Source organism: Pseudomonas sp. TE12508, from assembly GCF_056279485.1.
Genome location: NZ_JBWCCN010000020.1, coordinates 56957 through 112235, shown reverse-complemented (window position 1 = coordinate 112235; position 55279 = coordinate 56957). Strand labels below are relative to the sequence as shown.

General features: G+C 58.4%; 57 protein-coding genes. 31 read left to right on the top strand and 26 right to left on the bottom strand.

Annotated features, from left to right (window positions below; genetic code table 11):
• The first annotated feature begins 115 nt into the window (after nt 1-115).
• The 3 genes from ACZ9IM_RS25330 (at nt 116) to ACZ9IM_RS25320 (ending at nt 2608) form a co-directional block, all read left to right on the top strand.
• Nucleotides 116-586 carry a hypothetical protein gene (locus tag ACZ9IM_RS25330; protein ID WP_123497547.1) on the top strand — a complete coding sequence of 157 codons (471 nt, stop codon included), beginning with the start codon at nt 116-118 and terminating at the stop codon, nt 584-586.
• A 472-nt stretch (nt 587-1058) separates the two neighbouring features.
• Nucleotides 1059-1952 (top strand): sensor histidine kinase, encoded by an 894-nt coding sequence (locus ACZ9IM_RS25325; protein WP_476225293.1) that lies wholly within the window; start codon nt 1059-1061, stop codon nt 1950-1952.
• Entirely contained in the window at nt 1949-2608 is a 660-nt protein-coding gene (locus ACZ9IM_RS25320) for a response regulator (RefSeq protein WP_032830712.1), read from the top strand. The genes ACZ9IM_RS25325 and ACZ9IM_RS25320 overlap by 4 nt, the downstream gene beginning before the upstream one ends.
• On the opposite strand, the gene yegS is transcribed toward ACZ9IM_RS25320, so the two are convergent.
• A complete protein-coding gene (gene yegS, locus ACZ9IM_RS25315; protein WP_476225272.1) occupies nt 2592-3509 on the bottom strand; it encodes a lipid kinase YegS in 918 nt (305 codons plus the stop codon). The two genes, ACZ9IM_RS25320 and yegS, sit on opposite strands and share 17 nt — an antisense overlap.
• A gap of 322 nt (nt 3510-3831) precedes the next feature.
• Between yegS and ACZ9IM_RS25310 the strand changes: the two genes are divergently transcribed.
• Complete coding sequence (locus tag ACZ9IM_RS25310; protein WP_008075626.1) at nt 3832-4140, top strand: hypothetical protein; 309 nt, start codon at nt 3832-3834, stop codon at nt 4138-4140.
• Between the two features lie 65 nt (nt 4141-4205).
• On the opposite strand, the gene ACZ9IM_RS25305 is transcribed toward ACZ9IM_RS25310, so the two are convergent.
• Entirely contained in the window at nt 4206-5432 is a 1227-nt protein-coding gene (locus ACZ9IM_RS25305; protein ID WP_427624325.1) for a molybdopterin molybdotransferase MoeA, read from the bottom strand.
• Complete coding sequence (gene moaB / locus ACZ9IM_RS25300) at nt 5416-5955, bottom strand: molybdenum cofactor biosynthesis protein B (protein WP_008075630.1); 540 nt, start codon at nt 5953-5955, stop codon at nt 5416-5418. The genes ACZ9IM_RS25305 and moaB overlap by 17 nt, the downstream gene beginning before the upstream one ends.
• An 81-nt stretch (nt 5956-6036) precedes the next feature.
• On the opposite strand from moaB, the gene mobA reads away from it, so the two are divergent.
• Both mobA and ACZ9IM_RS25290 read left to right on the top strand, forming a co-directional pair.
• Nucleotides 6037-6639, top strand: coding sequence for a molybdenum cofactor guanylyltransferase MobA (gene mobA, locus ACZ9IM_RS25295; RefSeq protein ID WP_427624323.1), 603 nt, complete (start codon nt 6037-6039; stop codon nt 6637-6639).
• 76 nt (nt 6640-6715) lie between these two features.
• On the top strand, nt 6716-6937 hold the full coding sequence (locus ACZ9IM_RS25290; RefSeq protein ID WP_007895056.1) for a YgdI/YgdR family lipoprotein: 222 nt from the start codon (nt 6716-6718) through the stop codon (nt 6935-6937).
• An 89-nt stretch (nt 6938-7026) separates the two neighbouring features.
• On the opposite strand, the gene ACZ9IM_RS25285 is transcribed toward ACZ9IM_RS25290, so the two are convergent.
• From ACZ9IM_RS25285 to ACZ9IM_RS25275, 3 genes are all read right to left on the bottom strand, one after another.
• On the bottom strand, nt 7027-7917 hold the full coding sequence (locus tag ACZ9IM_RS25285; RefSeq protein ID WP_429581343.1) for a pseudouridine synthase: 891 nt from the start codon (nt 7915-7917) through the stop codon (nt 7027-7029).
• 73 nt (nt 7918-7990) lie between these two features.
• Nucleotides 7991-8311: a hypothetical protein gene (locus tag ACZ9IM_RS25280; RefSeq protein ID WP_008075636.1), complete on the bottom strand. Its 321-nt coding sequence runs from the start codon at nt 8309-8311 to the stop codon at nt 7991-7993.
• 163 nt (nt 8312-8474) lie between these two features.
• Nucleotides 8475-8717, bottom strand: a complete 243-nt coding sequence (locus tag ACZ9IM_RS25275) for a glutaredoxin family protein (protein ID WP_032835369.1) — start codon at nt 8715-8717, stop codon at nt 8475-8477.
• A gap of 207 nt (nt 8718-8924) precedes the next feature.
• On the opposite strand from ACZ9IM_RS25275, the gene ACZ9IM_RS25270 reads away from it, so the two are divergent.
• Nucleotides 8925-10637: a cation:proton antiporter gene (locus ACZ9IM_RS25270; protein WP_476225271.1), complete on the top strand. Its 1713-nt coding sequence runs from the start codon at nt 8925-8927 to the stop codon at nt 10635-10637.
• 1 nt (nt 10638) lies between these two features.
• Here ACZ9IM_RS25270 and ACZ9IM_RS25265 read toward each other — a convergent pair whose 3' ends face one another.
• Nucleotides 10639-11847 (bottom strand): ammonium transporter, encoded by a 1209-nt coding sequence (locus tag ACZ9IM_RS25265; RefSeq protein ID WP_476225270.1) that lies wholly within the window; start codon nt 11845-11847, stop codon nt 10639-10641.
• Between the two features lie 306 nt (nt 11848-12153).
• On the opposite strand from ACZ9IM_RS25265, the gene ACZ9IM_RS25260 reads away from it, so the two are divergent.
• From ACZ9IM_RS25260 to ACZ9IM_RS25220, 9 genes are all read left to right on the top strand, one after another.
• Nucleotides 12154-12468, top strand: a complete 315-nt coding sequence (locus ACZ9IM_RS25260; protein ID WP_427624314.1) for an ElaB/YgaM/YqjD family protein — start codon at nt 12154-12156, stop codon at nt 12466-12468.
• 1 nt (nt 12469) lies between these two features.
• Nucleotides 12470-12859 (top strand): phage holin family protein, encoded by a 390-nt coding sequence (locus ACZ9IM_RS25255; protein WP_367372439.1) that lies wholly within the window; start codon nt 12470-12472, stop codon nt 12857-12859.
• Complete coding sequence (locus ACZ9IM_RS25250; protein WP_218397486.1) at nt 12856-13197, top strand: hypothetical protein; 342 nt, start codon at nt 12856-12858, stop codon at nt 13195-13197. Before ACZ9IM_RS25255 ends, ACZ9IM_RS25250 begins: the two co-directional genes overlap by 4 nt.
• A gap of 123 nt (nt 13198-13320) precedes the next feature.
• Nucleotides 13321-14484 carry an EAL domain-containing protein gene (locus ACZ9IM_RS25245; protein WP_476225268.1) on the top strand — a complete coding sequence of 388 codons (1164 nt, stop codon included), beginning with the start codon at nt 13321-13323 and terminating at the stop codon, nt 14482-14484.
• Between the two features lie 166 nt (nt 14485-14650).
• Complete coding sequence (locus tag ACZ9IM_RS25240; protein ID WP_008075647.1) at nt 14651-15982, top strand: deoxyguanosinetriphosphate triphosphohydrolase; 1332 nt, start codon at nt 14651-14653, stop codon at nt 15980-15982.
• 169 nt (nt 15983-16151) lie between these two features.
• Nucleotides 16152-16556, top strand: a complete 405-nt coding sequence (locus ACZ9IM_RS25235) for a response regulator (RefSeq protein WP_427624310.1) — start codon at nt 16152-16154, stop codon at nt 16554-16556.
• 256 nt (nt 16557-16812) lie between these two features.
• Entirely contained in the window at nt 16813-17439 is a 627-nt protein-coding gene (locus ACZ9IM_RS25230; RefSeq protein ID WP_095634681.1) for a response regulator transcription factor, read from the top strand.
• An 8-nt stretch (nt 17440-17447) separates the two neighbouring features.
• Nucleotides 17448-21092, top strand: a complete 3645-nt coding sequence (locus ACZ9IM_RS25225; RefSeq protein ID WP_476225265.1) for a transporter substrate-binding domain-containing protein — start codon at nt 17448-17450, stop codon at nt 21090-21092.
• Nucleotides 21093-21141: 49 nt separating this feature from the next.
• Nucleotides 21142-24087 carry an HD domain-containing phosphohydrolase gene (locus tag ACZ9IM_RS25220; RefSeq protein ID WP_476225263.1) on the top strand — a complete coding sequence of 982 codons (2946 nt, stop codon included), beginning with the start codon at nt 21142-21144 and terminating at the stop codon, nt 24085-24087.
• Here ACZ9IM_RS25220 and ACZ9IM_RS25215 read toward each other — a convergent pair whose 3' ends face one another.
• The gene (locus ACZ9IM_RS25215; protein ID WP_008075659.1) at nt 24088-24570 is read right to left on the bottom strand and encodes a GAF domain-containing protein; all 483 of its coding nucleotides are present in this window, start codon (nt 24568-24570) and stop codon (nt 24088-24090) included.
• Nucleotides 24567-25457 carry an ATP-binding protein gene (locus ACZ9IM_RS25210; protein WP_123497579.1) on the bottom strand — a complete coding sequence of 297 codons (891 nt, stop codon included), beginning with the start codon at nt 25455-25457 and terminating at the stop codon, nt 24567-24569. Before ACZ9IM_RS25210 ends, ACZ9IM_RS25215 begins: the two co-directional genes overlap by 4 nt.
• A gap of 153 nt (nt 25458-25610) precedes the next feature.
• On the opposite strand from ACZ9IM_RS25210, the gene ACZ9IM_RS25205 reads away from it, so the two are divergent.
• On the top strand, nt 25611-27932 hold the full coding sequence (locus tag ACZ9IM_RS25205) for a hybrid sensor histidine kinase/response regulator (protein ID WP_476225260.1): 2322 nt from the start codon (nt 25611-25613) through the stop codon (nt 27930-27932).
• Here ACZ9IM_RS25205 and ACZ9IM_RS25200 read toward each other — a convergent pair.
• From ACZ9IM_RS25200 to msrB, 3 genes are all read right to left on the bottom strand, one after another.
• Complete coding sequence (locus ACZ9IM_RS25200; protein WP_038982224.1) at nt 27916-28377, bottom strand: MarR family winged helix-turn-helix transcriptional regulator; 462 nt, start codon at nt 28375-28377, stop codon at nt 27916-27918. The two genes, ACZ9IM_RS25205 and ACZ9IM_RS25200, sit on opposite strands and share 17 nt — an antisense overlap.
• Complete coding sequence (locus ACZ9IM_RS25195) at nt 28374-28859, bottom strand: glutathione peroxidase (RefSeq protein ID WP_008075665.1); 486 nt, start codon at nt 28857-28859, stop codon at nt 28374-28376. Before ACZ9IM_RS25195 ends, ACZ9IM_RS25200 begins: the two co-directional genes overlap by 4 nt.
• A gap of 133 nt (nt 28860-28992) precedes the next feature.
• Nucleotides 28993-29388, bottom strand: coding sequence for a peptide-methionine (R)-S-oxide reductase MsrB (gene msrB, locus ACZ9IM_RS25190; RefSeq protein WP_476225257.1), 396 nt, complete (start codon nt 29386-29388; stop codon nt 28993-28995).
• 225 nt (nt 29389-29613) lie between these two features.
• On the opposite strand from msrB, the gene ACZ9IM_RS25185 reads away from it, so the two are divergent.
• Together ACZ9IM_RS25185 and htpX are read left to right on the top strand one after the other, a co-directional pair.
• On the top strand, nt 29614-30825 hold the full coding sequence (locus ACZ9IM_RS25185) for a pyridoxal phosphate-dependent aminotransferase (RefSeq protein ID WP_427624379.1): 1212 nt from the start codon (nt 29614-29616) through the stop codon (nt 30823-30825).
• Between the two features lie 317 nt (nt 30826-31142).
• Nucleotides 31143-32030 carry a protease HtpX gene (gene htpX / locus ACZ9IM_RS25180; RefSeq protein ID WP_008075669.1) on the top strand — a complete coding sequence of 296 codons (888 nt, stop codon included), beginning with the start codon at nt 31143-31145 and terminating at the stop codon, nt 32028-32030.
• A gap of 175 nt (nt 32031-32205) precedes the next feature.
• Here the strand turns inward: htpX and ACZ9IM_RS25175 are convergent, their stop codons facing one another.
• Nucleotides 32206-32862 (bottom strand): thiopurine S-methyltransferase, encoded by a 657-nt coding sequence (locus ACZ9IM_RS25175; protein ID WP_476225254.1) that lies wholly within the window; start codon nt 32860-32862, stop codon nt 32206-32208.
• Between the two features lie 103 nt (nt 32863-32965).
• Here ACZ9IM_RS25175 and ACZ9IM_RS25170 point away from each other — a divergent pair, with 103 nt between their 5' ends.
• Nucleotides 32966-33733 (top strand): DODA-type extradiol aromatic ring-opening family dioxygenase, encoded by a 768-nt coding sequence (locus tag ACZ9IM_RS25170; RefSeq protein WP_476225252.1) that lies wholly within the window; start codon nt 32966-32968, stop codon nt 33731-33733.
• 183 nt (nt 33734-33916) lie between these two features.
• Here ACZ9IM_RS25170 and ACZ9IM_RS25165 read toward each other — a convergent pair whose 3' ends face one another.
• Nucleotides 33917-35590: a DEAD/DEAH box helicase gene (locus tag ACZ9IM_RS25165; protein ID WP_007899905.1), complete on the bottom strand. Its 1674-nt coding sequence runs from the start codon at nt 35588-35590 to the stop codon at nt 33917-33919.
• 423 nt (nt 35591-36013) lie between these two features.
• On the opposite strand from ACZ9IM_RS25165, the gene ACZ9IM_RS25160 reads away from it, so the two are divergent.
• Complete coding sequence (locus ACZ9IM_RS25160; protein ID WP_476225250.1) at nt 36014-36805, top strand: crotonase/enoyl-CoA hydratase family protein; 792 nt, start codon at nt 36014-36016, stop codon at nt 36803-36805.
• 161 nt (nt 36806-36966) lie between these two features.
• Here ACZ9IM_RS25160 and ACZ9IM_RS25155 read toward each other — a convergent pair whose 3' ends face one another.
• The gene (locus tag ACZ9IM_RS25155; RefSeq protein ID WP_123501247.1) at nt 36967-37722 is read right to left on the bottom strand and encodes a spermidine synthase; all 756 of its coding nucleotides are present in this window, start codon (nt 37720-37722) and stop codon (nt 36967-36969) included.
• A gap of 151 nt (nt 37723-37873) precedes the next feature.
• On the opposite strand from ACZ9IM_RS25155, the gene ACZ9IM_RS25150 reads away from it, so the two are divergent.
• Nucleotides 37874-39220: a class II 3-deoxy-7-phosphoheptulonate synthase gene (locus tag ACZ9IM_RS25150; protein WP_007899909.1), complete on the top strand. Its 1347-nt coding sequence runs from the start codon at nt 37874-37876 to the stop codon at nt 39218-39220.
• Nucleotides 39221-39352: 132 nt separating this feature from the next.
• Here the strand turns inward: ACZ9IM_RS25150 and ACZ9IM_RS25145 are convergent, their stop codons facing one another.
• Together ACZ9IM_RS25145 and ACZ9IM_RS25140 are read right to left on the bottom strand one after the other, a co-directional pair.
• Entirely contained in the window at nt 39353-40582 is a 1230-nt protein-coding gene (locus ACZ9IM_RS25145) for a winged helix-turn-helix domain-containing protein (RefSeq protein WP_427624300.1), read from the bottom strand.
• Nucleotides 40583-40646: 64 nt separating this feature from the next.
• The gene (locus ACZ9IM_RS25140) at nt 40647-40862 is read right to left on the bottom strand and encodes a DUF1127 domain-containing protein (protein WP_008075682.1); all 216 of its coding nucleotides are present in this window, start codon (nt 40860-40862) and stop codon (nt 40647-40649) included.
• A 96-nt stretch (nt 40863-40958) separates the two neighbouring features.
• Here ACZ9IM_RS25140 and ACZ9IM_RS25135 point away from each other — a divergent pair, with 96 nt between their 5' ends.
• Nucleotides 40959-41813, top strand: a complete 855-nt coding sequence (locus ACZ9IM_RS25135) for a LysR substrate-binding domain-containing protein (RefSeq protein ID WP_007899911.1) — start codon at nt 40959-40961, stop codon at nt 41811-41813.
• On the opposite strand, the gene ACZ9IM_RS25130 is transcribed toward ACZ9IM_RS25135, so the two are convergent.
• Nucleotides 41803-42552 (bottom strand): sulfite exporter TauE/SafE family protein, encoded by a 750-nt coding sequence (locus ACZ9IM_RS25130; protein WP_427624298.1) that lies wholly within the window; start codon nt 42550-42552, stop codon nt 41803-41805. The two genes, ACZ9IM_RS25135 and ACZ9IM_RS25130, sit on opposite strands and share 11 nt — an antisense overlap.
• 108 nt (nt 42553-42660) lie before the next feature.
• On the opposite strand from ACZ9IM_RS25130, the gene ACZ9IM_RS25125 reads away from it, so the two are divergent.
• The 4 genes from ACZ9IM_RS25125 (at nt 42661) to ACZ9IM_RS25110 (ending at nt 45965) form a co-directional block, all read left to right on the top strand.
• Complete coding sequence (locus ACZ9IM_RS25125) at nt 42661-43617, top strand: LysR family transcriptional regulator (RefSeq protein ID WP_427624378.1); 957 nt, start codon at nt 42661-42663, stop codon at nt 43615-43617.
• A gap of 69 nt (nt 43618-43686) precedes the next feature.
• Entirely contained in the window at nt 43687-44148 is a 462-nt protein-coding gene (locus tag ACZ9IM_RS25120) for a MarR family winged helix-turn-helix transcriptional regulator (RefSeq protein ID WP_007899914.1), read from the top strand.
• 351 nt (nt 44149-44499) lie between these two features.
• Entirely contained in the window at nt 44500-44919 is a 420-nt protein-coding gene (locus tag ACZ9IM_RS25115) for an organic hydroperoxide resistance protein (RefSeq protein WP_008009416.1), read from the top strand.
• Nucleotides 44920-44951: 32 nt separating this feature from the next.
• Complete coding sequence (locus ACZ9IM_RS25110) at nt 44952-45965, top strand: alpha/beta hydrolase (protein ID WP_476225244.1); 1014 nt, start codon at nt 44952-44954, stop codon at nt 45963-45965.
• A 165-nt stretch (nt 45966-46130) separates the two neighbouring features.
• Here the strand turns inward: ACZ9IM_RS25110 and ACZ9IM_RS25105 are convergent, their stop codons facing one another.
• Both ACZ9IM_RS25105 and earP read right to left on the bottom strand, forming a co-directional pair.
• Nucleotides 46131-46700 (bottom strand): elongation factor P, encoded by a 570-nt coding sequence (locus ACZ9IM_RS25105; RefSeq protein ID WP_007943632.1) that lies wholly within the window; start codon nt 46698-46700, stop codon nt 46131-46133.
• 48 nt (nt 46701-46748) lie between these two features.
• Nucleotides 46749-47906, bottom strand: a complete 1158-nt coding sequence (earP, locus tag ACZ9IM_RS25100; protein WP_476225240.1) for an elongation factor P maturation arginine rhamnosyltransferase EarP — start codon at nt 47904-47906, stop codon at nt 46749-46751.
• A gap of 124 nt (nt 47907-48030) precedes the next feature.
• Between earP and ACZ9IM_RS25095 the strand changes: the two genes are divergently transcribed.
• Together ACZ9IM_RS25095 and ACZ9IM_RS25090 are read left to right on the top strand one after the other, a co-directional pair.
• Nucleotides 48031-48429: a hypothetical protein gene (locus ACZ9IM_RS25095; RefSeq protein ID WP_008075695.1), complete on the top strand. Its 399-nt coding sequence runs from the start codon at nt 48031-48033 to the stop codon at nt 48427-48429.
• Nucleotides 48430-48443: 14 nt separating this feature from the next.
• Nucleotides 48444-48926 (top strand): GreA/GreB family elongation factor, encoded by a 483-nt coding sequence (locus ACZ9IM_RS25090; protein ID WP_427624290.1) that lies wholly within the window; start codon nt 48444-48446, stop codon nt 48924-48926.
• 3 nt (nt 48927-48929) lie between these two features.
• Here the strand turns inward: ACZ9IM_RS25090 and cysB are convergent, their stop codons facing one another.
• From cysB to ACZ9IM_RS25065, 5 genes are all read right to left on the bottom strand, one after another.
• Complete coding sequence (gene cysB / locus ACZ9IM_RS25085) at nt 48930-49904, bottom strand: HTH-type transcriptional regulator CysB (protein ID WP_007899921.1); 975 nt, start codon at nt 49902-49904, stop codon at nt 48930-48932.
• Between the two features lie 113 nt (nt 49905-50017).
• Nucleotides 50018-50521: a universal stress protein gene (locus ACZ9IM_RS25080; protein WP_007899922.1), complete on the bottom strand. Its 504-nt coding sequence runs from the start codon at nt 50519-50521 to the stop codon at nt 50018-50020.
• 97 nt (nt 50522-50618) lie between these two features.
• Nucleotides 50619-51524 (bottom strand): 5'-nucleotidase, encoded by a 906-nt coding sequence (locus ACZ9IM_RS25075; RefSeq protein ID WP_008075703.1) that lies wholly within the window; start codon nt 51522-51524, stop codon nt 50619-50621.
• Between the two features lie 25 nt (nt 51525-51549).
• A complete protein-coding gene (locus ACZ9IM_RS25070) occupies nt 51550-52506 on the bottom strand; it encodes a putative 2-dehydropantoate 2-reductase (RefSeq protein WP_476225236.1) in 957 nt (318 codons plus the stop codon).
• Complete coding sequence (locus tag ACZ9IM_RS25065) at nt 52503-52889, bottom strand: thioredoxin family protein (RefSeq protein ID WP_008075707.1); 387 nt, start codon at nt 52887-52889, stop codon at nt 52503-52505. Before ACZ9IM_RS25065 ends, ACZ9IM_RS25070 begins: the two co-directional genes overlap by 4 nt.
• Between ACZ9IM_RS25065 and ACZ9IM_RS25060 the strand changes: the two genes are divergently transcribed.
• Both ACZ9IM_RS25060 and ACZ9IM_RS25055 read left to right on the top strand, forming a co-directional pair.
• Complete coding sequence (locus ACZ9IM_RS25060) at nt 52888-53316, top strand: PilZ domain-containing protein (protein ID WP_192344076.1); 429 nt, start codon at nt 52888-52890, stop codon at nt 53314-53316. The two genes, ACZ9IM_RS25065 and ACZ9IM_RS25060, sit on opposite strands and share 2 nt — an antisense overlap.
• Nucleotides 53317-53518: 202 nt before the next feature.
• Nucleotides 53519-54595, top strand: coding sequence for a 3-deoxy-7-phosphoheptulonate synthase (locus ACZ9IM_RS25055; protein ID WP_007899930.1), 1077 nt, complete (start codon nt 53519-53521; stop codon nt 54593-54595).
• A gap of 66 nt (nt 54596-54661) precedes the next feature.
• On the opposite strand, the gene ACZ9IM_RS25050 is transcribed toward ACZ9IM_RS25055, so the two are convergent.
• Nucleotides 54662-54943, bottom strand: coding sequence for a GNAT family N-acetyltransferase (locus ACZ9IM_RS25050; protein WP_007899932.1), 282 nt, complete (start codon nt 54941-54943; stop codon nt 54662-54664).
• Nucleotides 54944-55279 lie beyond the last annotated feature (336 nt).

Sequence of the window (55279 nt, the reverse complement as noted above, 5' to 3'; positions counted from 1 at the left end):
GCGCTCAAACCTGCCGGAGCGCGATATCACGAAGGCTTGGCAGCACGGGGACACATATGGTTCTCGTCGGCACACACGACATTCCCTCATCTGACACGACGTTGTGGAGATAAGCATGCCGAACGACACCAAAGAGTGGGCTCAGCGATTTCCGGAATTTCTCGTTGAGGCTGAAACACTCTTGGCCAAATCCGAGGAATGCCTGAGTCATTTGCAACTGATCAGCAATGACAAGGACGCCATCGATTGCATGCTCAGCACCCTTCTCAAGCTGTCCAGCAAGGCCGATGCCTTGGCACTGGCGGCGGTCTCGGAGTTCTCGCTGCATATCCATGGATTACTGAGCTGCGCGCAGAACCACATGGACCTGCACGATCAAGCCCTGGACGCGCTCAAGGACTGCTTCACATTATTGGCCTGGCAACTCGAACTCATCGATCAGACTACCGGCCAACTCGGTCTCGATGACACTGAACAGACCTCATTGATAGAAGCGTTTGCGTTTCAAGTGGGACAAAGTCAGTTTCAGCCGCCCAGCCATGCCAGACCCTTCAGGTTGGTTTCGTTCTCGGAACGGCAAGCTTAAAAACATCAGCCCTGGCCGTGTTGTGCTTTTCTATTGCCATGACGCCGCCCTATAACTTTATGCGCTCATGCCGCAATTGAATGGGTCATTGCGTCGAAGACAGTACGAGATAGTTATCCCTGTCTCGACTTCAGATAGTGGGCAATAAAAACAAAATGCCTGGCAATCGATATATTCCTACGATAAAACTCGACAGTTTTTCCATTATGGAACCATCGTCCAAAAACCATATTTCCTGACTGTATAGAGTTATATACCGAGCGCGACCAACGGTATCTTAAGTGTTATTATGCCGACCATTAATTGACGTCCATTAATGACAGAGTGACTCCAGACGAGCACATTGAAGTCTGTATTTCGAGCACTGCACCGCAGCCATTGAAGCCGACCTCACACAACGATTTCCACACACAGACCCGTCAGTCCTTACGGCCGGTCTGCCCGCAGCGAACATCCATTGGCTCCATCCGCTATGTACGCCAGCCTCAAGTCAAATACCCTGTGGCCACCCTCCCGAAAAAACGCGCGCCGGTTTACGCTTTTACTGTGCATCTGCTCGGCGCTTGGCAGCCTGCTGGTCTATAGCTTGTCCATGCCTCTGCCGGGGAGTCTACTGGTGCTCAATGGTGCGGCGCTGACCTGTGTCTGGGTGGGGCATTGTCTCTCGCGCAAATCGATAAAGTTTCAACCTCAAGAACTGGCTGACCGTCTGCTGCAAGTGCAAGAAAACGAACGCCACCGGCTCAGTCGGGAGCTGCATGATGACATCGGTCAATTGCTGACCGCCGCGAAACTTCAAAGTGAATGGCTCAAACGTCGAATGCCCGAAGAACTGCAGGGTCAGTGTTCGGTACTGTGCGAAACGCTGGACGAAACACTCACCAAGGTGCGAGATGTGTCGGCCATCCTGAATCCGCGGCAACTGGCCAGTCTCGGGCTGGAAGCCAGCCTGCGTGCACATTTGCTCAGGACCCTGGCCAATACCTCCGTGCACTGGAGCCTGGAATGCCATCAACGCCTGACGGGCATACCGGAGGAAATGGCGGTGGCAGCCTTTCGCATCACCCAAGAAGCGGTTACCAATATACTGCGTCACGCCGAGGCCAGTAATTTGTTGGTTCGCCTGCAACGCCTGCCCCAAGGCCTGACGTTGTTGATCAGCGACGACGGCCTGGGTTTCGCGCCAGCGGCAGATCCCGCTCGCGAGGGGCAACGCGGAATGGCCGGGATGTCGGAACGGATCGATCAGTTAGGTGGCACACTGACCGTGACCAGCGAGCCGGGCAAAGGCACTCAAATCGAAGCACTCTTCCCCTGGGCGCCGCGTGCGCTAGAACGGGCCAGTACGAATAAGGTTATGCGTTGACTTGTAACTTACTTCTGGTGGATGACCACTCGCTTATCAGGGCTGGCGTGCGCGCCCTGGTGCTGGATATTCCCGGCTATGCGGTAATCGGGGAGGCCAATGACGGCTCGCTGTTAGTTGAGATGGTCGAGCAGCTGTCCCCGGACATCATTCTGCTGGATATTTCCATGAAGGAAACCAGTGGTCTTGAAGCCTTGCAGCGACTCAAGCGCGTACGCCCGCAGTGCAAAGTGCTCATCCTGTCGATGCACACCGACCCGGCGCTTATCATGCAGGCCCTGGAATCAGGGGCTCATGGCTACCTGCTCAAGGACACCACGGCCACCGAACTCGAACATGCCCTGGATGCCTTGCGCAATAACGAACGCTACCTGAGCCCGGCCATTGCCCATACCGTCATCAACCAGGCGCTGACCCGAACCCAGAAAAATCAGACGCAAACCCAGGACTCGCACAATCTGACGGCACGTCAGCTGGAAATCCTGCGGCTGATTGTTCGCGGAAAATCAACCCGGGAAATCGCCAATGGCCTGGGCCTGAGCATCAAGACTGTCGAAACCCACCGCTCGCAGATCATGAAACGCTTGCAGATCTACGATGTGGCCGGCCTGGTGCTGTTCGCCGTGCGCGAGCAAATCATCAGTCTGGACGATTAGCTGGATTCGAGACACTCAATAGCGGCGAGCCCTCGGGCAAATGCACCCGCAATGCCGCCGGGCGCGCCGAGAAACGCAGACTATCGCCCTCCAGAGGTTCACCATCAAGGTTGATATAAAGGCCCTCCGAGACTTTGATCTCGACCCACGGCAAGCGAGCTCGCACAAACATGTTGTCGATGCCAAAGCCATCGGCCAGCAAATCTTTCAAGGTACCGACCACTTCCTGTGGCGCGGGCAAAATGCTGATATCCAGCAGACCATCGTCAGCCAGCGCCTGCGGGCACAACACATGACCACCGCCAGCCTGTCGACCATTACCAATGCCCAATGCCAGCAATTCGCCGCGCCAGTGAAAATCCGGCCCCTGCAACTCGCCATAGGCCGCATGCAACTCACTGAAGCGCGATAACCCCGTGAAGAGATAAGCGGCGCCGCCAAGAATTTTTTTCAGATCTTCGGAGGTATTGGCCGTGACCTGACTGCCAAAGCCGCCAGTGGCCATGTTCAGGAAAACCTGACCGCCGACTTCTCCCAGATCAATGGTTCGCGGGACAGCCTCCAGAAGATCCAACGCCTGAGCGGGCTCCAGAGGCACACCGGCAGCGCGAGCAAAATCATTGGCGGTGCCCAAGGGCAAAAGTACCAGGCTGGCCTGCGTCGAATGCGCCGCCATGGCTTCAGCGATGTCACGCAAGGTACCGTCGCCGCCGCCGGCAATCAGTTGCGTATAGCCTGCCGTCAGCGCTTCTTCCACCAACCGCTGCGCATCACCGGCCTCCCAGGTCAGTCGAACAGCCAGTTTCCAGCCCTGCTGGCGCTTGCCTTCGACGGCTGCACGGACCTCCTCATTGAGTGCCTGCTTGCCATGCAGAATCAACAGTGCCTTGCGCTCGCTCATTTTTGCCACTCCCATATCAGCAATTCCATGGGATATGTTGACCTCGCAGCCCCTGATAAAAGTCGACTGGATTTCAATTATTTCCAAGGGAAGGAAACGTGAGTCCTACAGAGCGGTATTTTTTCGTACAAAACATGAGGAATCGGCTCAATTGACCCATCCGAACAATTGGTACACCGTTGGATCTCGGTTATCAGTTATCACCCGTTAATTACACAGGGACGTGAAACAATGAATGAAACCCCCTTAAGGGCCTCAAAAAGCGCAAGCAACAACGGCATCGATCACCTGAATGGTTTTAACGCAAGGAGCCAGTTAGTCCATGCAAAGCCATGACCTCAGACTACCGGTAACTCCAGTCGCGCCGTTCGCAGAAAATCGCGCCAATCATCAGGCTGAACTCAAAAACAGCGCAAAGCACGCCGGAGAAGTGGACATGGAACCTCGCGTCATTGAACTGGAGACACACCTCAAGTACATCCGCAGAGACATGGATGAAGTCCGGGGTGACGTCAAATCCATCAAACACAGGCTTGCCTATTCAGCTGGCGCAACAGCCGTGATCCTGGGTCTTCTGGCCTGGATCGCCAACAGCCGCTTCGATCAGGTCGTGACACTTCTGGCACATTAAGAAATGGTCACGCACGCAAGCCCGATGCGATCAACCGGGCTTGCGGGGCAAAACCAGTGCCTGTATCAGCTCAAGACTTCACTCAGCGGGATGAAGCTCACCCAATCACCCTCAATCAGCGTACGGTCCTCCAGCACTTCAACCAGACCGTCAGCCCAGGCAGCACTGCGCAGTACGCCAGAGCTCTGATTCCTGTAGATGATTGCCCGGCCATTCTCCAGACGTCCGCGCAAGTACTCTCGTCGGTTACCAGCCTTTGGCCAGACAAACCCTGCTGGCACCTGAAACTTCAGGGGCTCAACTTCTTTTACGCCTTGGCGGCGCAAAAGGTAGGGCCTTGCCAACAGAGCAAAAGTCACCAGGGTAGACGCCGGATTGCCGGGTAAACCGATCACAGGCACGCCGCGAAAATGCCCGAACGTCAGCGGCTTGCCTGGTTTGATGGCAAGCTTCCACAGCGTCAATTCGCCCTCTTCCCGCAAGGCAATGCCCAGAAAGTCGGCCTCTCCCACCGATACGCCACCGGTCGAGAGAATCAGGTCGACATCCTTCAACTCACCGAGGCGGGCACGAGTGGTCGCTAAATCATCGGGAAGAATACCGGCGTCGATCACCTCACAACCTAACCGCTGCAACCAGCTGCAAAGCAACACTCGATTACTGTTGTAGATCTGTCCTGGCCCAAGGGCCTGACCAGGCTCAATCAACTCATCACCGGTAGACAAGACCGCAACACGAACCTTGCGAACCACGTCCAGCTCAGCGCATCCCAGCGATGCCGCCAGCCCCTGTTCAATAGGCCCTAGACGCGTTCCGGCGGGCAGGATCAGCTCACCGACGGTGGCTTCCTGACCTTGTGGACGGATGTTCTTTCCTGGGGTCATGGTTTCGGTGAAACGTACTCGCTCATCCGCCTGAACCTCGGCGTTCTCCTGCATCTCGACACAGTCGGCACCGGCGGGCACAGGCGCGCCAGTGAAGATCCGCGCACAAGTACCTGGCTTCAAGGGCTCCGGGGCCTGGCCTGCAAAAATCTTCTGACTGACCACCAACGGCTCTCCCGTCCAGTCGGCCAGGCGCAAGGCATAACCGTCCATGGCACTGTTGGGCCAAGGCGGCAAATCAAGTGTCGAGACCAGGTCAGCAGCCAGTACACGCCCCTGAACCTGCGCCAACGGCAAGCGTTCGTGCTCACGAATCTTCGAGGCGTCGGCCATTTCCAGTAAACGCGCCAGTGCCACCTCGACAGCCATCAGACTGCCTGTCTTGCCTGGCTTACCCGCGGGTTTCACAGGGTGCCGCCTGTTTCAGATGGGCCACGAAATTGCACGGACGGTGACGAGAATCCAGTTGCTCGGCGAGAATACCGTCCCAACCGGTGCGCACCGCGTTGGTCGAGCCCGGCAAGCAGCACACCAGCGTGCCATTGGCCAGACCGGCCAAAGCCCGGGACTGAACCGTCGAGGTGCCGATATCCGCTACCGATATCTGCCGGAACAATTCACCAAAACCATCGACCTGTTTATCCAGCAGGCAACTCACGGCTTCGGGCGTGCTGTCGCGACCGGTGAACCCGGTACCGCCGGTGATCAGCACCACTTGCACGACCTCATCAGCAATCCAGTTGGCGACTTGCGCGCGAATTTTGTAGAGGTCATCTTTAAGCAATACACGGGCCGCCAGGTTATGACCGGCAGCGCTCAAACGGTCGACGAAGACCTGGCCTGAGGTATCGGTTTCCAGGGTACGGGTATCGCTGACAGTCAGCACCGCGATGTTGAGCGGTGCGAAAGGTACATCAGCCTTGGCTTTCATAGGCTCGTCCAGTTGTAGGAGAAACAGCCCGGTGTTATATCACAGCGCCTCATTTTTTCGCCGCCCTCATGGAGAAGTGCGATGACCTCGAATACACCTCTGGCACCTTGCTCCATTCTGCTCCTGGCCGGCGGTCGCGGCCAACGCATGGGCGGTCAGGACAAGGGATTGCTGGATTGGCACGGCGAACCGCTGATCGCGCATCTGCACCGCAAGACGCGCCCGCTGAGTGATGACCTGATCATCTCCTGCAACAGAAACCCGGAAAAATATGCGCCTTATGCGGATCAGTTGGTCCATGACGACGAAGGCGACTTTCCGGGGCCGTTGGCGGGTATTCGCGCTGGCCTGAAGGCCGCCCGTCACGCCTGCTTACTTGTGCTGCCTTGCGATGTGCCACGCATCGATGCCGCGCTGCTCCAGAACATGCGTGAAACTGCCGGGCAGCATCCGGACAAACCGCTGATGCTGCGCCATGGTGAACATTGGGAACCCTTGCTGTGCATGATTCCCGTCGCCCTTTCAGCGGCTTTCGAGACTGCCTGGAACGAAGGCGAGCGCAGCCCGGGTCGCCTTATGCGCAAGCTGGGCGCCACAGCCCTGCAATGCCCGGATAACGACCCCCGCCTGGCCAATCTTAATACGCCTGAACTGTTAAGCACACACCACACTGTGTCAGACTGACACGCGAAGGAACTTGCGCGCGTTGTATACGTCTCAAGCTCAGCAACCAAAAGAATTCCCATTCGGAGACACACCCATGACTCAACGGACCCTCGCCACTTTCATGCTCGCACTGGGCCTTGCCACCCTCGCCGGTTGCGCATCGCCTACAGTGATCACCTTGAATGACGGTCGAGAAATCCAGGCCGTCGACGCGCCTAAGTACGATGAAGAATCGGGCTTTTACGAATTCGAACAACTGGATGGCAAGCACACCCGCGTCAACAAAGATCAGGTCCGTACCGTTAAAGATCTGTAATCTTTACGGCGACAACCAGATACAGAAAAGCCCGCTTTTAAAGCGGGCTTTTTCGTGGCTGAAGAAAAGCAGGGTCGTTAGCCCTGTGATCACCACTGTAAGGTGATGGTGCTTTCGAATTCTCTTTCCTGCCCCGTGACCGGATCGACAAATCGCAGCCCCTGGGCCAACAGCTTCAAGGGGTTGGCATAGTCATCTTCTACGTCCTTGAGCACCTGCGGATAGAACGGATCATTGCAGATGCTGGCCCCCAGGGCTGTCATGTGAACTCGCAACTGATGTTTCTTGCCCGTCACCGGGTACAACGCATAACGCCAGAGTTCACCGTTTTTTTCCCTGACCTCGACAGCCGTCTCGGTATTGCTGATGCCCGGACCTTCTTGCATGCGAAAAAACGGCTCGCCATCGATAAGTCGACTTTTATGAACCAGCGGGAAGGAGTGTTCCGGTAATGCCCGGGCGATTGCTTCATAGCGCTTTTCGATCTGGCGTGCAGGAAACAAGGATTGATACGCCGACCGACTCTGAGGGTTGGCTGAAAACAGCACCAGCCCCGCCGTATGCCGGTCAATGCGATGCAAAGGCACCAGATGCGGGTTATCCAGGCGACGGATCAGCCGCCGCAGCAATGTCTGCTCCACGTATTCGCCCGCCGGAGTCACGGGCAGAAAGTGCGGCTTGTCCGCCACCACCAGATGCTCGTCGGCATAGAGGATCGACTCCACCACCGGGATCGGTTTTTCGTCGGGCACCTCACGGAAATAATGAATCCGCAGACCTTCCTTGTAAGGCAGGTTCAGGGGGATCGGCAGGCCTTGCCCATCAAGGACACGACCGCGAGCAATTCTGTCCAGCCATTGTTCACGACCGATGGCGCTGAAGTGTTCGCACAGGCAATCGAGTACGGTCTGCCACGTCCCCGGCGGCAGATAGAGCGTGCTGGCCTGGTTGTGTGCGGCAGAAAAAGATGAAGTGGACATACGAAAAGCTCTAACCCCTCAATACAGAGCGGCATTATCCAACAGTGGCCGGAACGAACCTAGAAGAGAATCCTCAGGCCGGTATCGACTGTGCTCGAGCGGCCGCTTCGGTGAACTCCTTGAGCCAGCGCAGCACATCGACCGCTTCCCAGCGCCCCGGATCATAAAGCGCATACAACAACCCCTGATAGCCCACGACATCCAGCTGCCGGTGGTAGCCCGCACGCTGGAACAAGGCTTCGATTTCGGCGAAACAGGTATTGAAATGCAATTTGTTGAAGGGTGTTTTCCCCTCCGTGACCAGACCATCCAAACGCAGTTCGAGGACAGCCTCGCGCACCACGTCCGCCGACATCCGGTTCACGCTGTTCTTCAATTGCTCGACATTGACCAAGGTTCATCCCTCTGACGTCCGGGATCGCCTGCGTAAACCCGAAACCGGGGAAAGCATGGCAGGCAATCGGAGTAACTGTATGAACATACAGTAACCGAATAACCTGTCTTTGGCCAAGGGATGAAACGAGGATCGCGACAGGTGGGGCGCATCGCCAGCAGCGTCAGGGTTCGCGCAGGAACGCCACCACTTCATCGGCACCGAACGGCCAGCCCAACTCAGCGCCGGTATCGACCCGTCGCAACACCGGAATACGCAGACTGTAAGCTTCGAACCAGGTTTCATCGTCAGCGATATCCACCAGCTCCACCAACAGACCACGCTCGACAAACTCCATCAGCATGGCTTCGGCGACTTCACAAAGATGGCAACCAACGGTGCCGAACAACTGACATTCAGGAGGCATGACGACAAGACCCATCGAAGTAAGCGCTCATTCTAGGCCCGCGATCAAAAGCAGTCGAGCCGATGCCCTATCTGTCTGAGCAATGGCATTTCAAGAGATTTCGGCAAACTCCTGACGCACATCATTCGCCTTAACGGCCATTTGCGCGATGCTCGCATCTTTTTTACTTCTACGCTTGAGTAGCCAGATCCCTCACCGGAGATTTTTGTGTTCGCCAATCTGTTGATCATCTTCACCGCCTCTTTGGTAGTGATTGCACTGTTCCAGCGCCTGCGCTTGCCTCCGGTGCTGGGTTACCTGTGCGTAGGGCTGATGATCGGACCGACCGCGTTCAACTGGGTGAATGAAAGCGAAGAGTTGCCCGACCTTGCCGAGTTGGGCGTGGTGTTCCTGCTGTTTTCTCTCGGGCTTGAATTTTCCCTGTCGAAAATGCTCGCCCTGCGCCAAGTGGTGTTTGGCCTGGGCAGCCTGCAAGTGCTGGTTTCCGGGGTCGCGCTGGGGGTGTTGCTGATGCTGTTCGGCATGCCAACCACGCCTGCACTGTTACTCGGTGCCGGTTTGGCGCTGTCGTCCACTGCCATTGTCAGCAAGGAGTTAAGCAGCCTCGGTGAGCTTTTCAGCCGCCACGGCCAGAATGCCATCGCCGTGCTGTTGTTCCAGGACGTGGTCGCTGTTTTGCTACTGACTCTGGTCCCGGTGTTCGCCGGTAATAGCGACCAGGTTTGGTATTGGGCTCTGCCATTGACGCTGGGCAAGACGATCGTGCTGTTCGTCGGTCTGCTGCTGGTCAGTCGCTGGTTTTTGCCACGGCTGTTTCATGAAGTCGCCGCGTCCCGGTCCGCCGAGCTGTTCGTGCTGTTGGCGCTGGTGATCGTTCTGCTGACGGCCTGGCTGACTCACCTGCTCGGCCTCTCCCCAGCCCTGGGCGCCTTTCTCGCCGGCATGCTACTGGGGGAAAGCCACTACCGACATCAGATCGAGGCGGACATCCGTCCGTTTCGCGACATTCTGCTCGGGGTATTCTTCGTCAGCATCGGCATGTTGATCGACTTGCGCTTGTTTGCCAGCCACGGCTTGCTGATTCTCGGACTGACGCTGGGATTACTGCTGATCAAAGGCACCGTGGTCGCGCTGCTGGTCAAATGGCGCGGCAGCGATGTCGAAACCGCCTGGCGCAGCGGCCTGGCCTTGGCTCAAGGGGGTGAATTCTGTTTTGCCCTGATGACGCAAATGCAGCAGAACAAACTGATGCCCGCCGACTTCGGTGGCCTGCTGCTAGCCGCCACGTTCTGCTCGATGCTGGTGACGCCTTTACTGCTGCGCGCCGCTCCCCACATCGCCACACGCCTGCACCACAAGCCCAACGAAGAAGCCGAACTCGAAAAAATCAGCGCACTCAACGCTGGCTTGCACAATCACGTGGTGATCTGTGGGTATGGCCGCGTAGGTCAGTCCATCGGGCGCGTCCTGCGTAATGTAGATCAACCGTACATTGCGCTGGATACCGACCCGGTGCGGGTTCAGGAAGCAGCCGTCAATGAAAACTGCGTCCATTACGGCGATTCACGTCGCGGCGAACTGCTGGTGGCGATAGGGCTGGAACGCGCCAGACTATTGGTGATCGCCGTGGATCAGACGGACATCGCACTGTTGATACTCAAGGAGGCACGCCGGTTCAACCCGAGTGTGTCGATCCTGGTGCGCACACGGGACGACAGTCAGTTGGCAGAGTTGAAGGCGGCCGGTGCCAGCGAAGTCGTACCCGAGTTGCTGGAGTCGAGCCTGATGCTCGTCTCCCACGCGCTGATCATGCTGGGCATACCCGGCCAGCAGGTGCGAGACCGGGTCGACCAGGTACGGCGTGACCGCTATCGCCTGCTGCACGGCTTTTACCCCGGTGCCGACGATGAGGAACGCTGATTCAATCCTGGCTCACGGCACCGATCTTGTGCACCGACAAGTCCGCGCCGTAATACTCCTCTTCCTGGCTCAGGCGCAGACCATGGAACGCCTTGATTACGCCATACACCGCAAAACCGCCGGCAAGCGCCACGATCACACCCAGAGAAGTGCCGATCAACTGACTGATCAGGCTCACGCCCCCCAAACCACCCAAGGCGGTTTGACCAAAGATGCCGCAAGCGATCCCGCCCCAGACACCACACAGCCCATGCAGAGGCCAGACGCCCAGCACATCATCGATATGCCATTTGCCTTGGGCGGCGGTAAAGCACCAGACAAACAGTGCCCCGGCGATGGCACCGGTCACCAACGCGCCCACCGGGTGCATCAGATCCGATCCGGCGCAGATCGCCACCAGTCCGGCCAATGGGCCGTTATGCAGGAAGCCCGGGTCATTGCGCCCGACGATCAACGCCGCCACGGTGCCGCCGACCATCGCCATCAACGAATTCACCGCGACCAGCCCGCTGACCCCTTGCAGTGTTTGAGCGCTCATTACGTTGAAGCCGAACCAGCCAACGATCAGAATCCAGGAACCCAACGCCAGAAAGGGAATGCTCGACGGTGCGAATGCCACCAGTCGTCCATCGCGATAACGACCTTGCCTTGGGCCGAGCAACAACACCGCCGCGAGTGCCAGCCAGCCACCCATGGCGTGAACCACCACAGAGCCTGCGAAGTCATGGAAACTGGCACCGAAGCGTTCCAGCAACCAGGCTTGCAAACCAAAGTTGCCATTCCAGATCATGCCTTCGAAGAAGGGATAGATGAACGCCACGATCAGCGCCGTCGCACACAACTGCGGGACGAACCGGGCGCGCTCGGCGATGCCTCCCGAAATGATTGCCGGTATCGCCGCAGCAAAGGTCAACAGAAAGAAAAACTTCACCAGCCCATAGCCATGATCGGCGGTGATCACCGCCGCCGGCTGCATGAAAGTGACTCCGTAGGAAATCCAATAGCCTATAAAGAAGTAGGCCAGGGTCGAAATGGCGAAGTCGCTGAGGATCTTCGACAAAGCGTTGACCTGGTTTTTTTGTCGAACCGTACCCACCTCGAGAAAGGCGAAACCGGCGTGCATGGCCAGGACCATGACCGCACCGATAAGGATGAACAACGTGTTGGAGCTATGGACCAGACTGTCCACAGCACTTTGCAGATTTTCCATGGATTGGCAGACCTGAAGGCTGAAAAAAAGCACCAAAGCAGTTCGCGCAGAAGGCTGACGCACCAAGTTGCAGCCGATCCAGACTGAAGCGCTGATCCGGATGAACCGCTTTGGCGCACAAGAACGGAACCTTTGCGCGAGTTTTGATTATTTGAGTTAAGGTTTTCCTGAAATCATGCCCAGCAACAGCGCAACGACGCAGGCTGACGCACCACGACATAGCAAAAGTTGTACCAGTCATTTGTACTGAACCTTCACGCAAGGCTCATACTCGAACGCTTCAGTAGCCACTCACGGAGATCACCAATGGCACGCACCACAGCAAAGACTGCTCAAGAAGTTTTGATGGAAGATTTTCAGACACTGGTCACCGACACTGAAAGGTTGCTGGAACACACCAAATCCCTGGCTGGCGATCAAGCCGATGAGTTGCGCCAGCAGATCCATGACAGTCTGCTGCGCGCGCGGGAAACCCTGAAATTGACCGAAGACTCTGTGCGCGAGCGAGGCAAAGCCGCTGTCACCGCCACGGAAGATTACGTCCAGGCCAACCCATGGCAATCGATCGGGATCGCGGCTGGCGTGGGGTTCCTGATCGGCCTGCTGGCCACTCGGCGCTAATATGGCGATCGGCGAATCCGACCCGTCCGCGACGGGCACCGGCTCATCCCCGCGGCGCCTCGGTGCCGCGTTTCTTGGACTGCTGCACAGTCATGTCGAACTGTTTGGCATTGAATTGCAGGAACAAAAAGCACGCACGGTAAGCCTGTTGTTGTTTGCAGGCCTGACGCTGGTCTTTGCCTTGTTATTGCTGGTGGGCTTGTCGACGCTGGTGTTGATCCTGTTTTGGGACACCTATCGCCTGGCAGCAATCATCGGGCTCTGTGTGTTCTATACCCTCGCCGCGTTGTTCTGTGCGATGCGCTTGAGAGCAGCGATTTTCGATGAATCCTCGCCCTTCCACGGCACTCTGGAAGAGTTGGCCAATGATCGGGAGCGTCTGTTGCCATGAGCCTGTCTGAACTTCCCCGCAACAGCTCGCGCACGGAAATGCGCAAGGCGCTGATTCGCCTGCGCATGGAAATGCATCGCCAGGAAATTCGCCACGAATCCCAACAGCTGCTGCATCCCTTGCAACGGGTGCGTGGCATGACGCAAAACCTGCAAGACGGTCTCGGCATCAAACACGCCCCGCTCTGGGGCATCGCGGCCGTGATCGGGTTGGGCTTTCTGACCGGCAAGGGTGCCAAGGGTGGCGGTATCGGCAGCCTGACTCGGCTGGCTCGCCTGGGCGTCACGCTGGGGCCACTGATCAAGCTGATCATGCAGAACTCTTCGCGCAAACACTAATCAGTCCTGTTTGGCTGCATTCTTGCAACACCACCAGGATTAACCTCTTTATTGAGAGGTTAATCCTGCGTGCCTGCTTGGTGTCCAGGGTTACCCAGAACAAAACCTTACTAAGGAGGCCTCGTGATCGACGGGCAACCGCTCGCCTGCTTTCAGCCGTTCATCGATACCGCCACGGGCCGCATCGCTGGCGTCGAAGCGCTGGGTCGACTGCGTCAGGCCGACGGTCAACTGACCTCGGTAGGACCGCTGTTCGCCGACCCGCGAACCCCCGCCATCGCCCTGCGTCGTCTTGATCGCCAGATTCGCGATGATGCGCTGAGCCGTCTGCATGAAGCGCCCCCGGACTGGTTTCTCAGCCTCAACATATCGCCCCGCTGGATCAGTCGCTTGCACCGGGACCAGGCACTGCCAAGCCTCAAGCAGCTGAGCAGGCATGGCGTCGACGCGCAACGAATCGTCTTTGAGATCACCGAACTGGGCGGTGACAGCCAGCGTCTTGCCGAAGTCGTGGCCCGTTACCGACAAGCCGGGGCGCGGATCGCCATTGATGATTTCGGTGCCGGTTACTCTCAGCTCGATCGCGTGCTGGCCCTGCAACCGGACATTCTCAAGCTCGACATGCGATTGTTCCAGGCCGCCGCATTGGGAGGCCCCAGCAGCGAGGTGGTGAAGGCACTGGCGCAAATGGCGGAGAAAACCGGTTGCTGGATTATCGCTGAGGGCGTGGAAACCGAAGCTCAACTGCATTTTGCCCTGGAGTGTGGTTCACGCTACGTACAGGGCTTTCTGTTCGCCCGTGCACAAGCTGATTTCTTCGCCACAGATGCCTTTGTCGAGCGCTTCGCGCAACTGCGTCAGCGCTATGTTCAGCAAAAACTGGCTGAGCGCGCTCGCCTGATGATCATGCGCCAGCAACTCAGCGAACTGATGACCATCCTGCAAGCCTGGGCTCAAGCCAGCGCGCCCCTCAGCACCTTGCCGCAACTGGAAGCGTTTCCCTGGTTGTTGCGCTTTTATCAATGCGACCGCCACGGCACGCAGCTGACCCCCAACCTGGAATGGCGCAACAACGGCTGGGAAGCCGATAACCGCTACCTGGGCCATAACTGGTCATGGCGCCCCTACTTTTATCACTTGCTGGCCGAGGGTTGGGATGAGCGCCGGCTGACGCTTTCCAACACCTACCGCGATGCCACCAGCAATCAGTACTGCCTCACCGCCGGGCAATTCTTCGATAACGGCGAGCGACTGCTGCTCATCGATATCGATGCCGCGGGGCTTTAGGGTCTGTTGACGTATGGTGGCGAACCGCGTTGCTGTGCCAACTTGTGCGAGGCAAGTGGGCCGCCGTCGCGGTCGTCACCATACGTCAACAGACCCTGGTTCCTCTTGCAGGTATCGGCGCGAACCGGGAAGCTAGGGGATCAGTCACCTGACGGAGAAACCAGCCTTGGATTGGCAAACCCTGCTCACCCGCGAACGCCTCGGAAAGCCTGTGCACAGCCCGGAAGAACTCGGCCGCAGCCCTTTCCATAAAGACCACGACCGCATCATTTTCTCGGGCGCATTTCGCCGTCTCGGGCGCAAGACCCAGGTCCATCCGGTCTCCAGCAACGATCACATCCACACGCGCCTGACCCACTCGCTGGAGGTCAGCTGCGTCGGCCGTTCGCTGGGCATGCGTGTCGGTGAAACCATCCGTAGCGCCCTGCCCGACTGGTGCGAACCGAGCGATCTGGGCATGGTGGTGCAATCGGCTTGCCTGGCCCATGACATCGGTAATCCGCCCTTCGGTCATTCCGGTGAAGACGCGATCCGCCACTGGTTCCAGCAGGCCGCCGGCCGTGGCTGGCTGGATGCGATGAGCGAAGCCGAACGCAACGACTTCCTCAATTTCGAAGGCAATGCCCAAGGTTTCCGGGTACTTACCCAGCTTGAATACCACCAGTTCGAAGGGGGGACCCGGCTGACCTACGCCACGCTGGGCACCTACCTCAAATACCCGTGGACTGCCCGGCACGCCGACTCACTGGGCTACAAGAAGCACAAGTTCGGCTGTTATCAGAGCGAACTGCCACTGTTGGAACAGATCGCTCACAAGCTCGGTCTGCCCCAACTGGACGAACAACGCTGGGCGCGCCATCCGCTGGTGTACCTGATGGAGGCCGCCGACGACATCTGCTACGCGCTGATCGATCTGGAAGATGGCCTGGAGATGGACCTGTTGGAGTACGCCGAAGTCGAGTCCCTGCTGCTGGACCTGGTGGGCGACGATCTCCCGGAAACCTACCGCCAGCTCGGCCCGCAAGATTCGCGTCGGCGCAAACTGGCGATCCTGCGGGGCAAAGCCATCGAACACCTGACCAACGCAGCAGCCCGGGCGTTCGTCGAGCAACAGGACGCGCTGCTGGCCGGCACGCTGGCTGGCGACCTGGTGGAACACATGCACGGCCCCGCCAAACGTTGCGTCTTGAATGCCAAGGACATGGCGCGCAAAAAAATCTTCCAGGACAAGCGCAAGACACTCCACGAAATAGGCGCCTACACCACCCTGGAAATCCTGCTCAACGCCTTTTGCGGCGCAGCGCTGGAGCAACACAACGGCCGTACGCCATCCTTCAAGCACCGCCGCATACTCGACCTGTTGGGCAACAATGCACCCGATCCTCACGGCCCTTTACACACCTCCTTCTTGCGCATGATTGATTTCATCGCCGGCATGACCGACAGCTATGCCGGTGAAATGGCGCTGGAAATGACCGGGCGTTCAAGCCACCGATAAAAACGTATCGATCAGCCTGTCAGAGAGCTCTGAGCGGCTGATCGAATTCTCGACATTCATCTGTATTTCAACGTCGACAGAATCGCCCTACACCTTGTGCGGAGCGGACTGATCGATTGTTCGGCCATCTCGCGAAATAATCTCACTCCCTTTGCTCGACAGATGACTCATGAAAGCTCCTATGTTCAAACATGATTGGCGCATCTTGCTGGTGGAAGATCATCCCTTTCAGCTACGGGCGACTCAGTACCTGCTCGAGAGTTTTGGCTTCACCCAACTGACCGCCACTGACAGTGCCAGAGGCGCCTTGCAACAAATGCTCAAGGCTGCACAACCGTTCGACATTCTTCTGTGCGACCAATGCCTGCCCGACCTTGCAGGCCTTGATTTGATCGAATACGCCAGTCACCGGGGGATGATCAGGCAGGCAATACTTCTGAGCAGCCTGACATCCGTCGAACTGGACAAACTTAAAGTAATGGCCTACGACCATGGATTACCCTTGCTCGGTTACTTGATCAAACCATTGAAACAATCAGACTTCAGAAACTTATTGACCTTGGCCTCCGTATAAAAACACAAAAACCCAAACACACTAAAACAATGAACAACGTATAGATTCAGACCTCTAGCTCAATGCTTTCAATCGCTTGACTAGTCCTACCAAACTTTCGCCTTTCCTCATGCAAAACCTAGTTGATACGTAGTCCCATTCTTCTTCAGTTGTAGGACTTTTCCTATATTGCCGCTATAGCTCCCTCAGTTCATGCGGCCCCATAACTATCTGAGCTAAGGTGCGCGCATTATTTGTGCACGTATGGGAATTGATTATGAACTCCGTTTTTATTGTCGACGATCACCCTGTCATCCGCCTTGCGGTTCGAATGCTGCTGGAACATGAAGGTTACAAAGTCGTCGGCGAAACTGACAATGGGGTCGATGCAATGCAGATGGTTCGCGAATGCATGCCTGACCTGATCATCCTCGACATCAGCATTCCCAAACTGGATGGGCTGGAAGTTCTTTCCCGCTTCAATGCCATGAGCACACCGTTAAAAACACTGGTATTAACTGCACAATGCCCGACACTTTTCGGTATTCGCTGCATGCAGTCCGGTGCATCGGGCTATGTATGCAAACAGGAAGACCTCAGTGAACTGATGAGTGCGATCAAAGCAGTTTTATCTGGTTACAACTACTTCCCCAGTCAAGCGTTGAACCCTGTTCGTCGTGACGACGTGCGCTGGGCCGACCTGGAATTGTTCAAATCCGTTAATGATCGAGAACTGATGGTATTACAACTTTTCGCCCAGGGCCGTACAAACAAAGAAATTGCCAAGGGCATGTTTCTCAGCAACAAGACGGTCAGCACTTATAAAAAACGACTGATGCAGAAACTCAAGGCCAAATCCCTGGTTGAACTCATCGATATGGCAAAACGTAACGCGTTAGTGTGAGAAACAGGATGCCCAGCCGTTTCAAGGATTGTCTGATACTCATGGCCGCGGGTTTATGCCTGAGCACTTCAGTACTCGCGGCTCAGACAGCCAGCGAACACTACACCCTGCTCAGTCGTTCAACGGCCGGGCACATGGAAGTCCAGCTGGATACCTCACAACGACAATGGGTCAAAGACAAACGTGAATTGATCCTGGGTACATCGGCCCCGGATTATCCTCCTTTCGACCTGACCCTCAGCGGCCACGACTATGAAGGTTTCACCGCCGATTACGCAGGCATCCTCGGCAAGGCCATAGGGTTGCCGGTCAAGGTTCAGCGCTTCGCCTCCCGAGGGGCCGCGATCGAGGCGCTGGAAAAAGGCCAGGTCGACATGCTTGGCACCGCCAATGGGTTCGAGGCCGACAATGCCGACATTGCCCTATCCACGCCTTATGCGGTGGATCAACCTGTACTGGTGACACGAGAAGGAGAAACCAGATCGCTGACCGATGGACTTGCCGGCATGCGGCTCAGCATGGTGTATCACTATCTGCCTCTGGACGAAGTCAGGGCGCTGTATCCGAAGGCAATCATCACCTCTTACCCGTCCTACCAGAATGCAATCAATGCGGTTGCCTTCGACCAGGCCGACGTTTTTCTCGGCGACACCATTTCAACCCACTACATGATCAACAAGGGGTATTTGAACAACATCCGCATGGCCAACTTCGGTAAACACGAAGCCCATGGTTTCAGCTTTGCCGTGCAGAAGGACAATCCGGATCTGCTCGCTATCATCAACGCAGTACTCAAGGCCATCCCCACCAGCGAGCGAGAAAACATTGCCAAACGCTGGAGTGCCGGCAGCGACATTCTTCTCACCGATCACAAGCTGCAACTCAGCCACCGTGAAGAGCGCTGGCTGGCACAACATCCAGTCGTGCGCGTCGTGGTCAATGAAGCGTTTGCGCCACTGACGTTTTTCGACAGCGACGGCAACTTTCGGGGCGTCACGGCTGATCTGCTCGAGCTGATCAGATTGCGCACCGGTTTGCGTTTCGACATCCAGCGCAGCCGAAGCGATGACGAGATGATCGAGCAAATCGCCAACCATCAGGCCGACCTGATCGCCGCCCTGCTCCCCAGCGTTCAACGTGAAACGACGTTGAGCTTCAGCCGTCCCTATCTGGAAAACTCCTTTGTGCTGCTGACGCGCAAAGCGGCCGACAGCCCGACAAACCTCACGCAATTGCAGGACAAACGCCTGGCCATCGCCCAAGGCAACCCACTGGTGGATTACCTGCGCAGCGAGTTTCCGCGAATCAACCTGGTTGAGACCCCGGACACGTTCAGTGCCGTTGAGTTGCTCGCCGAGGGCCAGGCAGAAGGTGCGGTGAACTCACTGGTGACCGCCAACTACTTCATTTCATCGCGGATCTTCGAACAGACACTTCAGATCAGCACCACCATCGGTACCCGACAGGCAGCGTTTTCCCTGGCGACCGGGCGCGACGCCAAGGAACTGAATGCCATCCTCGACAAGGCGCTGCTGAGCATCGCCCCCGAAGAGCTGGGCATCATCAACAACCGCTGGCGCGGCTATTCAGCAGTCTCGCAAAGTACCTGGCGCAACTATCATCGCGTGTTCTATCAGATCGTTATAGGCGCCGGCGTGTTGCTGCTGATATCCGTTGCCTGGAACGCCTATATGAGGCGCCAGATCAAACAGCGGCAGGCGGCCGAGCGCGCATTGAACGATCAACTGGAATTCATGCGATCGCTGGTCAATGGCACGCCTCATCCCATTTACGTGCGTGATCGCCAGGGATTGCTGCAAAGCTGCAACGACAGTTATCTGGAAACCTTCTGCGCGAAACGCGAAGACATCATCGGTAAAGGTGTCATACAGGGCACCCTCGGCAACCTCTTCGAAGCACGGGAATATCAGGCGGACTACCAGCGCGTCATGGCCGAGGGAACGCCGCTGATTCTCGACCGTCCGTTGCACATCGAAGACCGCAAGCTGACGATCTATCACTGGATTCTTCCCTATCGCGACTCGAGCGGTGACGTGCAGGGCATCATTGGCGGCTGGATCGACATCAGCGAACGCCGGCAACTGTTCGATGAACTACGGGCCGCGAAGGAACAAGCCGATGCTGCCAACCGAGCTAAAAGCACCTTTCTGGCGACCATGAGCCATGAGATCCGCACGCCCATGAATGCAATCATCGGCATGCTCGAACTGACGCTCAAACGTATCGATCACAGTCATCCGGATCGCCCCGCCATTGACGTCGCGTACCACTCGGCGAAAGACCTGCTGGAACTGATCGGGGACATTCTTGATATTGCGCGCATCGAATCCGGGCGTCTGAACCTGAGCCCGGAGCGCGTCAATCTGGCTGAAACCGTAGCCTCGGTGGTGCGGATTTTCGATGGGCTGGCCCGGCAGAAAAATCTCGGACTGCAACTGGAGTTCAGCCCTGCCAAACCGACCACCGATGTCGTATTGGACCCGATGCGCTTCAAGCAGGTGCTGTCCAATCTGATCAGCAATGCCATCAAGTTCACGCAACAGGGCCAGGTCAGGATCAGCGTCGAGTTGCAGTCGACCGACGAGCCCGACCGGGTCCAGTTGCAGCTACTGGTGGAAGACAGTGGCGCAGGAATCAGCGAGCAGGATCAACAGCGGTTGTTCGAGCCTTTCGTCCAGGCCGATAACTCCGGCCAGTTAGCCAGAGGCGGTGCGGGGCTGGGCCTGGTGATCAGTCGCAATCTGTGCGAAATGATGGGCGGCAGCCTGCAATTGAACAGTCAGTCGGGAGTCGGCACGAAGGTCCGCATTTCGCTGAACCTGGCCACCCTGCCGACGGAACGGATGCCGGAATCTGTCGAGCCGCAAATCCAGCCAAGCACTACCCCCTTGAACGTGCTGGTGGTCGATGATCATCCGGCCAATCGCTTGCTCATGTGTCAGCAACTGGAGTTTCTGGGGCATCGGTTCAACGTCGCAGCGGATGGCGAGGCGGGGTTCGAAGCCTGGAAGAGTCAGCCATTCGACCTGGTGATTGCCGATTGCAACATGCCGATCATGAATGGATATGAGCTGGCCAGGGCCATTCGCCAACATGAACAGCACCTGCAACGCCCTCCCTGTACCGTTCTGGGTTTCACCGCCAACGCACAGCCGGAGGAAAGACAACGCTGCAAACTGGCCGGGATGGACGATTGCCTGTTCAAACCTCTCAGCCTGACGGCCTTGAGCCAGAGGGTCGAAGGCATCACGCCGACGGTCCGCGCACCGGCCTTCAGTCTGGAGGGGCTGCACCTGTTGACCGGTGGCAACCCGACACTGAACCAGCGATTGTTGACCGAACTGCTGAACAGCACCCGCCTGGACCGCAAAGCGCTGCTGGCGTTATCCGAGTCAAAGGACCGGCAATCACTCCTCGACATTGCCCACAAAATCAAGGGCGCGGCCCGAATCGTCCAGGCCTGCCGACTGATCGACAGCTGCGAGGCGCTCGAACAGGCCTGCAATAACAGACTCCACCACGATGAAGTGGCCGATTGCAGCAAGGCCATGGAGCGCGCCATGCTCGAACTGGAGCAATCATTGCAACAACAGATGGCACGCCATGACAAAAGCACAATGAAGGAGCATTAACTATGCTTGGGGGCTGAGCAGTGTGTTAATCATCATGGAGAAAGCTGCAATGCCCAGCCCACTGCGCCCGGATCAACGCCGGTTTCCTCTGCACATCCATATCAGCGTGATGTTCACCTTCCTGTTGTTACTGACCGGGGTGGTACTGGGTATTTTCAACTATCGGCAAACCACCCAGATCATCCTTTCCAGCAGCGAAAAACTCTTCAACCGCATCGAGCAGGATGTCCGTCTGGACCTGCATCGCACCTATCAGCCGATTCGTCATCTGCTCAACCTGCTGGCGGACAACCCGGCGACCCAGGCGCCTGACCTTGAGCAACGCCTGGCGTTGCTCAAGCCCTTCAGCCAATCGCTCAAGGACAATCCCGATCTGGCCTCGCTGTACCTGGGCTACGCTAATGGCGACTTCTTCATGGTTCGCCCCCTGCGTACCGTTACCCTGAAAACACAGGTCAAGGCACCGGCCACGGCGGCGTATCAGGTGTGGAGCATCGAACACCCAGGCGCCGGCCAGATCCGCTCCCGATCATTGTTTTTCGATCAGAACCTGGCCCTTGTCAGCCGCCAGGACAACCCCGACGAGACCTACGATCCCCGTACCCGCGCCTGGTTCTCCAGTGCCCTCGGCAACCATGATCAGATCACCACCGAGCCCTACCTTTTTTTCTCCACTCACAACGTCGGCACCACACTGGCCCGGCGCAGTGGCGAGCATGCAGTGATGGGGGCCGACCTCACGCTGGCTGAACTGTCCGCGACCCTGGCCGAACATGTGGTGACCCCCAGTACCGAAATTGTGCTGTTCAATGCCCAGGGCAATGCCATCGCTTACCCCGACAGCAGCAAGCTGATCGTCGACGACCAGACCGCCCGGTTGATCAAAGCCGCCGATCTGAGCCCCACGCTCGCGGCTTTGCTCACCAGCCCCTCCGAGGTCAATCGCCTGAACACCGCGGGCCGTCAATGGATCGTGGCGCGCAGCAGCATCCAGGAGGGTGGCCCGCAGGGACTGCAACTGGCGCTACTGGTGCCGGAGGACGAATTGCTCGTCGATGCCTACCGTATGCGCTGGCAAGGCGCGTTGATTACCCTGGCGACGCTGCTGTTGTGCCTGCCGATGGGTTGGCTGACCTCGAGAATCCTGGTCAAACCCTTGCGCGCCCTGGTGCAGGAAGCCGATGCGATTCGCAGTTTCGATTTCAACTTTCCGGCCTCCCGTCGCTCGCCGGTGCTTGAAGTCGACCAACTGAGCGTGTCGATGGCGCGCATGAAAGACACCCTGGCGAGTTTTTTCCAGATTACCGACAGCCTGAGCGCCGAGACCCGTTTTGCCCCGCTGCTGCAACGGGTGTTGTTTGAAACCGTAAAGATCGGCCAGGCCCAGGCCGGTCTGCTCTACCTGCGGGAAAGTGATGACGATCGCGTGGAGCCTCATGCGCTGGTCATCCATGGCAGCTCACAGGCGTTGCCGTCATTCGCCATTCAAGGACACACGCTTCAGGACCCGCAGAGCCCTCAATGGATGCAGAAATTGTCGAACGCCAACAATGTCGTCACCAGCCTGGGGTTCGAAGAGGCGGGAGATTTGCAGAAGGTTTTGCTCGCACTGGAGTGCCCCAGGGTTCATCTGATCGGTATCCGGCTGCACAATCGCCATAACGAAACCGTCGGCCTGCTGATCCTGCTGCTGGCAGACAGCGGCACGCAGGAAGACCTGGAAAAACTTCGCCCGGACCGCATCGCGTTTCTCCAGGCGGTTTCCGGTGCAGCCGCCGTGAGTATCGAAAGTCAGCGCCTGCAAGCCAAACAGAAGCAGCTGCTGGACTCTTTTATTCAACTGCTGGCTGGCGCGATCGATGCCAAGAGTCCCTATACCGGCGGTCATTGCCAACGGGTGCCGGCACTGACGCTGATGCTGGCGCAGGCGGCCGCAGCCAGTCAGGCCCCGGCCTTCAGCAGCTATCGACCCTCCGAAGATGAGTGGGAAGCCCTACACATCGCCGCCTGGCTGCATGATTGCGGCAAGATCACCACGCCTGAATACGTGGTCGACAAAGCCACGAAGCTTGAGACCCTGAACGACCGCATCCACGAAATCCGCACACGGTTCGAAGTGCTCAAGCGTGATGCCTGGATCAACTATTGGCAGGCCATCGCCCTGGGGGGTGACGAGAAGCATCTGGCGCAATTGCGCCATGCGAGCCTGGCGGCGCTGGATGATGATTTCGCGTTCATTGCCCGCTGCAATCTTGGCAGCGAGGCCATGGCCGAGGCCGATCTGCAACGCCTGAACACCATCGCCCAACGCACCTGGACCCGAACCCTGGACGATCGACTGGGGGTTTCGTGGGAAGAGAACCGTCGTCAGGCCCGGACCCCGCCGCCGACTCTGCCGGTCAGCGAGCCACTGCTGGCGGATAAACCCGAACACCTGATCGAACGCGCCGACAGTGAACTGATTCCGGCCGACAATCCGTGGGGATTCAAGCTCGACGTGCCACGCTACAAGTACAACCGGGGCGAGCTCTACAACCTGAGCATCACCCGAGGCACCCTGACCCGCGAGGAGCGTTACATCATCAATCACCACATGGTGCAGACGATTCTGATGCTCAGTCACCTGCCCTTCCCCGGCCATCTCAATAACGTCGCGGAGATCGCCGGTGGCCACCACGAAAAAATGGACGGCACCGGTTATCCCAAACGATTGAAGCGCGAAGACATGAGCTTGCCGGCGAGGATGATGGCGATTGCCGATATCTTCGAAGCGCTGACCGCCGCCGACCGCCCCTACAAGAAAGCCAAGTCCTTGAGCGAAGCGCTGGGCATCATGGCCACCATGTGCCGTGACGCCCACATTGACGCTGAGTTGTTCGGGTTGTTCATCAACGACGAAGTCTACTTGCAGTACGCCAACCGTTTTCTCGACCCACGACAGATTGATGCGGTCGACCTGTCAAGCCTGTTGATCAAGGCCGGCTTGAAGGCCTGATCAGCAATCAGTCAGACGCAGGAAGATCGCCGCCAGTTGTTCGATACCGGCCTGATCTTCAGCGGTAAAACGTGCGAGTTTCGGGCTGTCGAGGTCCAGCACACCGATCAGTCGACCGTCCTTGACCAGCGGCACTACCAGCTCACTGTTCGAGGCGCTGTCGCACGCGATGTGCCCGGGGAACGCATGTACATCTTCGACCCGTTGAGTCTGCAAGGTGGCCGCTGCCGCCCCGCACACACCGCGACCGAATGGAATTCGTACACAGGCGATCTGCCCCTGAAACGGGCCAAGCACCAGTTCTTCGTTGCGATTAAGGTAAAAACCGGCCCAGTTCAGGTCATCGAGCTGGTTGAACAGAAACGCCGAAAATTGTGCGGCGTTGGCGATAAAATCACGCTCGTCTGCCAGCAGTGATTCCAGCTGCGCCCACAGCATGCCGTAGCCCTCCAGGCCCTGGCCGCTCTTTTGTAAATCGATCATGCCTTGTGCTCCAACAGCTTCAGCCCGACCCAATAGCGGGCAAATTGATACGCGCAACGTCCGTTGCGATTGCCCCGGCCCGTGGCCCAGCGCACTGCGAGGATGTCCAGCTCTTCGTCACGCTGCCACTCAAGGCCGGCCTTGTCGGCCAATTGGCCGATCCAGTGTTCGACTACGTTGAGGAAATGCTCCTGAGTAAACGGATAGAACGACAGCCACAGACCAAAACGGTCCGACAGCGCGATCTTGTCTTCCACCGCCTCACTGGGATGGAGTTCGCCATCGACCCTTTTCCAGTTTTCGTTATCGCTTTCCTTTTCCGGCACCAGATGGCGACGGTTGGAGGTGGCGTACAGCAGAACGTTATCTGGCGCCTGTTCGAGCGAACCATCGAGCACGCTCTTGAGCACGCGGTAATCGCCCTCGCCCGACTCGAACGACAGGTCATCGCAAAACAGCACAAAGCGCTGAGGCAACTTGGCGATCTGCTCAACCACGCGTGGCAAGTCCGCCAGGTGATCGCGTTCGATCTCGATCAGCCGCAAGCCACTTTTGGCGTGTTCCGACAGCAAGGCACGCACCAACGACGATTTACCGGTGCCACGCGAGCCCCAGAGCAAAGCATGGTTGGCCGGCATGCCGTCGAGGAACTGGCGGGTGTTGCGGCCCAGTTGCTCCAGTTGCCGGTCAACGCCGATCAAGTCGGACAAACGCGTGTCCAGGCTGACTTGCAGCGGCAACAGAAAACCGCTGCGTCCCTCACGCTGCCAGCGTGCGGCCAGGCAGTGCGCCCAGTCGATGGTTTGCCGAGGCGCGGGCAGCAGCGGCTCGATACGGGCCAGAACGGCATCGGCGCGTTCAAGAAAAGCATTCAATCGGGAATCCACGTCTTCTCCTCGGGCACGTTCAAGGTAATGATGGCGATACAGCGACGAAACACAGCGACTACCCCCCTACAAGTGTTTTGCCAGAACATCGGTATCCATTGATGATCGACTATGCTTGAGCAGCGAAGGGAAACGGAAGTGGTTCAACATCCCATGGATATCAAGTTCAGCCACCGGCTGTCGTACAAACAAGCCAGGATTACGGTGCTGGCTGGTTTCATTCTGGGCACGCTGCTCAGCCTGCTGCAAATAGGCATCGATTATGCCAGCGAAGACGCCTCCATCAACCGCGAAATACTGTCCTTGCTGGAAATCAGCCATAACCCCGCATCTCGCATCGCCTACAACATCGATGCCGAACTCGCTCAGGAACTGGCCCTGGGTCTGTTGCGTTCCCCGGCAATCATCGGCGCGCAATTGACCGACAACAACAATACCGTGCTGGCCAGCGTCAAACGTCCGGGCCTGGAAAACAATGACCGGATGATCAGCGACTTCCTGTTCGGCGCCAACCGGCAGTTCGCAGACCGCCTTTACCTCGACCACTTGCCGGACGAATCCCTCGGGACCTTGCAACTGGAAGTCGATACCTACACCTTCGGCAGTCGTTTCCTGCGCCGGGCCGAAGTGACCCTGCTCAATGGCTTCGCGCGCAGCCTGATTCTCACGGGCATTCTGCTAGCGCTGTTTTATGTGATGCTGACCAAACCGCTGGTGCGGGTTATCCGCGAACTCAGTGGCCGTGATCCGCGCAGCGCGGAACCGACGTTGCTGGAGTGTCCGACGGGGCATGAAAACGATGAAATCGGGGTCTTGGTCGAGGTCGCCAATCAGCAGTTCGAAAATATCGCCACCGAAATCCAGCAACGGCGCAACGCCGAAAACCGCCTGACTGACTACCTCTCGCAACTGGAAAACATCGTCTCGGCCCGCACCGCGGAACTCAAGGCGATCAATACCCGCCTCAGCCAATCCAACGAAGAATTGGAAATCGCCCGCAGCACTGCCCTGGACATGGCCGAAGCGCGCTCGGTGTTCCTGGCCAACATGAGTCATGAAATCCGCACGCCCCTCAACGGTCTGCTGGGGATGATCGCGCTCTCGCTGGACGGCCCGCTCAATGCCGAGCAGCAGCAACAGCTGTCCATCGCCCATGACTCGGGTAAAGTGCTGGTGGAACTGCTCAACGATATTCTCGACCTGTCGAAGTTCGATGCCGGCCAGCTCGAACTCGAACACATTCCGTTCGACCTTGGTTCGCTAATCGAAGACACCGCCAACCTGCTGTCCCAGAACGCCGCGCCCAGTGTCGAGCTGGCATGCCTGATCGACCCGCAATTTCCCGCTCTGGTGCTCGGTGATCCGACCCGGGTCCGGCAGATCGTCAGCAACTTGTTGTCCAACGCTCTCAAATTCACCCGTTTCGGACGGGTCGATGTGCGTCTTTCAACGTTCGAAGACGGTGTGCGAATCGAAGTCTGCGACACTGGCATCGGCATCGCCCAGGACGCGCAGGTGAAAATCTTCCAGCCCTTCACCCAGGCCGGTGCCGGCATTACCCGGCAATTCGGCGGCACCGGGTTGGGCCTGGCGCTGACTTATAGCCTCTGCGAAGCCATGCAAGGGCGTCTGACGATCAGCTCGGAAGCGGGCTTCGGCAGCCAGTTCTGCGCCGACCTGCCCCTGCCCTGCCATACCCGGGCCATTTCCCCGGCCGCACTGCGGGGCAACATCGTCGCGATCACCGCCGCCAGCAGCGGTCTGGCGGAATTGCTGAACAGTCTGCTGCCCAGCTGGGGGCTCGACTATCAACAGCGTTCCATCGATGACCGGTTGATCGGGCTGGAGCCGGATGTGCTGATCACCGACTGCCCCGAATGCCTGTTTGGCCTGCGTCCTACCTTCACCGCGCCGATTCTGCTGGTGACCGCCTATGGGAGTTTCCTGCCCAGCGACCAAGTCAACGCCCTCGCGCCCTTGCAGCAACAGGCGCGACCTCTGGCGCGCAATGCGCTTTACCAGACATTGCGGCGGATCTTGCAGCCGGAACTCACCACCATCAACGGGGCGCGGATCGAAGCCATCTCACCCCTGCGACGCGGACGCATCCTGCTGGTGGAGGACAACCCGGTCAATCAGTTGGTGGCCAAGGGCATGCTCGGAAAACTCGGTTGCGAGGTGAGCGTCGCGGCCCACGGCGGCGAAGCGCTGGATCAGCTTGAGCAGAGCGAATTCGATCTGGTGCTCATGGACTGCAACATGCCGGTGATGGATGGCTATGAAGCCAGTCGGCAGATTCGTCGCAGCGGGCGCTGGCCACAGCTGCCCATCGTCGCCCTGACCGCCAACGCCATGTCCGAAGAGCGCGAACGCTGCCGTGCGGCGGGCATGAGTGACTACCTGGCCAAACCTTTCCGCCGGGAAGAACTGGCTGCCTTGCTCGACTTGTGGATACCTGCTACGACAGCGCTTTGATTTGCCCCAGCAGATGATCGAGGCCATCGCGCAGATCATTCAGGCGATCCAGATCGACGCCGCTATCGCATAACAGCCGGGCCTTGAGCGGCCCGACCTGATCGCGCAAAGCCTTGCCGGCGGGCGAGAGGCTCAAGTGCACCTCACGCTCGTCGCGCGCCGAACGCTGACGCTGCACCAGTTGCAGTTGCTCAAGCCGCTTGAGCAGCGGCGTCAAGGTTCCGGAATCCAGCGCCAGGCGCTCACCCAAGGCCTTGACCGTCGGCTGCTCCGGCGCCGCCTCCTGCCATTCCCACAGCACCAGCATCGCCAGGTATTGCGGGTAGGTCAGGCCCAACTGATCGAGCATCGGCTTATAGGCTCGGATCACCGCCCGCGATGCGGCGTACAGCTTGAAGCAGAGTTGACTGTCGAGCTTCAGCGAATCAACTGACAACGTGTTCATTTGAGCAGGGCTTCGATCTCGCGGCTCAGGTCCTGCGGCTTGGTCGCCGGAGCAAAGCGCTTGACCAACTTGCCATCCTTGCCGATCAGGAACTTGGTGAAGTTCCACTTGATGCCCTGGGATCCCAGCACGCCCGGTGCGCGTTTTTTCAACTGAACGAACAGTGGATGGGCGCCGGCACCATTGACTTCGATCTTCTTGAACAGCGGGAAGCTCACCCCGTAGTTCAATTCGCAGAACTCGGAAATCGCCCCCTCGTTGCCCGGCTCTTGCTTGCCGAACTGATTGCAGGGAAAGCCGAGCACCACCAGGCCTTGATCCTTGTAGGTCTGCCACAACTCTTCGAGACCTTTGTATTGCGGGGTGAACCCGCATTTACTGGCGGTGTTGACCACCAGCACCGCTTTGCCGGCGAAATCGGCCAGGGTCTTTTGCTCGCCCTTGATGGTGGTACAAGGAATGCTCAACAGGTTGTCGCTCATGGCACGAACTCCGAGTGGAAGAACAAAGACCAAACATAGCGAGCAATTGAATTGCGTGCAATTTAATAAATCAATAGAGACCCGCACACGATTCTCATCGTAGGGGCGGGGTACATCCGCGCCCCTGCGCAGATTATTGGCGGGGAACGAGGTCCAGGCACACCGAGTTGATGCAATAACGCAGGCCGGTGGGCGGCGGACCGTCCGGGAACACGTGCCCAAGGTGCGCATCGCACTTGGCGCAGACCACTTCAGTGCGAATCATGCCGTGGCTGACATCACGGATCTCGACCATCGCGCTGTCGCCGATCGGCGCGTAGAAGCTCGGCCAGCCGCAGCCGGAATCGAATTTGGTCTTGGAGTCGAACAGCGGCGCATTGCAGCAGATGCAGTGGTAAACACCGTCGATCTTGCTGTCGTTGTACTTACCGGAGAACGGCCGCTCGGTGCCCTTGAGGCGGCAAACGTTGTACTGCTCCGGATCGAGCATTTCACGCCATTCTTCCAGGGTTTTTTCCAACTTTTCCATGATCACACCTCAGCAACTGAAAAAGCCCGATCTGTACCTTTTCCACGGATCGGGCGGCACGTATGATTGCGCCTCGTCAAACGCCAGTCTGGCAGCCAGACCACGCGCATTCAAACGGATTATGAGTGCCGCGACTCAAGGCGTCAGGCCTGTGTGAATACGCAGGATTCCCAGTACGGTCGTTCATACGCCGCCTGGATCGTTCATTATCGGGAACACATCGCCATGCAGGTCAGCAAATCGAACAAGCTCGCCAACGTCTGCTACGACATTCGCGGCCCAGTGCTCAAGCACGCCAAACGCCTGGAAGAGGAAGGCCATCGCATCCTCAAGCTGAACATCGGCAACCCGGCGCCCTTTGGTTTCGAAGCGCCGGATGAAATCCTTCAGGACGTGATCCGCAACCTGCCGACCGCCCAGGGCTACAGCGACTCCAAGGGCCTGTTCAGCGCCCGCAAGGCCGTGATGCAGTACTACCAGCAAAAACAGGTGGAAGGCGTCGGCATCGAAGACATCTACCTGGGCAACGGCGTTTCCGAGCTGATCGTGATGTCGATGCAGGCCCTGCTCAACAACGGCGACGAAGTGCTGGTGCCGGCTCCCGACTATCCGCTGTGGACTGCCGCAGTCAGCCTGTCGGGCGGCAACCCGGTGCATTACCTGTGCGACGAGCAGGCCAACTGGTGGCCGGACCTGGCCGACATCAAGGCCAAGATCACGCCGAACACCAAGGCGCTGGTGATCATCAACCCGAACAACCCGACCGGTGCGGTGTACTCGAAGGAAGTGCTGCTGGGCATGCTGGAACTGGCCCGTCAGCACAATCTGGTGGTGTTCTCCGACGAGATCTACGACAAGATCCTGTACGACGACGCCGTGCACATCTGCACTGCTTCACTGGCGCCGGACTTGCTGTGCCTGACCTTCAACGGTCTGTCCAAGTCCTATCGCGTGGCCGGTTTCCGTTCCGGCTGGGTCGCCATTTCCGGCCCGAAACATCATGCCCAAAGCTACATCGAAGGCATCGACATGCTGGCCAACATGCGCCTGTGTGCCAACGTGCCGAGCCAGCACGCCATTCAGACCGCGCTGGGCGGCTATCAAAGCATCAACGATCTGGTGCTGCCACAAGGGCGTCTGCTGGAACAGCGCAATCGTACCTGGGAACTGCTGAACGACATTCCGGGCGTGAGCTGCGTCAAGCCGATGGGCGCGCTGTATGCGTTCCCGCGGATCGACCCGAAAGTCTGCCCAATCCACAACGACGAGAAATTCGTGCTCGACCTGCTGCTCTCCGAAAAGCTGTTGGTGGTACAAGGCACGGCCTTCAACTGGCCATGGCCGGACCACTTCCGTGTGGTCACCCTGCCACGGCTCGACGACCTGGATCAGGCAATCGGCCGGATCGGCAACTTCCTCAAATCCTATCGCCAGTAAGTGCTCTGTCACCGTGCGACGCGGGTTAAAGTCGCACGGTGATTAATTCAGCAACACATCTGTGCCCCCCACCTTGCATCGTTGTTTCAAGCGCTGACGGACGACACGTTTAATGCCCGCGCCTAACAACGGCGGGGGCCTGCCACGCTAATTGGCTGACAACCGTTTCCCATGTCGACGTCGGAAATACCCTTCAAGCAGCTAGACTGTTGCTGTAGGACACAGTTTGAAATAGTCACTCGGTTGAATACCCCGGTGCGGCACCTTATATACCCCGCAGTACGCTACATATTTAGCACGAGGAGATTTCTACAACCATGATGCGCATTTTGCTGTTTTTGGCCACTAACCTGGCGGTCGTGCTGATTGCCAGCATCACCCTGAGCCTTTTCGGCTTCAACGGGTTCATGGCGGCCAATGGGGTTGATCTCAACCTCAATCAGCTGCTGATTTTCTGTGCGGTCTTTGGTTTCGCCGGTTCCCTGTTCTCGCTGTTCATCTCCAAGTGGATGGCGAAAATGAGTACCAGCACCCAGATCATCAGCCAGCCGCGCACCCGGCACGAGCAATGGCTGCTGCAAACCGTCGAGCAATTGTCCCGCGAAGCCGGGATCAAGATGCCCGAGGTCGGGATTTTCCCGGCCTATGAAGCCAACGCCTTCGCCACCGGCTGGAACAAGAACGATGCACTGGTCGCGGTCAGCCAGGGCTTGCTCGAGCGTTTCTCGCCGGATGAAGTGAAAGCCGTTCTGGCCCACGAAATCGGCCACGTGGCCAATGGCGACATGGTCACCCTGGCGTTGATCCAGGGCGTGGTGAACACCTTCGTGATGTTCTTCGCCCGGATCATCGGTAACTTTGTCGACAAGGTGATCTTCAAGAACGAAGAAGGCCAAGGTATCGCCTACTACGTAGCGACCATCTTCGCTGAACTGGTCCTGGGCATCCTGGCCAGCGCCATCGTCATGTGGTTCTCGCGCAAGCGCGAATTTCGTGCCGATGATGCCGGTGCACGCCTGGCCGGTACCAGCGCAATGATCGGTGCCCTGCAGCGTCTGCGTGCAGAACAAGGGTTGCCGGTGCACATGCCGGACACCCTGAATGCTTTCGGCATCAACGGTGGTCTCAAACAAGGGTTCGCCCGTATGTTCATGAGCCACCCGCCTCTGGAAGAGCGCATCGACGCATTGCGTCGTCGGGGCTGACAGGCTCCGCACCAAAAGAAAAGGCCCGCAGTGATTGCGGGCCTTTTTTTGTCTGTTTGAATGTGTGGTGCTCATTCTGGCCCCTTCGCGAGCAGGCTCGCTCCCACAGTGGAGCGACGCTGCCTAATGTGGGAGCGAGCCTGCTCGCGATGAGGCCGGTACAACCACTACAAATCTATCGGCTGGAAACCCGATACACCCGCTCTTCAAGCCTTGTGACACCGGCCTCAAGAAACTTCCAGCTCTCACCCAGGACGTCCTGGTCTTCCAGAATCTTCAACTCCCACGAAGCGCCCAGTAACCGCTGCACTTCATCATCCAGCACCGCAAACGGCGGCCCGTCCATCTGCGCCTGATCGTAATCCAGGGTAATCAACAGCCCCAGAGAATCCTTCGGCAGAATCCGAATCAGATGAGCCGCGTATTGCTCACGCATCGCCGGCGGTAGGGCAATCAACGCCGCACGGTCGTACAACCCACTGCAGTCGGCCACATCGCCTGCCGTCAACTCAAAGAAATCGCCACACCACAATTCGATTGAACCGGCACGGTAGACCTTGAACGGCCCCTGTTCACTGATGTCCGGGTCAAATTGATGCTCAGCGAAGAAATCCTCCACGGCCTTTTCCGACAGCTCAATTCCCAAGACCTCATGACCTAGGTGCGCCAGCCACAACAGATCCAGACTTTTCCCACACAGCGGCACCAGCACGCGAGCGCCCTCTTCCAGGCCCAACGCTGGCCAAAACCGTTGCAGATGTGGATTCACTTCCGGCAGATGAAAGCCGATCTGATTCGACGCCCATCGTTTGTGCCAAAACTCCGGCTGCATAATTAACCCCGAAAAATTCGATCAAAAGACCCTAAAACTTATATTAGATTTAGATCAATGATCTGACTGAAGATGGTGCCATCTTACTCTCAGGAGCTCATTCATGTTCCCCAGCCTGTATATCTCTCATGGCTCTCCGATGCTAGCCCTGGAACCGGGCGCCAGCGGGCCGGCCCTCGCGCGTCTGGCCGCCGCATTGCCGAAACCCAAAGCCATCGTGATAGTTTCCGCGCACTGGGAAAGCAGCGAACTGCTGGTCAGCGGCAACCCACAGCCTGAAACCTGGCACGACTTCGGCGGCTTTCCCCAGGCCTTGTTCGAGGTGCAATACCCGGCCCCCGGCAATCCGCAACTGGCGGCGGAGGTGGTCGAGCTGCTGAAGGCCGATGGCCTGCCGGCGCGCATCGACACCCAGCGACCGTTCGATCATGGCGTTTGGGTGCCCTTGTCGTTGATGTATCCGCAGGCTGACATCCCGGTGGTGCAGGTCTCGCTGCCCACACGTGGCGGCCCTGTCCTGCAAACTCGCGTCGGCCATGCCTTGGCCAGCCTGCGCGAGCACGGCGTGCTGTTGATCGGCTCCGGCAGCATCACCCACAACCTGCGCGAACTGGACTGGCACGCCGGCCCGGAAAGCGTCGAACCCTGGGCCAAGGCGTTCCGCGACTGGATGATCGAGAAGCTCGAAGCGAACGACGAAGCCGCGTTGCACGACTATCGTCAGCAAGCTCCGAATGCTGTGCGCAGCCATCCGAGCGACGAACATCTGCTGCCGCTGTACTTTGCCCGCGCGGCTGGGGGTGAGTTCAGCATTGCGCACCAGGGTTTCACCATGGGGGCGTTGGGGATGGATATTTATCGCTTTGGCTGACACTTGATCGTTCCCACGCTCTGCGTGGGAATGAATCAATGGACGCTCTGCGTCCGCTTCTGGGACGCGGAGCGTCCCGGGCTGCATTCCCACGCAGAGCGTGGGAACGATCAACAACAGGCAAAAAAAATCCCCGAACCAGTCGGGGATTTTTTATGTGCGATCAATCAGCTCGAGAGCGGATCAATCTTCGCGATAGCGACGCAGCTTCAACTGCTTACCGGCAACGCGAGTGTCCTTCAGTTTGGTCAGCAGCTTCTCCAGACCATCTTCCGGCAGCTCGACGAGGCTGAAGCTGTCACGCACCTGGATGCGGCCGATGGCTTCACGTGCCAAACCGCCTTCATTCAGGATGGCGCCCAGCAGGTTCTTGGCAGCGATACCATCACGCGCACCCAGCGCGGTACGGCAACGAGCACGACCTTCGGCCAATGGAACCGGAGCACGACGCTCGCGATCACCACGGTCCGGACGATCACCGGAACGCTCTGGACGATCGCCACGCGGTGCGTTGTTCGGCACCAATGGACGTTCTTTCTCGATTGCGGCCAGGGTCAGCGCCTGAGCGTTGGTTGCCTTGCGCAGCAGAGCAGCGGCCAGTGCACGCGGGGTGCAACCGATGTCGGCGGTCAGGCGATCCAGCAGATCACCGTGAGTCGATTCGGCATCAGCGACCAGCGGCGACAGGCTGTTGGTCAGTTTCTTGATGCGAGCATCGAGAACGGCCTGGGCGTCCGGCAGACGAACTTCGGCAACTTTCTGACCGGTTACACGCTCGATCACTTGCAGCATGCGGCGCTCACGAGGAGTCACCAGCAGCAGTGCACGACCTTCGCGACCGGCACGGCCGGTACGGCCGATACGGTGAACGTAGGATTCCGGGTCGTACGGCATATCAACGTTGAATACGTGAGTGATACGCGGAACGTCCAGGCCACGAGCGGCAACGTCGGTCGCCACAACGATGTCCAGACGGCCATCCTTGAGGGATTCGATCACGCGCTCACGCTGGTTCTGAGCAATGTCACCGTTCAGCGCAGCGGCTTTGTAGCCTTTGGCTTCCAGGGCACTGGCCAGGTCCAGGGTCGCTTGCTTGGTGCGCACGAACATGATCAGGGCGTCGAAATCTTCCACTTCCAGCAGGCTCAATACAGCCGAGGTCTTCTGGTCAGCGTGAACCAACAGGTGAGCCTGTTCGATCGCGGTAACAGTCTGAGTCTTGGTCTGGATCTTCACGTGTTGCGGATCGCGCAGATGGCGTTCGGCAATGGCACGGATCGACTGCGGCAGGGTGGCCGAGAACAATACGGTCTGACGGGTTGCTGGCAGGGCCTTGAAAATAACTTCGAGGTCGTCCATGAAACCCAGTTTGAGCATTTCATCAGCTTCGTCGAGAACCAGGTGGTTCACGGTAGCCAGAACTTTTTCGTCACGACGCAGGTGGTCGCACAGACGGCCCGGCGTGGCGACAACGATCTGTGCGCCATTACGGATTGCTTTCAGTTGTGGGCCCATAGGCGCGCCGCCGTAAACGGCCACAACGGTAACGCCCGGCATTTGCTTGGCGTAGGTTTCGAAAGCGGTTGCTACTTGCAGCGCCAACTCACGGGTTGGCGCCAGGATCAGGGCTTGCGGCTCGCGCTTTGCAGGATCGATGCGGTGCAGGATCGGCAGGGCGAACGCGGCGGTTTTACCCGTACCGGTTTGCGCCTGACCAATCATGTCGTGACCGGCCATGATGATCGGGATCGATTGCTGCTGAATAGCCGAAGGTTCTTCGTAGCCGGTCGCAATGACAGCTGCAAGAATATTCGGATTAAGATTAAAAGCGGCGAAGCCGCCGGTTTCCTGGGTCATGGGTCTGCCTCTAAGTGCATCCGCAAAGACCCATGCTCCAAAGCTGCGCATGCCGTGTAAGACTCAAGAGTCGCCCTGGCTGCTTTGTCGGCGGGGATTTGCGAAAACGAATGAATGAAAAAGATTCGTCAAGGAAGAGTCCGCTGTGCGGACGTGCAGCCGAAGCTGGCTTCGGGGAATTGCGCTACCTAAACGCGGCCCGGTTAAAGGCCGGCGCGCACTATACCGGAATTCGCCCAAAAAGGGAGCTTTTTTTATCGGAAAAAACCGGCGCATACCGTTGTGTCACGGGCTTTGCGGATAATTGTGCGACGGTCTATTTTGCAAAGGCCCGGCCCTGCTGACGATGGCGCTAAAACGGTTCACTCTAGCGACGCAGCCCCTTCGGTCTGACACCCCCTTCCCCACCCGAGGAAATGTCCCATGAATCAGCCCAGTCCCAGTCGTGTAACCCGTGAACGACACGGTCATGTCCTGATGATCGGTCTGGATCGGGTGGCCAAACGTAATGCCTTCGACCTCGACCTGCTCAACGAACTCAGCCTGGCCTATGGTGAGTTCGAGGCCGACAGCGAGGCGCGGGTGGCGGTGGTGTTCGGCCATGGCGAGCATTTTACTGCAGGGCTCGATCTGGTCAGCGCCGGCGCGGCCCTGGCCGAAGGCTGGCAGGCGCCGCCCGGTGGCTGCGACCCATGGGGCGTGCTCGCAGGCCCCCGGGTCAGCAAACCGGTGATTGTCGCTGCGCAAGGCTACTGCCTGACCGTTGGCATCGAGCTGATGCTGGCCGCCGACATCAACCTGTGCGCCAGCAACACCCGTTTTGCCCAGAAGGAAGTGCAGCGCGGAATCTTCCCGTTTGGCGGCGCGACCTTGCGCCTGCATCAGGTCGCCGGCTGGGGCAATGCCATGCGCTGGCTGCTTACTGGCGATGAGTTCGATGCTCATGACGCCTTGCATCTGGGGTTGGTACAGGAGGTCATGGCCAGCGAGGATTTATTGCCGCGGGCCATTGAATTGGCGGAGCGGATTGCCCGACAGGCACCGCTGGGGGTTCAGGCAACGCTGATGTCGGCCCGGCAGGCACGCTATGAGGGTGAAATGGCGGCAGCTCAGGCCTTGCCGGCGCAGGTGAAAAAATTGCTGAACAGCGAGGATGCCAAGGAGGGTGTGCGGTCGATGATCGAGAAGCGGCCGGGGGTTTTCAAAGGCTGCTGACATTCAACCTGTGGCGAGGGGGCTTGCCCCCGTTGGGTTGCGCAGCAACCCCAAAACCATTCAATTCGGGTGTATCAGGCACACCGCAATAGCTGATTTTACGACGGCTTCGCCGCCGAACGGGGGCAAGCCCCCTCGCCACAATGAATTCATGCAACCATTCAAGTCGCCGGCCGAATAGCCTTGATCAACGACTGCAACGAATACCCCAATCGCGGCGCCAGGCCTTCAGCGCGAGCGATCAGCCCATCCATGTCCAGTTCCTGATCCAGCTCCGATGGCACAATCAGAATCACGTTACCCTCCTTCACTGGCAGTTCCCAGTAATGCCGGTGATAGAGACCGCGCAACAACGCCGCCCCCAACGGCCGACCATCGTCGGTGGCCCACTGGTTGATCACCAGCCAGCCACCAGGATTCAAACGCTTCTGACAGTTTTCCAGAAAACCCCAGGCCAGATGCCCGACACCTGGCCCGACATCGGTATAGAGGTCGACGAAAATCAGATCGGCCGGTTCAGCCGTTTCGAGCAGCTCCAAGGCATCGCCGACGCGGATGTACAGCCGCGGATCGTCATCCAGCCCGAGGTATTCGATGGCCAGGCGCGGCACATCTGGGCGCAGCTCGATGGCTTCGACGTCTTCCAGCGGCAGGAACTTGAGGCAAGCCTGGGTCAGCGTGCCGGCGCCGAGCCCGAGGAACAGCGCGCTTTCCGGCAGTTCGTGGCACAGCGCGCCAATCAGCATCGCCCGGGTGTAATCGTACTCGAGCCAGCTCGGGTCAGCGGTGAACACACAGCTCTGTTCGATGGCATCACCGAACTCCAGGAAACGGTAATCGGCCACTTCCAGCACGCGAATCACGCCGAACTCATCCTGTACCTCGGCGAGCAGATGCTCGACGCGCTCCTCAGTCATTTCGTCTCCTGATCGTCACCGGGATCCGGCAACGTAATAAGACCGCGTGGGTGGCGCGGCAAAGGCGCGATTGTCCGCGAAGCGACGGGAACAGGTCACGCACTAATTGCTGATAACATAACCGTCCGAGCGTAAAACACTAGAGACTGCAATGAGCCAACCCTGGAGCCCTGACAGCTGGCGCGCCCTGCCGATCCAGCAACAACCTCAATACCCCGACGCGGCGCATTTGCTGCACGTCGAGCAAACCCTGGCGAGCTATCCGCCGCTGGTGTTTGCCGGTGAAGCCCGGGAGTTGCGTCGTCAGTTTGCCGAAGTGACCCAGGGCCGGGCGTTTCTGTTGCAGGGCGGTGACTGCGCCGAAAGCTTCGCCGAATTCTCCGCCGCGAAAATTCGTGACACGTTTAAAGTGTTGCTGCAAATGGCGATCGTCATGACCTTCGCCGCCGGTTGCCCGGTGGTCAAGGTCGGACGCATGGCCGGCCAGTTCGCCAAACCCCGTTCGGCCAACGATGAAACCATCAACGGCGTGACGCTGCCGGCTTACCGTGGCGATATCGTCAACGGCATCGGTTTCGACGAAAAAAGCCGTGTACCGGACCCGGATCGCCTGCTGCAGTCTTACCACCAGTCCACCGCAACCCTGAACCTGCTGCGTGCCTTTGCCCAGGGTGGCTTTGCCGACCTGCATCAGGTGCACAAGTGGAACCTGGACTTCATCGCCAACTCGGCGCTGGCCGAGAAATACAGCCATCTGGCCGACCGCATCGATGAAACCCTGGCCTTCATGCGCGCCTGCGGCATGGACAGTTCGCCGCAACTGCGCGAAACCAGTTTCTTCACCGCCCACGAAGCGCTGCTGCTGAACTACGAAGAAGCCTTCGTACGTCGCGACAGCCTGACCAACGACTACTACGATTGCTCGGCCCACATGCTGTGGATCGGCGACCGTACCCGTCAACTGGACGGCGCGCATGTCGAATTCCTGCGCGGGGTGCACAACCCGATCGGCGTGAAGGTCGGCCCGAGCATGAACCCCGAAGACCTGATTCGCCTGATCGATGTGCTCAACCCGGACAACGATCCGGGTCGCCTGAACCTGATTGCACGGATGGGCGCGAACAAGGTCGGCGATCACCTGCCGCAGCTGATTCGCGCGGTGCAGCGCGAGGGCAAGCAGGTGCTTTGGAGTTCCGACCCGATGCACGGCAACACCATCAAGGCCAGCAGCGGCTACAAGACCCGCGACTTCGCGCAGATCCTTGGCGAGGTGAAACAGTTCTTCCAGGTTCACGAGGCGGAAGGCAGTTATGCCGGCGGCATCCACATCGAAATGACCGGGCAGAACGTCACCGAATGCATCGGCGGCGCGCGGCCGATTACCGAGGATGGGTTGTCGGACCGTTACCACACCCATTGCGACCCGCGGATGAATGCCGATCAATCGCTGGAATTGGCGTTTTTGATTGCCGAGACGTTGAAGCAGGTTCGGCGGTGAGTCAGTAGGTTTTTTTACTACCTGACAGGCCGCCATCGCGGGCAAGCCCGCTCCCACAATGACCGCGCCGTTCACAAACTATGTGTCTGGCACGAACCCTGTGGGAGCGGGCTTGCCCGCGAAGGCGTCGGCTCAATCACCCTCAATCTGTGCCAATGCCACCCGCAATCTTGCCGCACTTGCCCGCGGGCAATTCAATTGAATCTGCGCAAGCCCCAACCAATCCGCCATCTGCCGCAGATTGACCGCCAACGCCATCATCCCGTTCTCATCCAACCCCGGCTCTTCCTCATGCACGGCATGCACCGCCAACCGGCCCAACGCCCGTTCGGCACGCAAGTCGACCCGCGCAGCAACCCGCTCATTGTGCAAAAACGGCAATACGTAATACCCATAGACGCGCTTGTGCTGCGGCGTATAAATCTCCAACCGATAACGGAAATCGAACAATCGCTCGGTACGGCTGCGTTCCCAGATCAGCGAATCGAACGGTGAAAGCAACGCACTGGCCTCAACCTTGCGCGGTACTTTCGGCTCTGCCAGGCAATAGGCCGGTTGCCGCCAGCCTTCAACCTCACACACCAGCAGATCACCCGCCTCTACCAACTCCGCCAGCCGCGGCCGGCTGTCTGCCGGGCTCAGGCGAAAATAATCCCGCAGGTCCTTTTCCGTCGCCACGCCCAACGCATTGGCGGCATGCAGCAACAGGCCGCGCTGAGCCTCGGCCTCGCTGAGCAAGGGCTGTTGAAGTATCGCCGAAGGAATCACCCGCTCCGGCAAATCATAAAGCCGTTCGAACCCGCGCCGGCCGGCCACGGTCACTTCGCCGGCGGCGAACAGCCATTCCAGCGCATGTTTTTCCGCGCTCCAATCCCACCACGGCCCTGCTCGCTCCTGACGGGTCGACAAACTGCCCGCACCCAGCGCACCGAGCTCCTGAACCGAGGCCAACACGCGGCGAATCGTGTCTTGCTGCTCACGACCGAAGCGCGCCAGTTGCTGATAGATGTCTTCGCCGCGGGTTGCACGCTGCATGCGCCAGCGCATCAAGGGGTACATCGACAAGGGCAACAAAGACGCTTCATGGCCCCAGTACTCGAACAATGTGCGTCGACGGCCCTGACTCCAGGCAGCCTGATCAAGCAAGTCGGAGGAGTAATTGCCAAGACGGGAAAACAAGGGAAGGTAGTGCGAACGCACCAACGCATTGACCGAATCGATCTGCAGAATGCCCAGGCGTTCGATCAGCCGGTTGAGCTGAACCGGTTTGACCGCCGCCGGCGGCTGACGCCCGTTGAACCCTTGGGCAGCCAGCGCCAGACGCCGAGCCTGTTTGAGGGAAAAAGACAGTGTGGCGGGCATGAGCATCTCCTTGTCTGCTCGCAACCTACCTCACCCGCAAGTGGTTTGTGTAGCGATGGCATCATCATTTATGCATCGGGTCATCCCAGAACGGTCTTACCGTCTCATGCTCCACATCCGCACGGCTCACGCCGATATCCTTCAGTGCTTCGTCGCTCAAGCCCGCCAACATTTCACGTTCACGGTGAAGTTCGTACCAGCGACTAAACTTGTGCAGCAGATCGGATACCGCGTGGATTGAGAATTTTTGTTCCGTTACATGCTCGTTGTGACCTTTCATCGTATTGCCCTCCTTTAGGGATGGCTCAAGTCTCGCGCCAGCGATAAGATCAATCCAACGAATGTTTCTGATGGCATACATCTCGGAGATTGATGAATGTCCGCCTACCCCAGTATCGACACCGATGTACTGCGCACCTTCGTCGCGATTGCCGATCAGGGCGGTTTTACCCGCGCCGGTGAAATGGTCAACCGCACCCAGTCGGCGGTGAGCATGCAGATGAAACGCCTGGAAGAAGACGTGTTGCAGCGCCAGCTGTTCGAACGCGACGGGCGCCAAGTCAAGCTGACCGCCGAAGGCCAGGTATTGCTGGGCTATGCGCGGCGCATCCTCAAACTCCACAGCGAAGTCTTCAATACCCTGCGCGAGCCGCACATGGTCGGCACGGTGCGCATCGGCACACCCGACGATTACGTCATGCGCTTTCTGCCGGGCATCCTGTCGCGCTTTGCGCAGTTCTACCCGCTGATCCAGATCGAGGTTCATTGCGAATCGACCCGGCAACTGTTGCAGCGCCAGGACCTGGACCTGTCCATCGTCACCCGCGAGCCGGGCAACGAGATCGGCCAACTGCTGCGCAAGGAGCGTTTTGTCTGGGCCGAAGCCCAATGCTTCAGCGCCCATGAGCAAACACCGTTGCCGCTGGCGATGTTCAACAGTGATTGTTTCTGCCGCCTCTGGGCATGCAATGCCCTAGATGCCATGGGCCGCGACTACCGCATTGCCTACAACAGCTCCAGCCTGTCGGCGTTGATGGCCGTGGTCAGCGCGGGCCTGGCGATCACCGCGCAGCTGGAAAGCCTGATCACACCGGACATGCGCATCCTCGGCGCCAACGAAGACCTGCCGCTGTTGCCGGAAGCCAGCATCATGCTGATCCGCAACCTGAACAACCCTTCGCCGATCACCGAATGCCTGGCCGAGCACATCGTCGAAGGTTTCAAACTTTAAACGCGAGCATCACCGCACAGACCACCAGAAAACCACAGAACAGCCCGCGCAGAAGCCGCTCCGGCAATGCGTGGGCAATTCTCACGCCCCAACTGATGCTCATCAATCCACCGACCGCCAACGGCACACCGATCGCCCAATGCACCTGATCGTGCACCGCATAAGTCGCCAGGGTGACGCCCGTACTCGGCAACGCCAGCGCCAGCGCCAACCCTTGGGCAACCACTTGAGTGGTACCGAACAGGCTGGTCAACACCGGCGTTGCCACCACTGCCCCGCCAACACCAAATAGTCCGCCCATCGTCCCGGAAGCCGCGCCGAGCACACCCAGCCACGGCCAGGAATAGCGCATCTGCGAAGAGGCTGGTGCGTTGGTGGTGAACATTCGCATCAGGTTGTAGGCCGACAGCGCGATCAGGAAAGCGACGAAGCCCAAGCGCATGGATTGCGCATCGATACCCACCGCCCAGATCGAACCGATCCAGGCAAAGCAGAACCCCATCGAGGCCAGTGGCAGCGCATGCCGCAATTCGATGCGATTGCGCTGGTGATAGCGCCACAGCGCCAGCATAACGTTCGGCACCACCATCACCAGCGCCGTGCCTTGGGCGATCTGCTGATCAAGACCGAACCACACGCCCAGCAGCGGGATCGCGACCAACCCGCCACCAATGCCGAACAGGCCGCCTAGGGTTCCCAAGGCCGCGCCAAAAACCAGATACAACAAGAACTCAATCACAGGCGATTTCCTTTTGTCAGGCTGTTCATCCTACGCAGTCGGCTCTGGCGGGGAAACGCACAGCAACGCACAATGGCTGTGCCAATTTCGCACAAGCGCAAACAAACCATGAACCCCAATCAATTGACCGAACAACTTGGCCTGTTTCTCGATGTGCTGGAAAGCGGCAGTTTTTCCGCCGCGTCCCGACGCCATCCCTTGACGCCTTCGGCCGTGGCGCGACGCATCGACAGCCTCGAAAGCGCCGTTGGCAGCCAGTTGTTCATTCGCAGCACCCATGCGGTGCGCGCTACCCCGGCCGGTCTGGCTTTTGCTGAGCGTGCGCGGCGGATCGTCGCTGAACTGCGCCTGGCCCGGGCGGAAGCGGTGTCTCTTAGCAGTGCGCCGGAAGGCTTGATTCGGGTGGATGCGCCGGCAGCGTTCGGACGCCGACACCTGGCGCCGGTGATTGCCGATTTTCTGACGCTTTACCCTGGCCTCGACGTGCAATTGCACCTGATCGACAGCTTTGTCGACATGCAGGGCTCGAATCTGGGCAAGGTCGATCTGGTATTGCGTGCCGGGCAGATGGCCGACACCCGACTGGTGGCGACGCCGCTGGCGAGTATGGTGCGTATCGCCTGCGCCAGCCCCGATTACCTGCAACGCCGTGGCGTGCCCACCGACCCTGCGCAGTTGATCGACCATGATGGCCTCGATTGGGAGGGCCTGGCTCCGCCCTTCGCCTGGCGCTTCGAGCGAGATGGGCAGATGCACTTGCACCGGCCAGCGCGAATCCGCATGAGCGCCAACAATGCCGAGGCGCTGGTGTGCGGCGCACTGGCTGGATTGGGCATCGCGCATTTGCCGACCTGGCTGGCCAGCGAATATTTATTACGCGGCGAACTGCTGCCGCTGTTCTGCGAGAACGGTCTGCCAAAACCGGAAAGCACCGGCATTTATGCGTTGCGCCTGGAACAGCAACCCAGCTCGCGCAGCCGCTTGTTGCTGGAATACCTGAAAACCCGTTTCAGTCCCATCCCGCCGTGGGATCTGGCGCTGCAAACCAACCTGGACCGCCACTAGTCCAGAATTATCTGGCGCATTAAAGATTCGCCCGCTAGATTCATGACGATCACTGATCAAGGCTTTAAAATGAACACCGAGCGCAACAACCCGGATAACTGCGACGACCTGCTGCTGGACAATCAGGTCTGCTTCGCCCTGCATTCCACCTCGCTGCTGATGACCAAAGTCTACAAGCCGCTACTACAAGCGCTGGGCCTGACCTATCCGCAGTACCTGGCGATGATGGTGTTGTGGGAAAAGGATGGGTTGACGGTCGGCGAAATCAGCACCCGCTTGCTGACCGATCCCGGCTCCCTCACCCCGCTGCTCAAGCGCCTGGAAGCCGAAGGCCTGCTGAGCCGTACCCGCAGCCGTGAAGACGAGCGAGTAGTGATTGTCGAACTGACCGAGCAAGGCCGTGCACTGCGAGACAAGGCACGGGGCATTCCCCAGTGCATCCTCGGCGCCAGCGGACAAACGCTGGAACAGTTGAAAAAGCTGCAAGCGGATCTTCAAGCGCTGCGTAGTCATCTGCAAGACAGCCTCTGACCAAATCATCACCGAATCCCCTGTGGGAGCGAGCCTGCTCGCGATAGCCATGTGACATTCAGCATTGATGTTGACTGACACAGTGCTATCGCGAGCAGGCTCGCTCCCACATTTGTTTTCGGGCGTCCTTTTCACGCTCGTTCGCCTTCCTCCTCAAAAAAATTCTCCGCTGAATAAAACCGCCTCGACAGCTCTAACTCAACACTTCTAACCGCATACGTTCATTCGGGATCAAATTTTTTTCGAAAATTTATCTTGCGCGCTAAATACTTGCGAGCTACATTCATCTCGCACTTACTTAGCGCGCAAACATTTAGCGCAAAACACACAAATCCAAATGAGGCTCACACCATGCAAACTCTCTACACCGCAATCGCAACCTCCACCGGCGGCCGTGACGGTCGTGCGATCTCCAGCGACAACGTCCTCGACGTCAAACTCGCGACCCCGAAAGAACTCGGTGGTGCTGGCGGTGCGGCAACCAACCCTGAACAACTGTTCGCAGCTGGCTACTCCGCCTGCTTCATCGGCGCGCTGAAATTCGTCGCCAGCCAGACCAAACGCAAAATCCCGGACGACGCATCGATCACCGCCCATGTCGGCATCGGCCAGATCCCTGGCGGTTTCGGTCTGGACATCGACCTGCACATCAGCCTGCCAGGCCTTGAACAAGCCGACGCACAAAGCCTGGTTGAAGCTGCCCACCAGGTTTGCCCGTACTCCAACGCCACCCGTGGCAACGTCGATGTGCGCCTGCACGTTACCGTCTAACTGCTGACTCCAAGGCCTGACAGGAAATGAATATGAACACTTTCAGCAAAGTCTTGACCGGTACTCTTCTCGCCCTGTCCATCAACAGTGCATTCGCAGGCAATGGGGTTGAACACAACACCCAGGCGTTCCTCGATGTACTGAATGCCGGCACCGGCAAACCGATGGAACAGCTCACGCCTGCCGATGCCCGCGCGGTGTTGGTGGGTGCGCAGGCCGGGGTGAAACTGACGCTGCCAAAAGCCGATGTCAGCGAGAAGACCATCCAGGTCGACGGCCAACCGATCAGCCTGACCATCGTTCGGCCGGCCGGGGTCAAAGGCGAGCTGCCGGTGTTCATGTTCTTCCACGGTGGTGGTTGGGTGCTGGGGGACTTCCCGACCCACGAACGACTGGTTCGGGACTTGGTAACGGGTTCGGGCGCGGCGGCGGTGTTCGTCAATTACACCCCGTCGCCGGAAGCGCATTACCCCGTGGCAATCAACCAGGCCTACGCCGCGACGAAGTGGGTGGCCGAGCACGGTAAAGAAATCAACGTCGACGGCAAACGTCTGGCCGTGGCCGGCAACAGCGTCGGTGGCAACATGGCAGCCGTGGTTGCGCTGATGGCCAAAGACAAAGGCACGCCGGCGATCAGGTATCAGGTGTTGTTGTGGCCGGTGACTGACGCCAGCTTCGAAACGGCGTCTTACAACCAGTTCGCCGAGGGGCACTTCCTCACCAAAAACATGATGAAGTGGTTCTGGGACAACTACACCACCGATGCCAAACAACGGAACGAGATCTACGCCTCACCGCTGCGGGCGACCACTGAGCAACTCAAGGGCTTGCCACCCGCGCTGGTGCAGACGGCCAGCGCCGATGTCCTGCGCGATGAAGGTGAAGCCTACGCCCGCAAACTTGACGAGGCGGGTGTGCCGGTCACGGCAGTGCGCTACAACGGCATGATCCACGACTACGGTTTGCTCAACGTAGTGAGTCAGGTGCCCGCGGTGCGTTCGGCGATGTTGCAGGCCTCTGAAGAGCTCAAGCAACACCTGAAATAAAGCAAAAAGATCGCAGCCTCGTTTCACTCGACAGCTCCTACAGGGGGAATACAAAATCCATGTAGGAGCTGTCGAGTGAAACGAGGCTGCGATCTTTTGATCTCGATCTTCGGTCACAAAAAAGCCCGACTCAATGGTCGGGCTTTTTCATTCCTGAGACTGTGCTTATTTAGCACGGCCTTTGTAGGAACCGCCTTCGCGGGTATCGATCTCGATCATGTCGCCGATTTCGATGAAGTCAGCAACCGACAGCTCGGTACCGTTCTTCAGTTTGGCAGGCTTCATCACCTTGCCGGAAGTGTCACCGCGAGCGGAACCTTCGGTGTAGTCAACCTGACGCACGATAGTGGTCGGCAGTTCTACGGAAACCAGACGCTCTTCGAAGAAGATCGCTTCGCAAACATCGGTCATGCCTTCTTCAACGAAAGGCAGAACGGCTTCGATGTCTTCAGCGTTCAGCTCGTACATGGTGTAGTCAGTGGTGTCCATGAACGTGTAGGTGTCGCCGCTGATGAAGGACAGGGTCGCTTCTTTGCGGTCGAGGATTACGTCGTCCAGCTTGTCATCGGCGCTGTAAACGATCTCGGTCTTGTAACCGGTCAGCAGGTTTTTCAGCTTGGTCTTCATGATCGCGCTGTTACGACCCGACTTGGTGAATTCAGCTTTCTGAACCAGCCAAGGATCGTTTTCGAGACGGATCACGGTACCGGGTTTCAGTTCTTTACCAGTTTTCATTGCGAATATCCGAATTTGGATGGGATTTACAAAAATCTAGGCCGCGTATCATATCCAATTTAGGTAAAACTGTACCAGCGCTGCGGCAAGATCTGCCTGCAAGGCTTGTTCCAGACACCATGTCTCGGCATGTTTTTCCAGTTCAGGCCAGTGTTTGCGGGTTGATTTCCAGTGATCGGTCATTGTCTCACCTGCATTCCATGCCCGCCATAGACCACTGATCGCCTCGCGGGCAGGCCCGGACAGGCCTTGGGTGTACAGGGTCAGGAAGGCGTCGAGCTTATCCAGATGGATGTCTTCGTCCTGCCGATAGATGTGCCAGAGCAGCGGCCGGCCTGCCCATTGGGCGCGGACGAAGGAGTCTTCGCCACGCACAGCGTTGAAATCGCAGCTCCACAGCAGCAGGTCATATTGATCCTGCCGGACGAACGGCAACACTTGCACGGTCAAGGCGCCGCGCACATGCACCGCACCGGCCTTCAACCCATCCACCCCGAGCCAGCGTTCGACATCGCCGAGAATCCGCCCTTCGGGCACCAGCAGATGAGTCGGCGTCAAGTCGCCAGCCATCGCGTCGAGCCAACTGGCCAGCCCGGTATTTTCGTAGGCAAACAGCGAAATCAGTTGTGCATTCGGCGCGCGCTCAATTCCCAAGCCTTGCAGGAATTCTTGCTGAGCTTGCGGACTTTGCTGAAACTGCCGACGCCGCTCCAGCAATCCGCTTTCACGTAACAAGCCGCCGGTGCCCTTGCGAAAGCCCGGGAAGAAAAAGAACTTCTGCACGTTCTTGTACTTCACCGACGGCAAGCCGTGACAGCCGACGACCCAGTCTTCGGCACTCAGGTAATCGAGGTTCATCCACAGCGGCGGTTTTTCCCGTTCCGCCATGGCCTCCATATAGGCACTTGGCAATTGGCAGGCGAATGCGGCGATGACGACATCAGCGGCTTCAGTGGGTTGCCAGTCGGCCGACCACTGTCGCACCTCTACGCCCTGCTGCCACTGCTGCGCAGCGTTGATGTCGATGTCCGGACACAAACGCTCGAAGGCTCGCAGGTCGTCGACCCACAAGCGCACCGTCACGGCATGTTCGGCCACCAGTTGTCGGGCCAGGCGCCAGGTCACACCGATGTCGCCGAAGTTGTCGACCACGGTGCAAAAAATATCCCAGCGCCAGCGGTTTTTCACTTGAGGCATTTCAGGCATTCCAGGCTCCCGTTGGCAAAGGCGCCGATTGTCCGCATAAATTACCCCGTGCAGAAGAGCCGACGGCGATTAATCTTCATGCGACAATCGCCACTCGCCCGCGACCACACGCCAGGAGGCAGTAATGCCCTACCGTCCCAACCCGCGCCGTCCCTTGCCGATCCAGTTTAATGCGCTGCAACTGACCGGCAGTATCGCCCTCGGTTTGTGGCTGGGATTCATCGCGATCGCACTGACTTGCTGGCTCGCCTGGCGCTTGTTGTTCAACGAGCAATTGGCGCCCTTGGCCCAGGCGGTGGAGCAACTGGCCAAGCCACCGGTGATTGAGCAACCCGCCTCGCAGAACCCGATGTTCGAACAGTACGAGGACCATCTGCGCAGGAATGAACAGCAGCAAATGGTGGAACAGGCCAGAAGCAGCAAACACAATCTGTCCAATCCAAAATGCCAGTTCTGGCTGCAGCAAAATCAAACGGCGCCGAGCGAAAAAAGCCGCGCCAACGTCCTGCAATTCTGCGACTGATCAAGAAGCTCTCCATGCACAAGCCGACCGTCCACCAACTGATTATCGACAAGCTGCGGATCGATCTCGACATCGCTGAACGTGCCGCGCAAACCGCTTACGAAACCGCGACCCACGAAGAAAACATAGCCGAAAACAAGTACGACACGCTGGGGCTGGAGGCGTCTTATCTGGCGGCCGGACAGGCCAAGCGAGTGGAAGAAATCAGGCAGTCATTGGCCCTTTGCCAGAACCTCACATTACGGCCTTATGACGATCAGCGCGGCATCGAAGTCGGTGCCCTGCTCGGTCTGGAAGACGAAAAGGGTCGCGAACAATGGCTGTTCCTGGCCCCCGACGCGGCCGGGCTGAAGATCGATCTGGTGGGGCAATTGATTACCGTCATTACCCCTCGCTCGCCGCTGGGCAAAAGCCTGCTGGGCAAGTTCGAAGGGGATGAAGTGGAGATTCTGGTGGCGGGCGCTCGGCAACAGTTTTCTGTCACCGAGGTGATCTAGCGATTAATGCACCGGCAGTTCAACGCCGTCGAACAGCTCTTCCAGTTCCTGTTTGTTGTGGCACTGAATAGCCTTGGCCATGACTTCGCGGGTCAGGTGCGGCGCGAATTTCTCGATGAAGTCGCACATGAAACCACGCAAGAAGGTGCCGCGACGGAAACCGATTTTGGTAATGCTGGATTCGAACAACTCGCTGGCATCGAGCACCACCAGGTCGCTATCGAGTTTGGTGTCGACCGCCATTTTCGCCACGATGCCCACGCCCAGGCCCAGACGAACATAAGTCTTGATCACGTCGGCGTCGGCGGCGGTGAATACCACCTTCGGTGTCAGGCCGCGATGACTGAAGGCTTCGTCGAGTTTCGAGCGGCCGGTAAAACCGAACACGTACGTCACGATCGGGTATTCGGCCAGGGCTTCAAGGGTCAGCTTCGACAGCTTGGTCAGCGGGTGGCCTTGAGGCACGACCACGCAGCGGTTCCAGCGGTAGCACGGCATCATCACAAGGTCGCCGAACAACTCCAGCGCTTCGGTCGCGATGGCGAAATCGACGGTGCCGTCAGCGGCCATCTCGGCGATCTGCATCGGCGAACCCTGGTGCATGTGCAGTGCAACGTCCGGGTATTGCTTGATGAAATTGCTGATCACCGGTGGCAACGCATAACGCGCCTGGGTGTGCGTGGTGGCGATCGACAGGGTGCCTTTTTTCTCGTTGGAGAATTCCTGGGCGATCTGCTTGATGCTTTCAACTTTGCGCAGGATTTCGCCGGCGGTGGTGATGATGCGCTCGCCAGCCGGGGTAACCCGGGTCAAGTGCTTGCCGCTGCGGGCGAAAACCTCGACCCCCAATTCGTCTTCCAGCAGACGGATCTGTTTGCTGATGCCCGGTTGCGAGGTGTAGAGGCTTTGGGCTGTAGCTGAAACGTTGAGGTCGTGGTGCGCCACTTCCCAGATGTAGCGCAATTGTTGAAGCTTCATATGAATCCCTCAAAGCAGGTAGACGCCACGGGCATCAGCGACGATATATAACTATATTAATGGTTTGATTAATAAATCTAGAACTTTTTTATCAAAACGCCATTATTCGTGTCCTAGCGATCCCCTTTGCGGCGACGTTCCATCAGCGGCACCAAATAGACCGGCACTCTGGACAGTTGCAACACGCGCGCAGCGGTTCGGCCCAATGGCGTTTCCGCGCCAGCGCCATGACTGTGACTTCCTACGATCAGCAAATCGACGGAGAGTTTCTGCGCCTGGTCGAGAATCACCTGCGACGGATCGCCCTGCAGCACCCGCACTGCCCGAATCCGTTCCAGGTCCTGCTCCCCCTCATCCCCCAGCTCTTCGCGAAAGCTGTCGAGCACCCGCTGCTCGATATTGGCAATCACCGTATTCAGGCCCTGGCTGTGAAACTCGTTCAAGGCCTGCTCATCGAGGTAACTCTGAAGCACCGATTCGGCGAACAACCCCATCGGCTCAACCGCATGCACCACATACAAATCGGCATTGAATGTTCGAGCCAGTGCCAACGCATGCTGCATCACAAAAGGTGCGTACAGACCGAGGTCGGTGGCATACAGCATCGAATGAATCATAGGGACCTCCTTTAATGCCAACATGGCGGAGATTGATTCAGCTTAGCAGTGCGGTGACGAGTGCGGCGTTCGGCGCAACGCATTGAACCGCAGCGCTTTAAATCGACGGCTCGTTACTGATGCCATGCGGCACGTGACCGGTGGCGACCACTTCGCGGGCCAGCTCGCAATGGCCGGCCTGGTCATCGAAAAATACGTCGGCGGCAAAGGCTTCGAGAAAGGCTGATTTGGTCAGCCCTCCAAGGAACAGCGACTCGTCCAGACGGATGTCCCATTCGCGCAAGGTGCGGATCACCCGTTCATGGGCCGGCGCCGAGCGCGCAGTCACCAGTGCGGTGCGGATCGGACAGGCATCGTCGGGGAACTCGCGCTGCAAAAGGTTGAGCGCCGCGAGGAATCCTTTGAACGGCCCGCCGCGCAAAGGCTCGCGGGCGGCCTCACGCTCGCTGGCCTGAAACGCTGCAAGGCCTCCCGATTGATAGACCCGCTCCGACTCATCGGAAAACAGTACCGCGTCACCGTCGAATGCAATGCGCAATTCATCGCTGGCGGCGCGACTGGCACCGCCCGACAGAATAGTCGCTGCCGCGAAACCGGCATCCAGCGCACTGCGCACATCGTCGGAATGGGTCGAAAGAAACAGGTCGCAGCCAAAGGCCTTCAGGTATGGGTAAGGACTGCGCCCGCCGACAAATGCCGCACGCGAAATCGCCAAGCCATAATGATGAATCGAATTGAAAACCCGCAGGCCGGTGTCGGCGCTGTTGCGCGACACCAGGATTACCTCGACCCGGGCACGGCCGAGACTGGCGTTCAGGTTCAGGAGTTTTTCGACTAACGGGAACGCATCGCCGGGCTCGAGAATTTCGTCTTCGTGTTCGATCTGGTATTGCCGATAGGCCTCGACGCCGCTCGACAGATAAACCTTGTGGCTCTCGCTCAAGTCGAACAGTGCTCGCGAAGAAATCGCCAACACCAGTTTGTCGTCTATGCCATTGGCCATGCCCTTCCCTCTCCTTTTGGCCGACTCAGTGATTACGTCGGTCGATAAAACTCAAGCTGCGATACAAGGCTTCAATTCGCGGCAACTCACATCCCGCCGCTTTCGCCGCTGCCAGTGGCCGAGTGTAGATGGCATCCAGTTCCAGCGGTCGCTTGTGCAGGAAGTCGTGGTACATGCTCGGCCAGTAGTCGGGCATTTTCTCGGTCATCATGAACAGATGGTCGGCATATCCGGCCGGCATTTCGTGACCGCAGGCCGTTGCCCCCTGAACCACTTCGGTCATCAGCGCCTTGATCAGCTCCCGGCAGTCGGTATCGGCCATCAACGGCGTAGTGCTTGCCCTGAGCAGAACCGACAGACCGTTGTAAGGGATATTCCAGACCAGTTTTTGCCAACGCGCCTGATGCAGGTTCGGCATGGCCTGGGAATCGATTCCGGCGGCACGGAACAGCTCGGCGCCTTCCTCGACAATCGCCATCCGCGCCTGCTCATCGATTGCCGGGCCGCTGTGGTAGCCGACATTCACCGCGCCGAGCGCCTGATGGGTGATGACGCCAGGTCCCTCGCGATGGACGCAGATAAAACAGAGCCCACCAAGCAGGTGCAGCGAATCGGGGAGCAAGTCGCGCAGGCTGTCTTCGACGTCCAGGCCATTTTGCAACAACAGCACTTTGGCATTCGGAGCGGCAGCTTGAATGATTGTCGGCGCCAAGTCCGCGTTACTGGTGGTTTTCGTGCCCACCAGCAACCAGTCGCAGGGCGGCATATCTTCGGCCGTCGAATAGGCCTGAACCGGGTTCAACGTCAACGTGCCGTGCATCGCACTGTCGAGTTGCAGCCCGTGTTCGGCCACCGCTGAAAATTCACTGCGCAACAGAAAATGCACATCGAAGCCGGCACGCGCCAGCATCAACCCGTAGAAACCGCCGATCGCGCCGGTTCCGATAATACCGATTGTCGGCTTGGCAACTGCCCCTATCATGGTAATTCCTCTGCTATTCGACTCAACGCCAGCCCCACGGCTGCATTGAGCTCGGCGCTGATCAAACGCGACTGTAGTGCCCCAAAGAATTCACCGTCGCGCACTACAAACAGCGCCGGCAAATGAAAGACCCGATAACGCTCGACCACGCCACCATTGTTCCCGGCATCGATCCAGCACAGTCGATCGACCGCCAGATCGAACGTGGGCAATTGCTCACGGGCAAAACGGCAGCTCGCGCAGCCGACGCTGGTAAAGATCACCAGGGAAATACCGTTCATCGCCAACAGCCGTTGGTCGGCGTCGAAATCGGTCAGTTCCGATTCGACCACTATACTGGGAGAAACGATGTCAGATGGCCGACACAGGGAGTCCGTGTTCATGGGACGTTATCTTCCTCATCCTGACGATGTACCCGTCGAATTGACGTTGCTCAAACATGAGTGCATTTCGCGGCAACAGCTGCACACTATCAGCCTCGGCGGCGTGGCTTGCAATTACCACCGCGGATGGCGAAGGGGCACCGCACTTCAAGTACGCATGCCGACCCTGAGCACCACAATCTGTTACCTGGGCTATGTGGCGTGGTGCCTGCGACGAAAACGCAGCTACCTGGTGGGCATCGCTTTTGTCGACGAACAGACCCTGTTCAGCGCGCGAATGGGTGAGCAGGTTTGCCAGATCGAACGTTACTGCCGTCAGCACGAACTCCAAAGCGAACAGGTGAACAACCAGACCCTGGCCCTCGAATGGGTCCAGCTGCACGCCAACGAGTTCTCCCACGACACGGTTCGCAAGGCATTTGCATAGGTAATGCTGGTTTAGGGGGCGTTCTCAGTCAGTTTCCCCGGCGCGGCGGGGAAACTAACCGAGAATGCCCTCTAACCGGTGTCTGCCCATTGTCGAGCCACGGTGTAACGCGCTAAGGTTCAGCTCCCCGACGCGCTTAATTTGCTGTGCTCCGCCGCGCGGGTTCGCTGGCGGCCGGCACCCGTGACCTGACGAGTAAACGATGGCTGATTTACCGATCAACGACCTTAACGTCGCCTCCAACGAGACCCTGATCACTCCCGATCAGCTCAAGCGTGACATCCCTCTGAGCGACGCTGCCCTGCGCACCGTCACCAAGGGCCGCGAAGTCATTCGCAACATTCTTGATGGCACCGACCACCGCCTGTTCGTCGTGATCGGGCCGTGCTCGATCCATGACATCAAGGCTGCCCACGAATACGCCGAGCGTCTGAAAGCGCTCGCGGCGGAAGTGTCCGATACCTTGTATCTGGTCATGCGCGTGTATTTCGAGAAGCCACGCACCACCGTCGGCTGGAAAGGCCTGATCAACGACCCGTACCTGGACGACTCGTTCAAGATTCAGGATGGCTTGCATATCGGGCGTCAGTTGCTGCTGGACCTGGCCGAAATGGGCCTGCCGACCGCAACCGAAGCCCTCGACCCGATCTCCCCGCAATACTTGCAGGACCTGATCAGCTGGTCGGCGATCGGTGCACGCACCACTGAATCCCAGACTCACCGTGAAATGGCTTCCGGCCTGTCCTCGGCTGTCGGCTTCAAGAACGGCACCGATGGCGGCCTCACAGTGGCCATCAACGCCTTGCAATCGGTCTCCAGCCCGCACCGCTTCCTGGGCATCAACCAGGAAGGTGGCGTGTCGATCGTCACCACCAAGGGCAACGCCTACGGTCACGTGGTGTTGCGCGGCGGTAATGGCAAACCGAACTACGATTCGGTCAGCGTCGCGCTCTGCGAGCAAGCGCTGAACAAGGCGAAGATCAAGCCGAACATCATGGTCGATTGCAGCCACGCCAACTCCAACAAGGACCCGGCTCTGCAACCGCTGGTGATGGAGAACGTCGCCAACCAGATCCTCGAAGGCAACCAGTCAATCATCGGCCTGATGGTCGAAAGTCACCTGAACTGGGGCTGCCAGGCGATCCCGAAAGACCTCGCCGACCTGCAATACGGCGTGTCGATCACCGATGCCTGCATCGATTGGACCGCCACCGAAAACACCTTGCGCAGCATGCACGCCAAGCTCAAGGATGTGTTGCCTAAACGCGATCGCAGCTGATCACCGTTTCACGCAAAAAAAAAACGCCAGGCTTAAACCTGGCGTTTTTTTATGCGCTCGCTTTACTCACAGCTTGGCGGCATGCCGCGCGTGACGCTCCATGTAGCGCTCCACATAGGAACACGATGGAATGACTGTGTAGCCCATTTCCTCGGCGTATTGCAGTGCCTGCTCGGTCAACGCCGCCGCGATGCCGCGACCACGCAGCGCGTTGGGCACAAAGGTACGATAAATATCCAGGGTCTGTTTCCCCAGATCCATATAGGTCAGGTAGGCACGATAACCGTCCACAGTGGTCTCGAACTGATGACCAGCCTGGTCATGGTGGATGGACAACGCCTCGCTCATCACTACTCCTCGCGGGTCTTTAATTCTGACCCCTACCTTACCGATGTTTTTCCGGCGAAGGAACATCTACGCCACCCTGTGCCTGAATGGACACCGAGAGAGCAACACCAATCTCGCGCAACCGAGCACGTATCAAATAGTAGGCACCATTGGCAGAAATGCTCAAGGGACGCTCGTCATGCTGGCAGGCGGATGTTGCTTGGGTAATGCAGGGGCGGCCTGACCGGAATCTTCCCGAGTCGAGCCTGAACATTGCCGGATATTGCGACTTAAGACGAGCGCCATTTGTTTAAGTCACCTCAACATGGATAAAGATATGAGAGTCGCTGCGCAAAA

What these genes read in the sequence shown, in the direction of transcription:
- ACZ9IM_RS25330 (WP_123497547.1), top strand. Translation starts at nt 116, where the DNA reads ATGCCGAACGACACCAAAGAGTGGGCTCAGCGATTTCCGGAATTTCTC.
- ACZ9IM_RS25325 (WP_476225293.1), top strand. Translation starts at nt 1,059, where the DNA reads ATGTACGCCAGCCTCAAGTCAAATACCCTGTGGCCACCCTCCCGAAAA.
- yegS (WP_476225272.1), bottom strand. Translation starts at nt 3,509, where the DNA reads ATGAGCGAGCGCAAGGCACTGTTGATTCTGCATGGCAAGCAGGCACTC.
- ACZ9IM_RS25310 (WP_008075626.1), top strand. Translation starts at nt 3,832, where the DNA reads ATGCAAAGCCATGACCTCAGACTACCGGTAACTCCAGTCGCGCCGTTC.
- moaB (WP_008075630.1), bottom strand. Translation starts at nt 5,955, where the DNA reads ATGAAAGCCAAGGCTGATGTACCTTTCGCACCGCTCAACATCGCGGTG.
- mobA (WP_427624323.1), top strand. Translation starts at nt 6,037, where the DNA reads ATGACCTCGAATACACCTCTGGCACCTTGCTCCATTCTGCTCCTGGCC.
- ACZ9IM_RS25290 (WP_007895056.1), top strand. Translation starts at nt 6,716, where the DNA reads ATGACTCAACGGACCCTCGCCACTTTCATGCTCGCACTGGGCCTTGCC.
- ACZ9IM_RS25285 (WP_429581343.1), bottom strand. Translation starts at nt 7,917, where the DNA reads ATGTCCACTTCATCTTTTTCTGCCGCACACAACCAGGCCAGCACGCTC.
- ACZ9IM_RS25275 (WP_032835369.1), bottom strand. Translation starts at nt 8,717, where the DNA reads ATGCCTCCTGAATGTCAGTTGTTCGGCACCGTTGGTTGCCATCTTTGT.
- ACZ9IM_RS25265 (WP_476225270.1), bottom strand. Translation starts at nt 11,847, where the DNA reads ATGGAAAATCTGCAAAGTGCTGTGGACAGTCTGGTCCATAGCTCCAAC.
- ACZ9IM_RS25260 (WP_427624314.1), top strand. Translation starts at nt 12,154, where the DNA reads ATGGCACGCACCACAGCAAAGACTGCTCAAGAAGTTTTGATGGAAGAT.
- ACZ9IM_RS25255 (WP_367372439.1), top strand. Translation starts at nt 12,470, where the DNA reads ATGGCGATCGGCGAATCCGACCCGTCCGCGACGGGCACCGGCTCATCC.
- ACZ9IM_RS25250 (WP_218397486.1), top strand. Translation starts at nt 12,856, where the DNA reads ATGAGCCTGTCTGAACTTCCCCGCAACAGCTCGCGCACGGAAATGCGC.
- ACZ9IM_RS25235 (WP_427624310.1), top strand. Translation starts at nt 16,152, where the DNA reads ATGAAAGCTCCTATGTTCAAACATGATTGGCGCATCTTGCTGGTGGAA.
- ACZ9IM_RS25230 (WP_095634681.1), top strand. Translation starts at nt 16,813, where the DNA reads ATGAACTCCGTTTTTATTGTCGACGATCACCCTGTCATCCGCCTTGCG.
- ACZ9IM_RS25225 (WP_476225265.1), top strand. Translation starts at nt 17,448, where the DNA reads ATGCCCAGCCGTTTCAAGGATTGTCTGATACTCATGGCCGCGGGTTTA.
- ACZ9IM_RS25220 (WP_476225263.1), top strand. Translation starts at nt 21,142, where the DNA reads ATGCCCAGCCCACTGCGCCCGGATCAACGCCGGTTTCCTCTGCACATC.
- ACZ9IM_RS25215 (WP_008075659.1), bottom strand. Translation starts at nt 24,570, where the DNA reads ATGATCGATTTACAAAAGAGCGGCCAGGGCCTGGAGGGCTACGGCATG.
- ACZ9IM_RS25205 (WP_476225260.1), top strand. Translation starts at nt 25,611, where the DNA reads ATGGATATCAAGTTCAGCCACCGGCTGTCGTACAAACAAGCCAGGATT.
- ACZ9IM_RS25200 (WP_038982224.1), bottom strand. Translation starts at nt 28,377, where the DNA reads ATGAACACGTTGTCAGTTGATTCGCTGAAGCTCGACAGTCAACTCTGC.
- ACZ9IM_RS25195 (WP_008075665.1), bottom strand. Translation starts at nt 28,859, where the DNA reads ATGAGCGACAACCTGTTGAGCATTCCTTGTACCACCATCAAGGGCGAG.
- msrB (WP_476225257.1), bottom strand. Translation starts at nt 29,388, where the DNA reads ATGGAAAAGTTGGAAAAAACCCTGGAAGAATGGCGTGAAATGCTCGAT.
- ACZ9IM_RS25185 (WP_427624379.1), top strand. Translation starts at nt 29,614, where the DNA reads ATGCAGGTCAGCAAATCGAACAAGCTCGCCAACGTCTGCTACGACATT.
- htpX (WP_008075669.1), top strand. Translation starts at nt 31,143, where the DNA reads ATGATGCGCATTTTGCTGTTTTTGGCCACTAACCTGGCGGTCGTGCTG.
- ACZ9IM_RS25175 (WP_476225254.1), bottom strand. Translation starts at nt 32,862, where the DNA reads ATGCAGCCGGAGTTTTGGCACAAACGATGGGCGTCGAATCAGATCGGC.
- ACZ9IM_RS25170 (WP_476225252.1), top strand. Translation starts at nt 32,966, where the DNA reads ATGTTCCCCAGCCTGTATATCTCTCATGGCTCTCCGATGCTAGCCCTG.
- ACZ9IM_RS25165 (WP_007899905.1), bottom strand. Translation starts at nt 35,590, where the DNA reads ATGACCCAGGAAACCGGCGGCTTCGCCGCTTTTAATCTTAATCCGAAT.
- ACZ9IM_RS25160 (WP_476225250.1), top strand. Translation starts at nt 36,014, where the DNA reads ATGAATCAGCCCAGTCCCAGTCGTGTAACCCGTGAACGACACGGTCAT.
- ACZ9IM_RS25155 (WP_123501247.1), bottom strand. Translation starts at nt 37,722, where the DNA reads ATGACTGAGGAGCGCGTCGAGCATCTGCTCGCCGAGGTACAGGATGAG.
- ACZ9IM_RS25150 (WP_007899909.1), top strand. Translation starts at nt 37,874, where the DNA reads ATGAGCCAACCCTGGAGCCCTGACAGCTGGCGCGCCCTGCCGATCCAG.
- ACZ9IM_RS25145 (WP_427624300.1), bottom strand. Translation starts at nt 40,582, where the DNA reads ATGCCCGCCACACTGTCTTTTTCCCTCAAACAGGCTCGGCGTCTGGCG.
- ACZ9IM_RS25140 (WP_008075682.1), bottom strand. Translation starts at nt 40,862, where the DNA reads ATGAAAGGTCACAACGAGCATGTAACGGAACAAAAATTCTCAATCCAC.
- ACZ9IM_RS25135 (WP_007899911.1), top strand. Translation starts at nt 40,959, where the DNA reads ATGTCCGCCTACCCCAGTATCGACACCGATGTACTGCGCACCTTCGTC.
- ACZ9IM_RS25125 (WP_427624378.1), top strand. Translation starts at nt 42,661, where the DNA reads ATGAACCCCAATCAATTGACCGAACAACTTGGCCTGTTTCTCGATGTG.
- ACZ9IM_RS25120 (WP_007899914.1), top strand. Translation starts at nt 43,687, where the DNA reads ATGAACACCGAGCGCAACAACCCGGATAACTGCGACGACCTGCTGCTG.
- ACZ9IM_RS25115 (WP_008009416.1), top strand. Translation starts at nt 44,500, where the DNA reads ATGCAAACTCTCTACACCGCAATCGCAACCTCCACCGGCGGCCGTGAC.
- ACZ9IM_RS25110 (WP_476225244.1), top strand. Translation starts at nt 44,952, where the DNA reads ATGAACACTTTCAGCAAAGTCTTGACCGGTACTCTTCTCGCCCTGTCC.
- ACZ9IM_RS25105 (WP_007943632.1), bottom strand. Translation starts at nt 46,700, where the DNA reads ATGAAAACTGGTAAAGAACTGAAACCCGGTACCGTGATCCGTCTCGAA.
- earP (WP_476225240.1), bottom strand. Translation starts at nt 47,906, where the DNA reads ATGCCTGAAATGCCTCAAGTGAAAAACCGCTGGCGCTGGGATATTTTT.
- ACZ9IM_RS25095 (WP_008075695.1), top strand. Translation starts at nt 48,031, where the DNA reads ATGCCCTACCGTCCCAACCCGCGCCGTCCCTTGCCGATCCAGTTTAAT.
- ACZ9IM_RS25090 (WP_427624290.1), top strand. Translation starts at nt 48,444, where the DNA reads ATGCACAAGCCGACCGTCCACCAACTGATTATCGACAAGCTGCGGATC.
- cysB (WP_007899921.1), bottom strand. Translation starts at nt 49,904, where the DNA reads ATGAAGCTTCAACAATTGCGCTACATCTGGGAAGTGGCGCACCACGAC.
- ACZ9IM_RS25080 (WP_007899922.1), bottom strand. Translation starts at nt 50,521, where the DNA reads ATGATTCATTCGATGCTGTATGCCACCGACCTCGGTCTGTACGCACCT.
- ACZ9IM_RS25075 (WP_008075703.1), bottom strand. Translation starts at nt 51,524, where the DNA reads ATGGCCAATGGCATAGACGACAAACTGGTGTTGGCGATTTCTTCGCGA.
- ACZ9IM_RS25070 (WP_476225236.1), bottom strand. Translation starts at nt 52,506, where the DNA reads ATGATAGGGGCAGTTGCCAAGCCGACAATCGGTATTATCGGAACCGGC.
- ACZ9IM_RS25060 (WP_192344076.1), top strand. Translation starts at nt 52,888, where the DNA reads ATGGGACGTTATCTTCCTCATCCTGACGATGTACCCGTCGAATTGACG.
- ACZ9IM_RS25065 (WP_008075707.1), bottom strand. Translation starts at nt 52,889, where the DNA reads ATGAACACGGACTCCCTGTGTCGGCCATCTGACATCGTTTCTCCCAGT.
- ACZ9IM_RS25055 (WP_007899930.1), top strand. Translation starts at nt 53,519, where the DNA reads ATGGCTGATTTACCGATCAACGACCTTAACGTCGCCTCCAACGAGACC.
- ACZ9IM_RS25050 (WP_007899932.1), bottom strand. Translation starts at nt 54,943, where the DNA reads ATGAGCGAGGCGTTGTCCATCCACCATGACCAGGCTGGTCATCAGTTC.